This is a genomic window from Rhodanobacter sp. TND4EL1 (assembly GCF_054061035.1).
Window position 1 is genome coordinate 568803 of the sequence record NZ_JBSSDT010000001.1, and the last position, 54829, is coordinate 623631.

Below are 54829 nucleotides of genomic sequence, written 5' to 3' on the forward strand. Positions count from 1 at the left end.
AATACAACGGCTCGATCGGCCTGCCGGTGCCGTCCACCAACGTCGCCATCTGGTCCGAAGACGGCCTGCCGCTGCCGACCGGCGAAGCCGGCGAACTGATGGTGCAGGGGCCGCAGGTCATGAAAGGTTACTGGCAGCGGCCGGACGAGACCGCCAAGGTGCTCGGCGCCGATGGCTGGCTGCATACCGGCGACATCGCCAAGATGGACGAGAATGGCTACTTCTATATCGTCGACCGCAAGAAGGACATGATCCTGGTGTCCGGCTTCAACGTCTATCCGAACGAAGTCGAGGACGTGGTGATGGAACATCCCGGCGTGCTTGAGGTTGCCGCCGTGGGCGTGCCCGATGAGCACTCAGGCGAAGTCGTGAAGTTGTTCGTGGTGCGCAAGGACCCGCAACTCACCGAAGAGGCGCTGAAGCAGTTCAGCCATGATCGCCTGACCGGCTACAAGCGACCGCGCCAGATCGAGTTCCGCACCGAGCTGCCGAAGAGCAACGTGGGCAAGATCCTTCGTCGCGAACTGCGCGACGAGAAGAAGCCTGTCGCCTGAGTTCTGCTGCAGGCATCAAAAAAGCCCGCGTCAATCACGCGGGCTTTTTGTTGCGAGCGATGGAGCAAAAGCGTGGCTCAGCCGTCCTTCCAGTATTCGAGGATGTCCGCGTAGCCGCCCAGCAGATTCCACAGCGGCGCCTGCTTGTCTTCCGGAATGCGGCTGTAGGAAAAGCCAATGTGATGGTCGGAAACACGCGCCACGGCGGCTTCAAGATGAATGTGCAAGTTGTGACCGAAGATCATGTCGAGTACCCAGCTCTCACCGACATTCCCCGACCACCCCAATGGGCGGCGCAACAAGGCGCCGGTGGCCGAAATGTCGACCAGCTCCGTGGGATGGGATTCGCCATGGCGGCTCATCAACACCGTTGTCTCGATCTGCATGCGCGCCGGGCGCAGCTTCTCGGTTCCGTTGTCACCTGTCTCGGCTGCCATCTGCTCCACCATCCGTCTGTGTTTACGCCTGCCCTTGTTCTGGTCCCCGGCAGCGCGCTCTTTCAACTTCATCCTGAAAATTGTCGTGTCGCATCCCGTATGACAGGCAAGCCACCCACACGATTGCATCTGTCAAAGGTTTCCAAAGCAACCACCGTGCCAGACGATTTCAGCCGCCCATCCGCGGCGGACGACGAACATCAACCAGGCTGTCATCCACCGGATTTCGCCGGAGCACAACCAATGCCGACGCCGTTTCACGCCTGCGCATTCCCGCATCCCGTGCGCGCACCCAGCATCACCTTTCATCGAACCCCATCACACCCGACGCAGCCTCGCCGCAATTCGACGCGTTGGGTCACATGGCGACCTTCGACTGTCGACAGTCATCACTCCATCGCCCAGTGGGATATTGTGCCTGCCCGCGGCGGGAATGCGGAACCTAAGGCATTCAAGTGTTCCGGCCAGGGGTGAGATGAGGAATGGTTGTCCGCGCTGGACTTGAAGCGGGCCAACCATTACCCTTGGCAACACGCGTGGTACCGGGGAAACTGCTTGTCCAGCACCAGCAGCACTTCTCGGCCTCCATCCGATCGCTCTTGAACCGACCAGTGAACAGGCGCAGCTCCATTCCCGCCACCATTGGCTTGGCTTCCCTGTCGCGGCTGACAACCCGCAGTTGACGCCAAATGGTCGTTGGCGACCCGCCTGACCGAACCACAAACGAGTGGCTTCATCATGCCCGTCGTGACGAGTGCGCAAGACACGCCTCGATTTGTATGATTTAGACGAACGCAGCACCCAGGGAATACCGCCTAACGGCCGTGTTCCGAGTACGGACATCCTCATGTCGCACAGGCATGCAAATGACTCCGATCCTGTTGAACGCACTGCCAGCCGCCCAAGTCGGCCCCATGACATGCATTGATGAGCACTGAGCCCGTCGTCGAGCCACAGAGCCCGGTACCTGCAGCGCAGGATGCCTTCGCGTCGCTACCCCAGCAGCAGGAAATGCCGTTGGCTATCGTGCGTGGCGAGCCGATGTTGCAGATGCCGCAGGATCTGTACATTCCGCCGGATGCGCTTGAGGTCATCCTCGAGTCGTTCGAGGGTCCACTTGATCTGTTGCTGTACCTGATCCGCCGGCAGAATCTGGACATTCTGGACATCCCGGTCGCCGAGATCACCCGGCAGTACATGAGTTACATCGAGCTGATGCGCGATGTCATGCGGCTGGAACTGGCCGCTGAATACCTGCTGATGGCCGCGATCCTGGCCGAGATCAAGTCGCGACTGCTGCTGCCGCGACCACCGGTCGAGGAAGGACTGGAAGAGGATCCCCGCGCCGAACTGGTGCGGCGATTGCAGGAGTACGAACGATTCAAGCGCGCCGCCGAGGATATCGAGGCGATGCCGCGACTGGAGCGCGACAGCGTGGTGGTCCATGCCGAGGTGGGTGAGCGCAACATCATCAAGTTGCCGCCGCCGCTGGAGCTGAGCGAAATGCTGCTGGCGCTGAAGGACGTGATGCACCGGGCGGAACTGTTCGGCCACCACGCGATCAAGCGTGAGGCCCTCAGCGTTCGCCAGCGAATGGGCGAATTGCTGAGCCGGCTCGACGACAGCAGTTTCCACCGTTTCGAGAGCCTGTTCGACATCAGCGAAGGGCGCCTCGGCATCGTGGTGACCTTTCTGGCGATGCTGGAACTGGCCAAGGAAATGCTGGTCGAGATCGTCCAGGAGGAACCACTGGCACCGATCTACGTGAAGGCGAAGGCAAGCCATGCCCTGGAAGGTCCCGAACTGCCCATGGACGACGCACAAGATGACGAACCGGCCGTGATTGAAGCATCCGGCGATTGAACGACACCCTTTGAACGACAGCTACCGAAACGGCATCCGACCCAAGGTTATGCAGATCGAGCAACTGAAATCCATCATCGAGGCCGCCCTGCTGGCCTCCACCCAGCCGATGACCGTGCAGCATCTGGGCGACTTGTTCACCGAGGCCGATGAGGTCAATCGCGAACAGATCGCCAAGGCACTGGAATCGCTGGCGGAAGACTGTGGCGGGCGCGGCGTCGAGCTGAAGGAAGTGGCGTCGGGTTTCCGTTACCAGGTTCGCCAGGACGTGCATCCGTGGATTTCGCGGATGTGGACCGAACGCCCCAGCCGCTACTCGAGGGCCTTGCTGGAAACATTGGCGCTGATCGCCTATCGCCAACCGATCACCCGCCCCGAGATCGAGCAGATCCGTGGCGTGGTGGTGTCCTCCAACATCATCAAGACGATGGAAGAGCGCGAATGGATCCGCGTGGTGGGCTATCGCGACGTGCCCGGCAAGCCGGCGCTGTTCGGCACCACCCGCGCCTTCCTCGACTACTTCAACCTGAAATCGCTGGATCAATTGCCGCCGCTGTCGGAAATCCGTGACATGGAAGACCCGCAGATGCGCTTCGAGCCGGAACCCCTGCCCGCCCGCATCGTGCGCGATCTGCCGGTGGACCCCGAAGACGAAGAAACCACCGATCCGCTGGCTCAGGATGAATCGTCTTCCGAGACGAACGAGCCGGAAAACGGCAATGGCGAAGTCCCTGTCGCATCGATGGATTCCGCCGATGTCGACCACCACCCCACCACGACGGATGCCGATGCCGCCGTCGTTTCCGAATCCGACGACGAGGGCGCCCGCACGGACCCGAACGCCGAGACCCTGACAGCCACTGCCGATGAGGCAGCGAACCCCGCCGCGGACGTCGAAACCGACACCGCAAGCCAAGATACCGAGGAGTACCGCGCATGACTGCGCCGCAGAAAACCGTTTTATCCCTGAAGCGCGAACCGCGTGTCGACACCGATGGCCCCACGCTGGAAGAGCGCCTGCACAAGGTGCTGGCCAACGCCGGTCTCGGCTCTCGCCGCATGCTCGAACAGCGCATCCAGTCCGGCGAAGTCGAACTCAACGGCGCTCCCGCCGAGATCGGCATGAGCGTGAAGGCCGGTGACCGCGTGGTCATGGACGGCAAGCAGTTCGTCGTTGCCACCGACAGCCGCGACGATGCCGAGGTGCTGATCTACCACAAGCCCGAAGGCGTGCTGACCACCCGCGACGACCCCGAGGGCCGCCCCAACGTGTTCGAACAGCTGCCGCGACTGAAAGGCGCGCGCTGGGTTGCCGTGGGCCGCCTGGACATCAACACCACCGGCTTGCTGCTGCTGACCACCGACGGTGAACTGGCCAATGGGCTGATGCACCCGAAGAGCGGTCTCGAGCGCGAATACCTGTGCCGCGTGCACGGTGAGGTGCCCGACGAGATCATCGAACGCCTGAAAGCCGGCGTGGAACTGGACGACGGCCTCGCACGTTTCGACGAGATCGCCGTGATCAGCCGTGGCGGCAGCCACAGCTGGTTCCGCGTGGTGATCCGCGAGGGTCGCAACCGCGAAGTGCGCCGCCTGTGGGACTCGCAAGGGTTCCTGGTGAGCCGCCTGAAGCGCATCCGCTACGGCAAGATCGAATTGCCACGCAACCTGCGCCGCGGCGAGTGCGAAACGCTCGACGCCGAAAGCGTCAAGCAGTTGCGCCAGACCACCGGCCTCGGCACTGCCCAACCGGTGCTGACGCTGAGTCCGGTGCTGCATCAGCGCCGTGCCAACCGCAGCGTCACCGAATATCGCCCCGAGCGTGGCGCAGGCACCGCCTGGACCGGCGGTCAGGACGAGGCACGCGAAATCCGCGCCTACGACCGTATCCGCGAAGAACCGACCCGCGGTCGCAAACCGCCACGTCGTGATGGCCGGGAAGTGAACGGCAACGTGGCGCGGCCGGAGCGCGGCGCCGGTGCCGGTGCTGCCCGTGGTGGCAAGACCCGCCGCGTGGCGCCGGGCCAGGAGCTGCCTTCGGTGCGTACCTGGTTCGCCGGTGAAAACCGCGATGGCACCGGTCGCCCCGGTGCACCGCGCGGCAATGCGGGTGGCGCAGCTGCTGGCAATCGTCGTCCGGCCGGCGGCAAACCCTTTGGTGCGCGTGCCGGTGGCGAAGGCCGCGCTGCGAGTCCGTACAGCGGATTCGGCGGCGATGCGCGCGGCAACAGCGCGGCGGCCGGCAATCGAGCGCCGGGCAATCGTGGTCCGCGCCCTCAAGGCCAGGGTCAAGGCCAGGGTCAGTCGCAGGGCAATCGCTCGCATGGCAACCAGGCGCGCCCGCAGGGACAAGGCGGCAACCGCCCGCAAGGTTCCGGACGACCGCAGGGCCAGGGTGGCAACCGCCCGCATGGCGGCGCGCGCCCCGGTGGCGCCACGGGTGGCCGTCCGCCGGGGCGCGGTGGCAACCGCTCGGGCAATCGCTGATACCACGGCAACCGGTGACGTCTGAACCATGGTGCGGATCTACCACAACAACCGCTGCTCGAAATCACGCGCCACGCTGGCGCTGCTGCAGGAACGCGGCAGCGACATCGAGGTAGTCAACTATCTCGACACGCCGCCAAGCGCAGCGGAGTTGACGTCATTGCTGAAGCAGCTGGGCATGACGGCACGCGAATTGTTGCGTACCGGCGAAGCGGAATACCAGGCGCTCGGACTGGCTGATTCCGCACTCGGCGATGCGGCATTGATTGCGGCGATGGTGACGCATCCCAAACTGATCGAGCGACCCATCGTGGTCGCCAATGGCAAGGCTGCGCTGGGCCGTCCGCCCGAAGCGGTGCTGGCCATACTCTGAAGTCAATGTGCCTGCAGGAGCCCGCGAGCGGGTTCCTGCAGGCACATTGTGCATTGCTCAATCTCGATGCAGCGAAAACGCATCGGCATCCATCCATGCCGGGAAACGTTCGCGGTGCGCCAGCAAGGGGGCCGGATCAAGCGTGATCGTCACCACCTGTTCCTGCGTGCCCAGTTCCACCAGCGGCTCGCCCACCGGATCGATCACTGCGCTGTCGCCTGCATAGGGAATGTCGTTGCCGTCCACGCCAACCCGGTTCACGCCGATCACGTAGCTCAGGTTCTCGATGGCGCGCGCACGCAGCAGCGTGCGCCACGGCTGCCGTCGCGGCGCCGGCCAGTTGGCCACGAAGATCGCCAGGTCATACTCCATGCCGCCCGATGCACTGGCCAACCGACCATTGCGCAGCCATACCGGAAAACGCAGGTCGTAGCAGACCTGCGGCAGGATGCGCCAACCCTTCAGCTCCACGATCAAGCGCTCGGTGCCGCCGCCGTACCGGGTGTGTTCGCCGGCCATGCGAAACAGATGGCGCTTGTCGTACCGTTCGAAACTGCCGTCGGGTCGCATCCACAGCAACCGGTTGTAGACGATATCGTTCTCGCGGATGGCCACGCTGCCGCAGATGACCGCACCCATCTCGATTGCCAACTCACGCAGCCACGCCACGCCGTCACCGTCCATGGTTTCAGCACTGGCTCGGGTATCGTTGCTGAAACCGGACAGGAACGTCTCCGGCAGCACGATCAGGTCGCTGCCGCGCGCCTGGCGCACCAGAGTGGCGTAATAGTCGCGGTTGGCCGGCCCGTCGTGCCAGCGGGTGGCACCCTGGATCAACGACACCTTCAGCGCCTGCATGCTCATAGCAGGCACAAGCGTTCTGCCGCCGCCTCCATGGTGGCATCGCTCTTGGCGAAGCACAGGCGCAGCAGGCGGGTTCCCGGCGCGCGCTCGTAGAACGGTGTCAGCGGAATGGCCGCCACGCCGCCGTGTTCGACCAGCCAGCGGCTGAACGGCAGATCGTCTTCGTCGCGGATCGCCGAGTAGTCCACCAGCTGGAAGTACCCGCCCGGCACATCGAGCAACTTGAAGCGTGACGGCGCCAGCAGTGCACGGAAGCGATCGCGCTTGGCCTGGTAGAACGCCGGCAACTCCAGATAGTGCTGCGGATGGCTGGCCATGAACTCGGCAAACGCGACCTGCGCCGGATGGAAGGTGCAGAACGTGAGGTACTGGTGCACCTTGCGGAACTCGGCCGACAGCGCGGCCGGCGCCACCGCATATCCCACCTTCCAGCCAGTGCAGTGATAGGTCTTGCCGAACGAGGAAATCACGATGCTGCGTTCGGCCAGCTCCGGATGACGCAGCACGCTTTCGTGCGCGCCCTCGTAGACGATGTGTTCGTACACTTCGTCGGACAGCACCACGATGTCGGTATCCCGCACGATCGCCGCCAGCTCGTCCAGATCGGCGGCAGACAACACCGCGCCGGACGGATTGTGCGGGCTGTTGATCATGATCATGCGGGTCTTCGGGGTCACCGCATTGCGCACGCGTTGCCAGTCGATCGAGAACGCTGGCACGGTCAACGGAATATGCACCGCACGCGCACCCTGCAGGTCGATCGCCGGCTCATAGCAGTCGTAGGAAGGATCGAACACGATCACTTCTTCACCGGCACGCACCGTCGCGGCGATCGCCGCGAAAATCGCCTCGGTGGCGCCGGAGGTCACCGTGATGTCGGTATCCACGTTGAGCTTGCGGCCATACAGCCGCTCGGTCTTCAGCGCGATCTGCTCGCGCAGCGCCGCCGTACCGTGCATTGGCGCGTACTGGTTGCGGCTGTCGTTCATCGCCCGGGTCAGCGCGTCGCGCAGCTCTTGCGGTGGCTCGAAGTCGGGGAAACCCTGGCCCAGGTTCACCGCCTTGTGCTCCAGCGCCAGCTGGCTCATCACGCTGAAGATGGTGGTGCCGACTTTCGGAAGCTTGGTTTCAATCATCGTCATCTGGCCGTATGGATGTCCATAAACATTCGATATTAGCGCATTGCCCGAGCGGCGTACACGATCAGGCCGACAGCTCATCCAGCGAGCGGGTGCGGCACTGTTCGTGTTTCAACAAGGTGGTGGCCGGCAAGCGGTCAGCCAGGAAGTCGACGAGTGCACGCACGCCGGGAAGCATGCCGCGACGACTGGGGTAGACGAAGTGCATGGTGCCCTCGGGCACGCTCCATTCCGGCAGCACCACTTCCAGCTCCCCTGCCGTGATCGCCGGTGCGCAGACAAACTCCGGCAGCAGCGCCACCCCGAGGCCGCGGCGCGCCGACTCCAGCAGCACCGCGAAGTCGCCGGTGATCAAGCGCGCCTGCACCTCGACGTTGACTCGACTGCCCTGCGCGTCAAGCAACTCCCAGGTTTGCGCACCCTCGTGTTCGCGCATGGACAGGGCCGGCAACACCGACAACTCGTCGGGTGCCGTCGGGCGGCCAAGCGCCTCCAGCAGGGCCGGGCTGGCCACCAACTTGGTACTCGAATGGCCGAAACTGCGGATCACCAGGTTGGCATCGGTGTCCAGTTTGGTGCGCACCCGGATCGCCAGGTCATAGCCTTCGCCGATCAGATCGACCCGGCGGTCATTGGACAACAAGCGCACCTGCATCTTGGGATATTGCGCCAGGAAATCCGGAAGAATGTGCGCCAGCACCGTCTGCGCCAGCGATACCGGGCAACTCAGTCGCACCACGCCACGCGGCTCGGCGCGCAGCTCGTCCACGGCATCTTGTGCCGCCTGTGCCTCCTCCAGCACGGCACGACAATGGCCATAGAAACGCTCACCGACCTCGGTCACCACGAAGCGTCGCGTGGTCCGCTGCAGCAGGCGCACGCCGAGTCGCTCCTCGAGCTGGGCAACCCGTTTGCTGAGACGCGACTTCGGCACGCCCAGCGCCCGTCCCGCGGCGGAAAACCCGGCGTGCTCCACCACGGCAGCGAAGAAATACAGGTCATTCAGATCCTGCAACGCACCGCTCAATACCGTCATGGTCGTTTCCTTTTTGGAGTCGATGGGTCAAAAGATCGAAGTCCATCGCCAGATTGTTCCGAATATATCCGCTTTGCATGGACGGTCAATCAGATCGGTCCGAATGCCACGCGGTGGAAAAAACATGGCGGGGAAGACACACTGCAACTTCGTTCACCCGCCTTGGAAACCCGCGCATGAACCTTTCACTCCGCTTTTCCCTGCTGGCCTTGCTGGTTCTGGCGCCTGCGGCACAGGCCGCCGACCTGCTGGTCAGCAACGTCAACGGCTACACCCTGGACAGCAGCGGCAAGTTGCAGCACTTCCAGGCCTTGCTGGTGGATCACGGCAAGGTGGTCGCCACCGGCACGACCGCCGACCTGACCCGGCGCGCAGGCGACGCCAAGGTCGTCGACGGCCATGGGCGCACCCTGTTGCCGGGCTTGATCGATGCTCACGGCCACGTGCTGGAACTGGGCTACGCGCGGAACAGCGTGGACCTCAGTGACACCAAATCGCTGGACGAAGCCCTGGCGAAAGTGAAGGCCTATGCCGCCGCCCATCCCGACGCAAAATGGATCCGTGGTGGCGGCTGGAACCAGGAGATCTGGAAGCTGGGACGCTTTCCCACGGCGCGCGAGCTGGACTCCGTAGTCTCGGATCGGCCGGTCTGGCTCAGTCGCATCGACGGTCACGCCGCCTGGGCGAATTCGGCGGCGATCAAGCTGGCGGGCGTCACCAAGGCCACCAAGGATCCCAGCGGCGGGCGCATCGAGCGGGATGTCCATGGCAACCCGGTCGGGGTCTTCGTGGATGGCGCCGTCGACCTGGTCAACGCCGTGGTGCCGGACTTGACCATGGAAGACAAGGTATCCGCGCTGGACACCGCGCTGGCCGAAATGGCCAGCGTCGGCCTCACCGGCGTCAGCGACGCCGGCATCGATCTGGAGAACTATCAGCTGTATCGACAGTACGCGGACGCGAACAAGTTGACCGCGCGCATCTACGCGATGATCCGCGACACCGGCGATGCCTTTGATGTCATCAGCAAGGATGGCCCGCTGATCGGCTACGGCAATGATTTCCTCACCGTGCGCGCGGTGAAGCTGTTCGCCGACGGCGCGCTCGGCAGCCGCGGTGCAGCGATGCTCCAGCCCTACTCCGATGACCCGCACAATAGCGGCCTGCTGTTCATGCCGCCGGCGACGATGACCGCGAAAATCGAGAAGGCCTTCGGCAAGGGCTATCAGGTCGGCGTCCATGCCATCGGCGACCGCGCCAACCGCGAAGTACTGGACAGCTATGCCGCCGCATACAAGGTCCACCCGGAAGCCATCGCGCTGCGCAATCGCGTGGAGCACGCACAGATCGTCTCGCTGCAGGACATCCCGCGTTTCGTGCCGCTGCACTTGATCGCCTCGATGCAACCGACCCATGCCACATCGGACATGAACATGGCCGAGCATCGCATTGGCCACGAGCGCATCAAGGGCGCCTACGCTTGGCAGCGCTTTCTCAGGCAGGGCACCGTCATCGCCGGCGGTTCGGACTTTCCGGTGGAATCACCCAACCCCTTCTATGGCCTGTATTCGGCAGTGACCCGCGAGGATCATCAAGGCCAGCCGCCGGGCGGCTGGTATCCGCAGCAGGACCTGACGCTGACCGAGGCGTTGCGCGCATTCACTCTCGACGCGGCCTATGCCGAGCACGCCGAAAAAAGCCTGGGCACGCTGGAGCCCGGCAAGTGGGCCGACTTCATCCTGGTCGACCATGACGTGATGAAAGACCCTTCCAGCAAAATCTGGAACACGAAAGTGTTGCAGACCTGGGTGGGCGGCAAACAGGTTTACGTCGCCAAGGACTGATCGCGGGAAGAACACGAAGAGGCCGGCGCCCTGCCGGCCTTTTTTCCTGGACACGCTCAAATCACGGACGTCTTGCCACCATCCATCGGGATGATCGCGCCGGTGACATAGCTGGCCCGCGCCGACGCCAGGAACACTGCGACGTCGGCGATCTCTGCCGGCTCGGCCATGCGTCCCAGCGGAATGCCGGCAAGCTGGCTGGCCAGCACTGTCTCGCGTGACTCGCCGCTCGCACGCATCGCGGCATCCAGGCTTCATCCACGCGTCCCGTACGGGTGATGCCGGGATTGATCGCATTCACCCTCACGCCCTTGCTGGCGTAGGCGTTCGCATATCCCACCGTGGCCAGCATCAATGCCGCATTCGCCGAACCACCGCCGATGTGCTGCGGATTGGCCTGCCGGCCACCCTGCCCGATCACGTTGACGATGCTGCCCGAGCCGCGCTCGCCCATGCGGCGGATCACCGGATCGATGGCATGCATGTAGCTGAGGTATTTCGCCTGCATGGCCGCCAACACGGCGGCGGCATCGAGTTCATCCGGCGGCGTGCGACGGGCGGCACCGGCGCAGTTGACCAGCACGTCGATCGGGCCGTGAATTTTCACGATGAGCTCCATCACCAGGCTTGCCGCGACACTGTCCTTCAGGTCCGCCGGCTGCACCGCCATGGCCAGGCCAAGCGCCGCCATCTGCTCCTGTGCGGCGCCCAGATTCGAAGGATCGCGGGACACGCCGATCACCCGGGCGCCTTCGCGTGCAAAGGCGATCGCGCAAGCCAGACCAATCCCCTTGCTGCCGCCAGTGATGACAACAGTCCTTTCGGTCAATTCAAGATCCACGGCTGTCTCCAGAGGGATGGAACGGCGTTCAAGCATCAATGAGGTGGGTGCGACTTTGCCCGAGCACGAAGCCTGCAGCCCTCGCATGGCTGACGCAATGGCGATCAGAACTTGCCTTGACCACCCCTGCCATCAGTCATGTTGCGAATTGATGCCAAGCCTATTGACGCTTCAAAAGTCGGTGTTATAGTTCACTACAACACCACCCAACGAGGTCACCAAGGAGGCCCGTCATGAAAGCGCACAACCTGATCGCCAGCGTCGCCGCCATCCTGCTCACCACCGCCAGCCTGGGCGTCGTCAATTACAACGTCGAAGGCCAGCCAGCTGCAACCCAGCAGCATGACGCGGCCCATGTCACCAACCTGGCACCCGTCCAGGTCTACCCCAGCGCTGCCGAGATGCGCGCTGCCGCGCTGCTGCCCGCCGATGGCACCGCCACCTTGACCACGCTGCCCTCGTTGAACCGCGTTGACGGGGCCAGCACCCCGCAATTCAGCCTGCTCGGGTCGGAATTGGTGATGCCCTACTATTCGTTCGGCAACAAGTTTGGCCGCGTCAGCAAGGAATAAAAGATGACCATTACCTGGAACGACAGCGTCCCGATCTATCGCCAACTGCACCAGCGTGTAGTGGCGATGATCCTGGACGGCGCCTTGAATGAGGGCGACCCGCTGCCGTCGGTACGCCAGGTGGCCGCGGATTATCAGATCAATCCACTGACCGTATCGAAGGCGTATCAGGAACTGGTCGACGAACAACTGGTTGAGAAAAGGAGGGGCTTGGGCATGTTCGTCATTGAAGGCGCTCGCGAGGCGCTGCTGAAATCGGAACGCGAGCGCTTCCTGCGCGAAGAGTGGCCCATGTTGTTCGCACGGCTGCAGCGACTGGGGCTGGATCTCAAGACACTGCTGCGCGAAGCCGCGGCAGACAAGGAGGAAAAATCATGAGTGCGGTGATCACGGCCAGCGGCCTGACCAAGCGATACAAATCGTCACTGGCGCTGGACAACGTCAGCTTTCAGATCGAACCCGGTCGCATTGTGGGCCTGATCGGCCCGAACGGCGCCGGCAAGACCACCGCATTGAAGGCGATCCTGGGGCTCACTGACTTCAGCGGCGAACTGAACGTGCTGGGTTTCGACCCGCGCAAGCAGCGCGACAAGCTGATGGGCGAGGTGTGCTTCATCGCCGATGTGGCTGTTTTGCCGCGCTGGATCAAGGTGAGCCAGGCGGTGGATTTCGTCGCCAACGTGCACCCGCGGTTCGACCGCAAGAAGTGCGAGGCCTTCCTGGCACGCACCAAGCTGCAGCCGAATCAGCGTGTGCGGCAAATGTCCAAGGGCATGATCGTGCAGCTGCATCTGGCACTGGTGATGGCGATCGACGCACGCTTGCTGATCCTGGACGAGCCGACCCTGGGCCTGGACATCCTCTATCGCAAGCAGTTCTACCAGAACCTGCTGGAAGACTACTTCGACGAAGACAAGACGATCATCGTCACCACCCACCAGGTCGAGGAAGTCGAACACATCCTCACCGACCTGATGTTCATCCGCGACGGCAAGATCGTGCTGGATGCCGATATGGACGCGGTCGGCGAGCGCTACATCGAAGTGATGGTGAATGCCGACAAGGCTGAAGCAGCCCGGGCACTGAAGCCACTGGATGAACGCCAGGTCTTCGGCAAGAGCATCTTTCTGTTTGACGGCGCGAACCGCGCGGTGCTGGAGCAGCTGGGCGAAACCCGCCGGCCATCCATCAGCGACCTGTTCGTCGCCACCATGAAGGGAACCTACGCATGAAAACCTTCTACTGGCTGGTAAAGCGCGAATTCTGGGAACACCGGGGCGGCTTCTTCTGGGCACCGATCATCACCGGCGGCATCTTCCTGCTGCTGAACATCATGGGCATCATCACCGCCGAGGTACTCGGCGCCCAGCATGGCATCAACTTCGGCGCCAGCGGCGGACTGCACAAGGTGATCGAAGGCATGGATGCCGGCGACATGAGCCAGGTCGGATTCGCCCTGGACATCGCGATGTATTCGGCGATGGGACTGCTGGTGGTGGTACTCGGCTTCGTGGTGTTCTTCTACTGCCTCGGCGCGCTGTATGACGACCGTCGCGACCGCAGCATCCTGTTCTGGAAATCGCTGCCGATCTCCGACACCAGCACGGTGTTGTCCAAGGTCGTCAGTGCCACCGTCGTGGCGCCGGTCATCTACGTACTCGTGGGCATCGTCGTAGGCATGCTGCAGTTGCTGATCGTGGCCATCACGCTGTCCTTCCACGGCGTCAACGTGTGGCAGTTGCTGATGCTGGCCCACCCGTTCCGCGTCATATTCAACCTGATCGGCTACATCCCGCTGTATGTGTTGTGGGCAGCTCCCGCGGTCGGCTGGCTGTTGCTTTGTTCGGCCTGGGCACGCAGCAAGCCGTTCCTGTGGGCAGTGGCACTGCCGGTGGGCACTGGCCTGCTGGTGAGCTGGTTCGGCCTCATGGGCCTGTTCAACCTGCCCTCGCTCTGGTTTTGGAAGAACATCGTGCAGCGCGCCCTGTTCAGCGTGTTCCCCGGCACCGGCAGCATCTTCAATTCGCACGGCGACAACATGGTCCGCCACGTCACCAGCAACGGAACCGACGTGCTTGACCTGGCGAACACCTGGCACCTGATGGCCTCGCCCAATCTGTGGATCGGCGTGATTGCAGGCGCAGCGCTGCTGGCCGGCGCAACCTGGTTCCGCCGCTGGCGCGACGACAGCTGAGTGTTGTGACGGACGGGCCGATCGGTCCGTCCGTCAGTGAGAACCACTCGCCATCGCCGTTCCGGATGATGGAAGACCTGACCCCTGTTCATCATTCCACGGACTCGCATCCCGGTTCCGGCGACCCTCTGCACCCAAGGATCACCATGACATTCTTCAAGATCCCGCTGTTCGCGCTGCTGCTGGCCCTGACCCCGCTTGCATCGTCGGCACATAGCGCCAAGGTCCCGGTTCAAACACCCAAGACTGTTCTGCTGGTTGGCGACAGCCTGAGTTCCGCGCATCGCATTCCGGCCGAAGCAGGTTGGGTCAACCGGCTGCAGCAGCGGGTCAACGCCGCCAGCACCACAGCTCCCCAAATCATCAACGTCAGCCGTGGCGGCAAGACGCTGACGGATGCCATCAAGGAATTGCCCGGGCTGATCGCGGCGCATCATCCACAGCTGGTCATTCTTGAGCTCGGAGCCAATGACGTCATCCTCGGCGCAGGCCGGCAAGAACTGGAAAAGAACATGGGCCGCCTGATTGACGTGACACGGGCGTCGGGAGCAGAAGTCGTCATGCTTGGCTTCCATATCCCGCCCAAGCTCGACAAGGATCACTGCGCCGACATGCTCGACAAGGTCTACCGACAAGATTCAGCACGACAAGCATGTGGTCCTGTTGCCTTCATTGATGGCCGGTATCTCGAACCAACCGGCCCTGCTGCTGGATGACGGTGTGCATCCCGGCATCGAGGCCCAAAAGCTGATGCTCGGCAACGCCTGGCCCACGCTGCACCCGCTGCTGATCAACTGATCCCATTCCGGTCGAACTCAAATAGGACAATGCTCATGAAAACCATCACATTCGGCGCCCTTGCCCTGGCCCTGCTGCTGCCACTGGCCGCCTGTGGCCAAGCCCCACAGACGGATTCCCAGTCCGGTGCGGCTGACCATGCCGCAGAAGCGACCAGGAACAACGGCGACGCCCCGCCCTCCTCGATGATCGCCGGGGAAATCCAGAAAGCGATGGAGAAGGCGAAGCAGGAATTGGCCACCAAGAATATCGACGTCAACGACGTCCACATCGGCGATGGTCACAGGGATCAGAGTTCGCAGCCGAAGGCGGAGATCACGCCGCAGGGCGACTTGCTGATCGCCGGCAAAAAAGTGGCCGCCACGCCGGCGCAACACCTCATGCTCCAGTACTACCGCCAGCAGATCGTGGGCATTGCCGAGGCCGGCATGGATATCGGCACGCAGGGCGCGGATATCGGCATCCAGGCCAGCAAGGCCGCCCTGTGGGGCAAACTGTCCGGCAAGAGCGACAAGGACATCGAGGCTTCCCTCAAGCCGCAGACCGACAGGATCAAGGCCGCCGCCATGAAACTCTGCAAGCGTCTGCCAGACCTTCTTTCCAGCCAGCAGAAGCTCGCGGCGGCGATGCCCGAATTCCGGCCCTACGCCACGATGGAACAGAAGGACGTCGACGATTGCGGCAAGGAAATGACCGACAAGGATGGCAAGAAGGGCTTCGCCGTATTCTCTGATTGATCAATTCGTAACCAGGCGGCGACAAGGAAGCCGCTGCCAAGGTCGCCCGCCGGTCAGCCGTGGATGCCACCCTTCGTCAGCGTCGTCGGATCGAGCAGTTTTTTCAGCTCGTCTTTCGACAAGCCGGTGGTTTCCAGCGCCACATCCATGATCGGCCGGTGCTCCTTGTACGCCTGCTTGGCGGTAGCGGCGCCCTTCTCGTAACCGATCACCGGATTCAACGCAGTCACCAGGATCGGATTCATCGCCAGCGCCTGGTTCACCCGCGTCTTGTTGACGGTGAAGCCGGCGATCGCCTTGTCGGCCAACAGCACCGACACGTTGGACAGGATCCCGATCGACTGCAGCAGGTTGTGCGCGATCAGCGGCAGCATCACGTTGAGCTGGAAGTTGCCGGACTGGCCGGCGATGGTGATCGAGGCATCGTTGCCGATCACCTGCGCGGCAACCATCGCCGCCGCCTCAGGGATCACCGGGTTGACCTTGCCCGGCATGATTGATGAGCCCGGCTGCAACGCCGGCAGGGCAATCTCACCCAGGCCGGCCAGCGGGCCGGAGTTCATCCAGCGCAAGTCGTTGGAAATCTTCATCACCGCCACGGCCAGCGTCTTCAGCGCGCCGGACAACTCCACCGCGGCGTCCTGCGCCGCCATGCCCTCGAAGTAGTTTTCTGCCGATTCGAATTTCACCCCGGTGATCTTCTTCAGTTGCTGCGCCACCGCCGGGCCGAACTTCGGATCGGCATTGATACCGGTGCCTACCGCCGTGCCGCCCAGCGGCAAGCGGCGCATGCGCTTCAAGGCATCCTCGATGCGCTCGCTCGCGGCACCGATCTGCGCCGACCAGCCTGAAAGCTCCTGGCCGAAGGTGATCGGCATCGCATCCATGAGGTGGGTGCGGCCGGTCTTGGGGGTGTTCTTCAATTCGCGCGCACGCTTGTCGATCACCTTCTTCAGGTGCTTCAACGCCGGCAGCAATTGTTCGCTGGTGGTGAGCGTGGCGCTGACATGGATCGCGGTGGGGATCACGTCGTTCGAGCTTTGCCCGTAATTGACGTGATCGTTCGGATGCACCTTCGCGCCCGCGGCCACCGCCAGATGCGCGATCACCTCGTTCGCATTCATGTTGGTGCTGGTGCCCGAACCCGTCTGGAAGATATCAATCGGGAACTGCGCGTCGTACTGGCCGCCTGCCACCGCCAGCGAGGCCTTGCGGATTGCCGCTGCCTGCCCTTTTTTCAGATACCCCATCGAAAGGTTGACCTCGGCCGCCGCAGCCTTGATCAGGCCCAGCGCCCGGATGAACGGTCGCGGCAGGTGCAGGCCGGAGATCGGGAAATTGTCGATCGCACGCTGCGTCTGCGCGCCATACAACGCGTCAGTCGGCACCTGCAATTCGCCCATGCTGTCGTGTTCGGTACGAAAACTGCTCATTGGGGGAATCCTTCGGGGAAAGACTATGGAATGATGTGGGCAACGCTACGCTTTTCCAAATCCGTTCGGGTTGAACGCAGCGCCGTAGACACGACGTCGAATCCAGAACCGTTCGGGCTGAGCGTAGCGCCGCAGGCGCGAAGTCGAAGCCTCGCCACCTCGACTACGCTGTGGGCGAACGGGAAGATGGCTAGGCCTGTCACTATAAGCCGCCCGGCATTGACCGGCTGTCAATGTAAAATGGTGGTTTCCCCTCGCCGGAATGTCCCGATGTCCACTCATACCCTGACCGCCCTGTCGCCGCTGGACGGCCGCTACGCCAGCAAGGTCGCGTCGCTGCGCCCGATTTTCAGCGAATTCGGCCTGATGCATCGCCGCGTGCAGGTGGAGATCGAATGGTTGCTGGCGCTGGCCGCCGAAGGGAAGATCGTCGAGCTGCCTGCCTTCGATAGCGCCCGGATCGCCACGTTGAAAGCCATCGCGGACAACTTCAGCGAAGCGGACGGCGAGCGCATCAAAGCGATCGAGGCGACCACCAACCACGACGTGAAAGCGGTCGAATACTTCATCAAGGAAAAGATCGGCGCCGACGCCAGTCTGGCCCAGGCCAGGGAATTCGTGCACTTCGCCTGCACCAGCGAGGACATCAACAACCTGTCCTACGCACTGATGCTGCGCGACGCGCGCCAGCAGGTGCTGCTGCCGCAGCTGGATGCCGTGACCGCCCAGTTGCGCGACTTGGCCCACTCCAACGCCGCGTTGCCGCTGCTCTCGCGCACCCACGGCCAGACCGCCTCGCCCAGCACGCTGGGCAAGGAAGTCGCCAATGTGGTGGCGCGCATCGAGCGCCAGCGCCAGCAGCTCGTTGCGGTGGAAGTCTCCGGCAAGATCAACGGAGCGGTGGGCAACTACAACGCCCACGTCATTACCTACCCCGAAGTGGACTGGCAGGTCTTCTCGCAGCGCTTCGTGGAAAGCCTGGGCCTCGACTACAACGCCTACACCACCCAGATCGAGCCGCACGACAACGTCGCCGAATACTGCGACGCCGTGCGCCGTGCCAACACCATCCTCATCGACCTGGCCCGCGACATTTGGGGCTACATCTCGCTGGGCTATTTCAAGCAGACGCTGAAGGCTGGTGAAGTCGGCTCCTCGACCATGCCGCACAAGGTCAATCCGATCGACTTCGAGAACGCCGAAGGCAACTTCGGACTGGCGAACGCCCTGCTCGGCCACTTCGCCGAAAAGCTGCCGATCAGCCGCTGGCAGCGCGACCTCACCGACTCCACCGTGCTGCGCGCGCTGGGCACCGCGTTCGGTCACACGCTGGTCGCGCTGGAATCGCTGAAAAAGGGCCTGGGCAAACTCAACGTCAACGCCGACCGCATCGGCGCCGACCTGGATGCCAGCTGGGAAGTGCTGGCCGAAGCCGTGCAGACGGTGATGCGCCGCTACGGCCTGCCGCAACCCTACGAACAGCTCAAGGCCCTGACCCGCGGGCACGGCATCACCAGGGATTCCATGCGCGAATTCATCGGCGGACTGGACCTGCCGACGGAAGCGAAGCAGCGCCTGCTGGAGCTGAGCCCGGGAAGCTATATCGGGATGGCCGAACAGCTCGCAACGGACATCTGAGCCGGATGTCGGCGCTTCGCCCCGGCTGAAGGAAACAGAGGCGGATTTTTTGAATCCGCCTCGTCCAGTCTGCGAAGTGAACTGGTGGTTCCAGCGCCTTGCAAGTCCTGAAAAGAGAACAGCCACCCAGGTTTCCCTGAGTGGCTGTTTTTGTTGGTGGGCCGTGAAAGATTCGAACTTTCGACCAATTGATTAAGAGTCAACTGCTCTACCAACTGAGCTAACGGCCCATGAACTGATTGTATCCGCGTTGGCGGATTGAAACTGGGGTGGATGATGGGATTCGAACCCACGACAACCGGAATCACAATCCGGGACTCTAACCAGCTGAGCTACACCCACCATAAATCTTGTAACTGGTGCGCCAGACAGGACTCGAACCTGCAACCGTCGGCTTAGAAGGCCGATGCTCTATCCGGTTGAGCTACAGGCGCAGTCCCGGTCGGCAGAACGTGTCGCTGGTCGGGGCAGAGGGATTCGAACCCCCGACTTTTGCGTCCCAAACGCAACGCTCTACCAGACTGAGCTATACCCCGCTTTCGAATCCCCGGCAATGTCACCACCGAAGCCTTGAAATGTTACGGGTGACGCCTCGCCCAGTCAATCGTATCGAAGCACACCTTGTTGTTTCTTCACCATGGTTTCCACCGAGACCTTGCAAGCTCCTGGTTGAAAACCGGACGGGAAGCACTCACCCCGTCCTGCAGAATAAAAATGGTGCGCCCGGAGAGATTCGAACTCCCGACCACCTAGTTCGTAGCCAGGTACTCTATCCAACTGAGCTACGGGCGCACTGTAAAACTTTTTGCCTTGCCGATCTTGTCTGGGGAACAGGGCGGCGAAGCCAGAAGCGGAATTATTCAGATTCCGGCCTCTTGCGTCAACCCTTTTCGTCAATTTTCTTCATCGAAATTCGCGGAATCACGTTTCGTGATGAAAAAGGCGACGCGTGGCCGCCAGTTCATGGCGATCAAATGGACGTCCAAACGTCAATCAGCCATTCCATCCGCTGCGATTCTGCGGCGCAGGATCGCCCACCTTGGCCACCGGCGAGCCAGCATCACCCTTCGGCGGCGGCGGGGGCGGCGTGCTTCCGCTTGGCGCACTCTTCGTCCAGTCGGAAGGTGGTCCGGGCACGCGACCGGCCATGATGTCGTCGATCTGATGCGCGTCGATCGTCTCGTACTGGAGCAATGCATCAGCCATCGTGTGCAGCTTGTCGAGATTTGCCGTCAACAATTCCTGGCTGCGCGAATAGGCACGATCAAGGATGCCGCGTACGACGCCGTCGATCTTGCTGGCGGTCTCGTTGGAAATGCTCTTGTGCTGCGTCACCGAGCGGCCAAGGAAGACTTCGTCTTCATCCTCGCCGTAGGTGATCGGGCCAAGCTCGTCCGACAAGCCCCACTTGGTCGCCATGTTGCGCGCCATCTTGGTCGCACGCTCGATATCATTCGATGCGCCCGTGGTGACCTTGTCCGCACCGAAGATAAGCTCCTCGGCCACGCGACCGCCGTACAACGAGCACAGCTGCGACTGGATGGCCACGCGGTTGATGCTGTATTTGTCGCCCTCAGGCAGATACATGGTGACACCCAGCGCTCGCCCGCGCGGAATGATGGTGACCTTGTAGACCGGATCATGCTCCGGTACCAGGCGTCCGACGATGGCATGGCCGGCCTCGTGGTAAGCCGTCAGCTTCTTCTCATCCTCGCTCATGGCCATGGAGCGACGCTCGGTACCCATCAGAATCTTGTCGCGCGCCTTGTCCAGATGCATCATCCGGACTTCGCGGGCGTTTTCACGCGCGGCGTACAGGGCTGCCTCGTTGACCAGGTTGGCCAGGTCGGCACCGGAGAAGCCGGGAGTGCCGCGCGCGATGGTCATCGCGTTGACATCGCTGGCAGTCGGCACCTTGCGCATGTGCACCTTGAGGATCTGCTCGCGGCCACGCACGTCCGGCAAACCCACCTCCACGTGGCGATCGAAGCGACCGGGTCGAAGCAGCGCAGGGTCAAGCACGTCCGCGCGGTTCGTCGCGGCGATCACGATGACGCCTTCGGTGCCCTCGAAGCCATCCATCTCGACCAGCAACTGGTTGAGGGTCTGCTCGCGCTCGTCGTGACCACCACCCAGGCCCGCGCCACGATGGCGGCCCACCGCGTCGATCTCGTCGATAAAGATGATGCACGGCGCGTGCTTCTTGGCCTGCTCGAACATGTCGCGCACGCGGCTGGCGCCGACACCCACGAACATCTCGACGAAATCCGAGCCGGAGATGGCGAAAAACGGCACCTTGGCCTCGCCGGCAATCGCCTTGGCAAGCAGGGTCTTGCCGGTTCCGGGCGGACCCACCATCAGCACGCCACGCGGAATCTTGCCGCCCAGCTTCTGGAACTTGGACGGATCACGAAGGAATTCGACCAACTCGCCGACCTCTTCCTTCGCCTCGTCGCAACCGGCGACGTCACTGAAGTTGACCTTGACCTGGTCTTCGCCCTGCAATTTGGCACGCGAACGACCGAAGCTCATCGCGCCGCGACCGCCGCCACCGGACTGCATCTGGCGCATGAACCAGATGAATACGCCGACGATGAGCAACACCGGCAGCCAACTGACCAGCAAGCCAATCAGCGAAAAGCCCTCCGACGGGTCCTGACGGACCTCGACGCCCTTGTCCTGCATCTGCTTGACCACCTGATTGGTGGAGAAGCCGAGGATCGGGGCGACCGTGCGGAAGGTACTGCCATCCTTCAGCTTGCCGCTGATCGTCGCGGGCTGGTCGGCACCCATCGTGGCGCTGGCCACGTTGCCGTTGTCCACGCTTTGCACGAACGAGCTGTAAGCCATGTCCGAGGACGCGGCGCCACGAGGGTTGAAGTTCTGGAACACGGTAAAAAGAACCACCGCGATAATTACCCAGAGCAACACATTTTTCGCTGTTTCATTCATGCACGGTTCTCGCCCGGTGACCCGGCTACGGGTTTGCGACCCATCGCCAGCGCGTACACCTCACGCGAACGGGCGCGCGAGGCCTTAGGTTTACGCATCGTCACGCGACTGAAGTCCGCGCGCAAGCTGCGCAAGTAATCGTCAAAGCCGACACCCTGAAACAACTTGATCAGGAACGAACCGCCCGGCTTCAGCCACTGTCGACTGAAATCGAGCGCCAACTCGGCCAGTGCCATGGCGCGGATCTGGTCGGCCAGTGCCACTCCACTCATATTGGGGGCCATATCGCACAGTACAAGATCGACCTTCAGACCTTCCAGACGCGACTCCAGCTCCTTCAAGACGCTTTCCTCGCGGAAGTCACCCTGCAGGAAATCCACCCCCGCGATGCTCTGCATCTGCAGGATATCGAGGGCGAAGACCTTGCCGGTGTCGCCGAGCCGATTGCGCACCAGTTGCGACCAGCTGCCCGGGGCGGCGCCAAGGTCGACCACGTTGATGCCCGGCTTGAGCAGCCGGTCGCGCTCCAGCAGCTCTTCCAGCTTGTAAACGGCACGCGAACGCAGGCCGTCTGCCTGGGCCTTCTTCACATACTCGTCGTTGAAATGTTCGCGCAGCCAGACTGCACTGCTTTTGCTGCGGGCCATGTCGTTGCAATCGTCGATTGGGGAACGGGATGCCTGCATGATACCCTTTGCCGTTCATCAACCGTGAATCGAGCCCCACCGCATGGCCCTCTCCTCTTCGCAGATCCGATACCTGCGCAGCCTCGCTCATGACCTGAGCGCGGTCGTTCTGCTGGGTAACAAGGGAGCCACGGAAGCCGTGGTGAAAGAATTGAACCAGGCGCTGGATATCCACGAACTGGTCAAGATCAAGTTGTCCGGCGGCGACAAGGACGACCGGCAGGCCCAGATTGACGTATTGATTGCCGGCACCGGCGCCGAGCAGATTCAGCAGATCGGCCATGTCGTGGTGCTGTTCCGCCGCAACGTCGACGAACCGAAGATTGCCCTGCCACGCTGATGGATCTGTCGCTGGAACGCCCCGAAGGTTATCTGTTCGTGCGGCGGGTCAGCGCGCATGGCGTCACCCTGATTGATCGCGAACTCACCGCCAGCTTCCTGCTGGCGCCGGACAAGGCCATCGAGAACTGGCCGGTCACCCGGCCGGAGATGCTGGACGCCAGCCATGTCCAGGAACTGCTCGCGTTGAAGCCCGAAGTGGTCGTGCTGGGTACCGGTACCCGCCAGTCTTTCCCGGCGGCCGAGTTCATGGCGGGGTTCCTGCGCAAGAACATCGGCATCGAGGTGATGGACAATGCCGCGGCCGCACGAACCTATAACCTGCTGGCCGACGAAGGCCGTCGAGTGATTGCCGCCTTCATCCTGCCGCCCGGCTGAGATCCCGCTTTCAGCCGGCAAGTATTCCAGCCACCTCAACGCTGTGGCAGATAGCCCAGCGGATCCACCGGATTGCCATCCTTGCGGATCTGGAATTCCAGTTCGTTGCGGGTGGTTCCGGTCGAGCCCATTTCGGCGATCTGCTGTCCCCGGCTCACTCGCTGCCCTTCCTTGACCAGTCGCTTGCGATTGTGGCCATAAGCCGACAGGAAGCTGTCGCTGTGCTTGATGATCACCAGTTCGCCGTAACCGACCAGGCCATTGCCGCTATAAACCACCACGCCATCCGCGGCGGCCCGAACCGGATCACCGGATTTGCCGGCAATCTCGATGCCGGGGATTGCGTCGCTGCTCTTGAAGCGTCCCACGAGGCTGCCGTCGGCCGGCCAGTGCCATTGCACGCCACTGACCACCCGTGAAACTCCCGCCGCAGGGGTCGCCGGCGGCGGCATCGCAGCAGGAGCCACCGCAGGAACCCCGGCCACCGGAACCACGCTGGGCGTGGCAGGCGGAGCCGGAACGGCAACCGGCGCGGGTGCCGCCACCACTGAAGGCGCCGTCGCAACGGTGCTGACGTGAGGCGATGTCGCCGCCGGTGCAGGACTGACCGCGCCGGTCACGTGAGTGGATGGCGCCGGCGTCGGCAGGGGTTCGAAACCCGGGGACGCGGCCACGCTGGTCGCGCTGCCATGGGTCGACGATGCCACGGCGGCAGGTGCCGACACGGGCCTGCCCGGCGGCGACAAGGTCAAACGCTGGCCTGGCCAGATCGTGTAAGGCTCCGCAATACCGTTCCATTGGGCCAGATCGCGAAAATCGACGCCCTTGCGGAAGGCAATGGAATACAAGGTATCGCCGTGCAAGACCTCGTAACTTCCACCGGGTATCGGTGTGCGGGCGGGCGCTGGCGACGCGGCCGCGGTGGCGTTGCGGTAGGTGCTGCCAGGCGCGGGTTCCACCACCACCGAGCTGCGCATGGTGCCGCAGGCACCGAGCAAGGAAGCTGCAACCAGCAAGGCTGGCCATTGAAGATATCGATCCATGGCGGACAGCATACCGAGGCGTACCGTGATTTTCATGCGACGTTGGTCCCCTTGGGCCTGCCCCTCAACGCAGGACAAACCACCACACCAGCAACAGAACCAGCACGACCAATGCCGCCCAGCCGATCCTTTCGACATATTTGTGCAGGATCCGCTCGGCGCGTTCACCGAACAAACGGATCAACAACGCAAGCAACCACACCCGCTTGCCGCGTCCCAACCCGATACACAAAAGAAAGGGAAGGATGGGCAAACCGATGATGCCGCATGCCCAAGTGACAAATTTCATGGGAATGACGGGCTGCAACGCAGCGAGGATGAGTACGCCGAACATGCCCCAGTGATGTTCGACCATCTGCTTGCTCAGCACGGCAACACCCTGTTCGATCGGTGCCAGCAGATGGAGCGTATCAAGCGCGGGACGCAGTGCATGGAAGGCCCAATGACCCAGCGCGTAGCCCACCAGCGCACCCAGCAAGGAAAACAGCAGGCTGATGTTGGCGAAAAAAAACGCTTTGTGGCGCTTGCCCAGCATCATCGGCGCCAACATCACTTCCGGCGGAATCGGAAAGATGAAAGCCTCGACGAAGCTGAGACCGGACAGGTAATACAGCGCCCGGGGATCGCGTGCCCAGGTCAGTGCACGCGCGTACAAACCCGCAAACAGGCGCATCAGCCGATGCCGCCAAGCAAGGGCACGAAGCTGACCGGGCCCAGCTCCTCCTGGAGAAAATCACCCTGCCCGTCGCCGCGCATGCGGATCAGGGTTTGCCGGCTGGGTGAACCCACGGGCGCGACCAGCACCCCGTTCGGACTCAGCTGATCGAGAATCCGGGTGGGAATGGTGTCGCCGGCCGCGGTGAGGATGATCGCGTCGAACGGCGCCTCATCCGCCCAGCCAAGCTTGCCGTCATCGTGGCGCGAACGCACATTGTTCAGTCCAAGCTGGCGAAAGCGGCGACGCGCCTGGCGCAACAACGCCTCGATGCGTTCCACCGTGAACAACTGTGGCACCAGCGAAGCCAGAACGGCAGCCTGGTAACCCGAGCCGGTGCCGATCTCCAGGACCTTTTGCGGCATGCCCTGTCGGGCATCGAAATGCTCGAGCAAGGCTTCGGTCATGCGCGCCACTACCCACGGCTGCGAAATGGTCTGGCCATGGCCAATCGGCAAGGCATCGTTCTCGTACGCGCGTGAGTGCAGCGCCTGATCAATGAAGTGATGTCGCGGCAGGTTGCGGATGACCTCGATCACCCTGGCATCCCGGATGCCGCTGTCCTTCAGCATTGTCGCCAGCCGGTCGCGCGCACGCTGCGAGGTCATCCCCTCGCCTTTCAGATCCGCTGCCGGCAATGGATAAACCGTCATGGCTCAGGCCACCTCGCTGGTGTTGTCGCGGCCACTGGCCATTTCATCGCTCAAAGGCTGCATCCAGCTGCTGACTTTTTCCAGCGCCTGGAAGCGCGTGAGATCGACATGGATCGGCGTGACCGACACAAAACCTCGCTGCACCGCATTGAAATCGGTGCCGGGACCGGCATCATCCACCTCACCGGCAGGCCCGATCCACCAGATCGGCCGCCCGCGCGGATCGGTCTGGGCAATGCATGGCGCGGCGCGATGGCGCCGACCCAGCCGGGTGACCTCGAAGCCCTGGATCTCGGCCCAGGGACGATCGGGCACGTTGACGTTGAGAATGGTGTCGGCAGGCAGTGGATCGACCAGCAGGCGCTTCATCAGCAGCAAGACCGCTTTCGCCGCGGAGTCGTAATTCACGCCCTTGTGGTCATGGCTGACCAGCGACACGGCGATGGCCGGCAAGCCCAGGAAGCGACCTTCCATCGCGGCGGAGACCGTGCCCGAATAGATCACGTCGTCGCCGAGGTTGGCCGAGTTGTTGATACCCGACACGACCATGTCCGGTTCGTCGTCGAGCAGGCCGGCCAGCGCCAGATGTACGCAATCGGTCGGCGTGCCGGCCACCCGGTAGTAGCCATTGCCCATCGGCAGTACGCGCAATGGCGCATCGAGGGTGAGTGAATTGCTGGCACCGGACCGGTCGCGGTCAGGCGCAACCACGGTCACTTCCGCCACGTCGCCGAGACACTCGGCAAGCACGCGGATGCCTGGTGCATCCACGCCATCGTCGTTACTTACCAGAACTCGCATGATGCTCCGTAGAAGGCTGCGTGCAGGCGCGCACGTCATCATCCGACAGCGCACCGCTGAATCATCGAAGTCTACCGGAGCATGCCTCCGGTTTCACGCCGATTCCGACGGTCCCGGCCATTCGCCCGGCTGCATCGCATTGGTTAGCATGGACGGATGAAACGTCGCCAGCCCTTCACCATCAACGACGACGACAGCCGGCTGTTCCGCGAGGCGATCGGCGACGTGCGCCGACTGGATCCGGTCCAGGCACCACCGCCCGTCCCGCGGCCTGCACCGACTCCACGCATGCTGGAGGCCGACGAGGCCGCCGTGCCCGGCGAATTGCTGGACCTGGATTTCGACCCGGCGGTACTCGAGGTGGGCGAGGAACTGGGCTACCTGCGCGACGGCTACCCTCCGAAGTTGTTGAGACAGCTCAAGCGCGGCCAGTTCAGCGTGCAGGATGATCTCGACCTGCACCAGATGAATGCCGCCGCCGCGCAGGCCAGCATTGTCGCTTTCCTCGCCGAGGCGAAGCAGCACGGGCTGCGCTGCGTACGCATCGTTCACGGCAAGGGCTTGCGCTCGAAGTCGGCCGGCCCGGTACTGAAAAGACTCACCGACCGCATGTTGCGCCGACGCGACGATGTGGTCGCGTTCGCCTCGGCACGACCGGCGATGGGCGGCACCGGCGCGGTGGTGGTACTGCTGAAGGGTTGATCGCGGACGCACCTCGCCGGAAGCGGTGCTCTTCGTCGCGCAGACGCAAGTCTGCACGCGCAGGGCGGACTGCTAGAGGATCGAGGCCAGTTCGCGCATCACCACGGTGGCATACGTGCCGGCCGGCAGCTCGAAGACGAGTTCGAGCGAGGTATCGTCCAGCCAGCGCCAGCGCAGGTCCTTTGGCAGCAGGCGCAGTGGTCGGCGTTCCTGTTCCATCCGCGCTGCCGCAAGCCCCGCAACCAGATCGCCGTCCTGCGCGGCAATTTCGCGCTCCAGCGTGCCGGCGTCATCCGTGGTTGGCGGCTCGCCCTGCCCCCACAGCGGACCCGAGGGATGGATGTCCGCCCGCGCCAACCGTTCGCCCAGCGCCTCGCTGAACGGCTCCGGGCCAAACCACGAACGCGATCCGGCCAGCGACCAGATCTCGCCCCGCAGCGGCGTGTCCCAGGCACCACGTTCGACCCGCGCGGCCAGCACGTTGTTGAAGATCTGCGAGCGCGCCGCGGACAACAGCATCGAACGCTTGTCGCGCTCCACCCGCCGTCCACCGAACATCGCGCGAGCCTGTGCCACATTACCGCCTTCGCGGCCGAAGCGTTGCTCACCGAAATAATTCGGCACGCCGCGTGCGGCGATCTGTGCAAGCACTTGCTCGGCGGCCTGGCGATCGCCGGCCACGTCACGCAAGACCAGCACGAAGCGATTGCCGCGCAAGGCACCGCGTTTGAGCTTGCGCGAATGCCGGATCGCCGCCAGCACCTTCACCTCCGCATGCGGAAACGCCGACCAGTCGGGATCGGGCTTGCCGGCCAGTTGTACCGAGAACGCCTGGCGGGTCACCGCGTGGCGATCCTTCATGCCGGCGTAACCCACCGCCACCTGGGCCACACCGGCAAACTTGGCCAGTTCGCGTGCCACCCAATCGGTATTCGCCCCGCGCTTTTCCACCCACAGCAAGGCGTGTTCACCCGCGCCATCGGCGTCATAACCGAGCACTTCCTCGACCTGGAAGTCCTCGGCGCTGGCGCGCATGCGCCCGCTCAACGGAGGATGGCCGAAGGCATGGGGAAGTTCGGACATGGGATTCTCTTGAAGGATGAGTCGAAACGAACCGGCGAGCGGACATCCGCGCCCGAGTCGGACTAGACCAGAAAGATCGTGGCCAGTCCGAGAAAGATGAAGAAGCCACCGCTGTCGGTCATCGCGGTGATCAGCACGCTGGAACCCAGCGCCGGATCGCGCCCGAACTTGGTCATCAGCACTGGAATGCCCACCCCGGCAAACGCCGCCAGCAAAAGGTTCAGCGTCATCGCCGCGGTCATCACCAGCCCAAGCGACACGCTGTCGTACAACAGCCAGGCCACGAAGCCGATCACGCTGCCCCAGACCAGACCGTTGACCAGCGACACGGTCAGCTCCTTGCGCCACAAGCGCTTGGCGCTTTCGGCCGTGATCTGGTTCAGCGCCAGCGCACGCACGATCATGGTGATGGTCTGGTTGCCGGAATTGCCGCCGATGCCCGCAACAATCGGCATCAGCGTCGCCAGCGCCACCAGCCGCTCGATCGAGCCTTCGAACAGGCCGATCACCCGCGAGGCGATGAACGCGGTAACCAGGTTGATCGCCAGCCACGACCAGCGGTTTTTCAGCGAGGCCCACACCGAAGCGAAGATGTCTTCCTCTTCGCGCAGACCGCCGCGGTTGAGCGCTTCGCTCTCGCCTTCCTCGCGGATCACGTCGACCATCGCGTCAATGGTGATGCGCCCGATCAGATGTCCGTGATCGTCGACCACGGGCGCGGTCACCAGGTCGTAGCGCTCGAATGCCTGCGCGACGTCGTAGGCATCGTCAGCAGGATGGAAGGTGTTGACGTCCGGAGCCATCACCGCGCTGACCATCTTGTCCGGCGAATTCACCAGCAGCCAGTGCAGCGGCAGCACTCCGGTCAGCATATTTTCCTGATTGATCACGAACAGCTTGTCGGTCTGGGGCGGCAGTTCGTCCCAACGGCGAAGATAGCGCAGGACCACTTCCAGGCTGACGTCTTCGCGGATGGTGACCATCTCGAAGTCCATCAGCGCGCCAAGCTGGTCATCCTCCCAGGACAACGCCGATTGCACCTGTTCGCGCTGCTGCGCATCCAGACCGGCCATCAGCTCCGGCAGCATCGCCGTGGGCAGGTCGTCGACCAGGTCGGCCAGCTCGTCCGCATCCAGCGGCTCGACCGCCGCGAAAATCTCGTTGCGGTCCATGTCCGCGATCAGCGATTCGCGTACCGCGTCCGACACTTCCAGCAGGATTTCGCCGTCTCGATCGGCCTTGATCAGCTGCCAGACCGCCAGGCGGTCGTCCAGCGGCAGCGATTCAAGGATGAAGGCGATGTCGGCGGGATGCAGCTGGTCCAGTTGCTGGCGCAACTCGGACTGCAGCTCGACGGTCAGCGGAACATCGTCCTCCTGCCGGTGAAGCACCGCCTGGATCGCTTCAAGTTGCTCATGCAGCCGCCCGGCGGCACTGCGGGCTTCCACTTCGGTCACGCGCGCTCCAGCAGGACGCAGGCCTGGGCCGCAATCCCTTCACTCCGCCCGCAAAAGCCGAGCTTCTCGGTGGTGGTGGCCTTGACGCTTATGCGCCCGATGTCGCTGGCCAGATCAAGCGCCAGGTTCTCGCGCATGACCTGCGCATGCGGACTCACCTTGGGCGCCTCACCGATCACGGTGACATCGGCGTTGCCCAGCGTGTAACCCTGCTCCGCCATCAGAGCGGCCGCATGGCGCAGGAACTGGCGGCTGTCGGCCCCCCGCCAGCGCTCGTCCGATGGAGGAAAGTGGCGCCCGATGTCGCCCAGGGCGAGCGCACCGAAGATCGCATCGCACAACGCATGGATCACCACGTCACCATCGGAATGCGCGACCACGCCCCGTACATGCGGCACATGCACGCCGCCGAGGACGACATGGTCCCCTTCGCCAAAGGCATGAACATCGAACCCGGTACCAATGCGCATCATGCAGTCCTTGAAAGAAGGAACTCGGCCAGCGCAAAGTCTGCCGCCGTCGTCACCTTGATATTGTCTTCCGCGCCCTCGACCAGCAATGGGGCGAAGCCTGCCTGCTCCATCGCCATCGCCTCGTCACTCACGCTGGCGCCGCGATCAGCCGCATGGCGCAGCGCCGCCGACAGTTGAGCACGCCGAAACATTTGTGGCGTGAAGGCGCGCCAGCGCAGATCGCGCGACTCGGTCAGTTCACTGCACCCGCGGACATCTGCCCGCTTGAGGGTATCGCGCAACGGCGCGCCCAGCAGGCCGCCATCCGCGCTACCGGCGCGCGCAATCAGATTGTCGATGTCGGCTGCCCGCACGCACGGGCGCGCAGCGTCGTGAACCAGCACGAAGTCCTCCGGTGCCACCGATGTCGGCAAGGCCTCCAGACCGGCCAGCACCGAGTCGGCACGTTCCCGCCCGCCGACTGTCGCAAACACGGGCTTGCCATGCAGGGAATCGATGCCGGACCAATGCGGGTCCGACGCCGCCAGCGTCACCAGCAGGCCGGCGATCCGGGGATGGGCCGCGAGTCGTTCCAGTGTGTGCTCGATCAACGGGCGACCGGCCAGTGGAAGGTATTGCTTGGGGCAGTCGCCACCAACCCGGGTGCCGCGCCCTGCGGCTGGCACCACGCACCACAGCCTGGCCCCGCTCATGGCGATCCGGCGGCGGGTTGGGCAACGGCCGGTGAAACGCTGCTACTCGCACCTGCGGGCGGCTCGACCACCTGATAGAAGGTTTCGCCAGGCTTGATCAGGCCCAGTTCGGTGCGTGCCCGCGCCTCGATCGCCTGGTCGCCCTGCTTGAGGTCGAGCACGTCGGCACCCACGGCCAGGTTGCGTTGCTGCAGCCTGGCGTTGTCGTCGGCCTGCTTTTTGACCGCCACGCGCAACGTATCCACTTCGCGCATGCTGCCGTTGCCGGTCCACAGCTTGAGCTGCAAGCCGACCAGCAGGACGATCAGGATAAGCGCGATCCAGCGCAACATGGCGGCAGTCGACCCGCTCAGCCGGGCAAACGGCTGAGGTTGGGGAACGCGTCGCGGCCAGCGTAACGCGCAGCGCTGCCGAGTTGCTCCTCGATGCGCAGCAGCTGGTTGTACTTGGCCACGCGGTCGCTGCGGCACAGCGAACCGGTCTTGATCTGGGTCGCCGTGGTCGCCACCGCGATGTCGGCGATAGTGGTGTCCTCGGTCTCGCCGGAGCGGTGCGAGATCACCGCCGAATACTTCGCGGCGTCGGCCATCGCGATCGCTTCCAGCGTCTCGGACAGCGTGCCGATCTGGTTGACCTTGATCAGGATCGAGTTGGCGATATGCTTCTCGATGCCTTCGCGGAAGATCGCCGGATTGGTCACGAACAGGTCGTCGCCGACCACCTGCACGCGATCGCCGATGGTGTCGGTGAGCAGCTTCCAGCCATCCCAGTCGCCTTCGGCCATGCCGTCCTCGATGGTGACGATGGGGTACTGCTTGGCCCAGCCGGCGAGCAGGTCGACGAACTGCGCCGAGCTGTACTGCTTGCCTTCACCGGCCAGATCGTACTTGCCGTTCTTGTAGAACTCCGAGCTGGCCGCGTCCAGACCGAGCAGGATTTCGCCGCCGATCTTGTAGCCGGTCTTGTGAATCGCTTCGAGAATGGTGTCGAGTGCCTCGATGTTGGAGCGCAGGTTCGGCGCAAAACCGCCCTCGTCACCCACCGACGTGCTCAGGCCACGCCCCTTCAGCACGCTTTTCAGCGCATGGAAGATCTCGGCGCCGGCGCGCAAGGCTTCGGCAAATGTAGGCATGCCGACCGGCAACACCATGAATTCCTGCACGTCGATGTTGTTGTCCGCGTGCTCGCCGCCGTTGATGATGTTCATCATCGGCACCGGCAGGCTGCCCGGCTTGCCATGCGACAGGTACTTCCACAACGGTTCGTCACGCGAGGCCGCCACCGCGTGCGCCGCCGCCATCGATACACCGAGCAGCGCGTTCGCGCCAAGCTTGCTCTTGTTGGGCGTGCCGTCCAGCGCAATCAGCTTGTCATCCAGACCTTTCTGGTCGGCCGCGTCGAAACCTTTCAGCGTCTCGGCAATCGTGCCGTTGACGTTGGCCACCGCGTTCTTCACACCCTTGCCGCCGTAGCGCGACTTGTCGCCGTCGCGCAGCTCCACGGCCTCGCGCGAACCGGTGGAGGCACCGCTGGGCACGGCGGCACGGCCGAAGCCCCCGTTGGCCAGGCTGACTTCGGCTTCCAGCGTGGGGTTGCCACGCGAGTCGAGGATTTCACGGGCGTGGATGCGGGTGATCTGGGTGCTCATGCGTTTTCCGTAAGCTGAGAGTGAAAAAGTTGAAACGGGCGCATCGCTGCGCCCGGTGCATCAGGAAACATCCTGCTCCAGGAAGCGATGCCGCTTGGTCACGGCATCCAGCTCCAGCAGGGTTTCCAGCAAGGCTTCCATTTTGCCCAGCGGCCAGGCATTCGGTCCATCGGAAAGCGCTTTGCTGGGATCCGGATGCGTTTCGGCGAACAGGCCGGCGACGCCCACGGCCACCGCAGCGCGCGCCAGGACCGGCACGAACTCGCGCTGGCCGCCCGACGTGGCACCTTGCCCGCCGGGCAGTTGCACCGAATGGGTGGCATCGAACACCACCGGGCAGTGGGTATCGCGCATCACGCTCAGCGAGCGCATGTCCGACACCAGGTTGTTGTAGCCGAAGCTGGCGCCACGTTCGCACACCATGATGTCGTCGTTGCCGACGGCCTTGGCCTTGGCCACCACGTGCTTCATGTCCCACGGCGCCAGGAACTGGCCCTTCTTGATGTTCACCGGCTTGCCGGCGCGCGCCACCTTCTGGATGAAGTCGGTCTGGCGGCACAGGAAGGCCGGTGTCTGCAGCACGTCGACCACCGAGGCCACTTCATCCATCGGGGTGTATTCATGCACATCGGTGAGCAGGGGCACGCCGATCTGGCGCTTGACCTCGGCCAGGATGCGCAGACCTTCTTCCAGGCCGGGGCCGCGGAAGCTGTCGCCCGACGAACGGTTCGCCTTGTCGAAACTGGACTTGAAGATGAAATGGATGCCCAGCCGGCCGGTGATCTCCTTCAGCGTGCCGGCCGTGTCCAGCTGCAGTTGTTCCGATTCCACCACGCACGGGCCGGCAATCAGGAACAGACGCTGGTCCAGGCCGACTTCCACACCACAAAGCTTCATGCCACGGACTCCTGCGCCAGTTTTTCGCCGGTATGCACCGCATTGAACTCGCGAGCGGCACGCACGAAGCCGCTGAACAGCGGGTGGCCGTCGCGCGGGGTGGAGGTGAATTCGGGGTGCGCCTGGCAGCCGAGGAACCACGGATGCTGCTGCTGCGGCAGTTCGACGATCTCCACCAGCAGGTCATCCATCGACTTGCCCGAGATCACCAGCCCCAGATCCTCGAACGACTGACGATAGCGATTGTTGAATTCGTAGCGATGGCGATGGCGCTCGCGAATCACGTCCTGGCCGTACATTTCGCGCGCCAGCGTGCCGGCTTTCAGTCGGCATTCCTGCGCGCCCAGACGCATGGTGCCACCGAGGTCGGAGCGATCACTGCGCTGCTCGACTTCGCCGGTGGCGGTGGTCCATTCGGTGATCAGCGCAATCACCGGGTTGGCGGTATTGCGATCGTTTTCGCTGGAATCGGCATCGCTCAGGCCAGCCACATGGCGGGCAAAATCCACGACCGCCGCGTGCATGCCGTAACAGATGCCGAAATACGGTACGCCGTGCTCACGCGCGTACTTCGCCGCCAGCACCTTGCCTTCGAAGCCGCGCTTGCCGAAGCCGCCCGGAACCAGAATCGCGTCGACCTTGCCCAGTACGCTGGCCGCGCCATCGGCTTCGATCTGCTCGGAGTCGATCCAGTCCAGATTCACCCGGGTCTGCTGCTTGATGCCGCCATGCCGCAGCGCTTCACCCAGCGACTTGTAGGCGTCCTTGTGTTCCACGTATTTGCCGACGATGGCGACGGTGATCTCGTCCCTGGGATGTTCCACCGCGTCGACGGTACGCTGCCAGCTGGACAGATCCGCCGGACCGGCATCCAGCCCGAGCCGCTTCACCACGATATCGTCCAGACCCTGGCTGTGCAGCCACGACGGCATCTTGTAGATCACGTCCACATCCGGCGCGCTGATCACGGCCGATTCGGGCACGTTGGTGAACAACGCGATCTTGCGGCGCTCCGCTTCCGGCAACGCTTCCTCGCAGCGGCACAGCAGGATGTCCGGCTGGATGCCGATCGAGCGGAGTTCCTTCACCGAATGCTGGGTCGGCTTGGTCTTGATCTCACCGGCGGCCTTGATGAACGGCACCAGGGTGAGATGCATGAACACGACCTTCTCCGGCCCCTGCTCGACGCGCAACTGGCGGATCGCCTCCAGAAACGGCAGCGACTCGATGTCGCCGACGGTACCGCCGATCTCGACCAGAGCCACGTCGAAACCGCGGGTCGCCTCGTGGATGCAATGCTTGATCTCGTCGGTGATGTGCGGAATCACCTGCACCGTGGCACCCAGGTAGTCGCCGCGGCGCTCCTTGCGGATCACGCTTTCGTAGATCTTGCCGGTGGTGATCGAGTTCTTGCCGGTCAGGCGGGTGCGCACGAAGCGCTCGTAGTGACCGAGGTCGAGGTCGGTTTCGGCGCCGTCATCGGTGACGTAGACCTCACCGTGCTGGAACGGACTCATCGTGCCCGGATCCACATTGATATAGGGATCGAGCTTCATCATGGTGACCGAAAGGCCGCGTGCTTCGAGAATGGAAGCGAGCGACGCCGCAGCAATGCCCTTGCCAAGCGAGGACACCACACCGCCAGTGACGAAAATCAGGGGGGTCATGGAAAGCAGCCGTGCTGGAAATTAGGCATTTTAGCTGCAGAAGCGCTTCACTGCGAGATGGCAAATGGATTTTTGTCGCAATCAGTTCATTTCCGCGGCCTCGCGACCGGTGAAACCGCCGCCGGTGCCCTGCTAGCATGAACGGATGAACAGCCCCATCCCCACCCGTCTTGCCGCCCTGCGCGCGGTCATGCAGCAGCATGGCGTCGCCGCCGTGCTGGTTCCCAGCGCCGACCCCCATCTTTCCGAATATTTGCCAGCCCACTGGTCTGCCCGCGAGTGGCTGTCCGGTTTCAGCGGTTCGGCGGGCACCTTGATCGTGAGCCGTGACGAGGCCGGGCTGTGGACCGACTCGCGCTACTTTTCCCAGGCCGAGCAGCAACTGGCAGGCAGCGGCATCCGCCTGATGAAGCTGCGCGTGCCGCATACGCCAGAACACCTGGAATGGCTGCAGCAACACCTGCACCAGGGCGACGTGCTGGCCGTAGCCGGCGACAGTGTTGCGGTCACCACCTGCCAACAGATCGAGAAACATCTGGCCGTCAGCGGTGCCACCGTGCGCACCGACCTGGACTTGCCCGGCGCCATCTGGCCGGATCGGCCCGCCCTGCCGCAGGCGAAGGTGGTCGAACACGACCCGGCCTACGCCTGCATCGCGCGCACCGACAAATTCAGCCGCCTGCGCAAGGCGATGCACAAGCTCGGCGCCACCCATCACCTCGTTTCCAGTCTCGACGACATCGCCTGGCTGACCAACCTGCGCGGCAGCGACGTGGAATGCAACCCGGTATTCCTGGCCCATCTGCTGGTGCAGACGGATCAGCGTGCCACCCTCTTCGTGGGCCGCTCGAAGCTCAATGACGCGCTGGTCGCGCGACTGGCTGCCGACGGCATCGGCATCGCCGATTACGCCTCGGTCACCTCGGCACTCAATGAACTGGGCCCGGCCGACCATCTGATGCTGGACAGCGGTCGCGTGGTCGACACGATTGCCGCCGCCATCCCTCCTGCCGTGACCCGCATCGAGCAAGCCAATCCCAGCACCGCGTTCAAGGCGGTGAAAAGCGCGGACGAACTGGAACACATCCGCGACGTGATGCGCCGCGACGGCGCCGCGCTCGTGCGCGGCTTTCGCCGTCTGGAGCAACGCCTGGCTGCCGGAATGACCGTCACCGAGCTGGACGTGGACAGCGTGCTGCACGAAGAACGTTCGGCCCAGCCGGGCTGGGTCGGCGAGAGCTTCGCCACCATCGCCGGTTACCAGGCCAACGGCGCACTGCCGCACTACCGCGCCACGCCGGAATCACACAGCACACTGCATACGAAGGGCCTTCTGCTGGTCGATTCGGGCGGGCAGTACCTCGGCGGTACCACCGACATCACCCGCGTGCTGGCCCTGGGCGAAACCACCGCCGAGCAGCGCCGCGACGCCACCCTGGTCATGAAAGGCATGATCGGCCTGTCGCGCGCGCGCTTTCCCAAAGGGGCCAGCGGCCCGCAACTCGACGCGCTGGCGCGGGCGCCGCTGTGGGCTGCCGGCATGGATTACGGCCACGGCACCGGTCACGGCGTGGGCTATTTCCTCAACGTGCACGAAGGTCCGCAGTCCATTCGCCCGCCGGTGGCCGGTGGCGCCCTGGTGGCGTTGCAGCCGGGCATGATCAGCTCGATCGAGCCGGGCCTGTACAAGCCTGGCCGTCACGGCATCCGGCATGAAAATCTGTCGGTCGTGATCGAAGCCGAACAGAGCGAATTCGGCGAATTCCTCGGCTTCGAAACGCTGACCATGTGCCCGTTCGACCGCCGCGCGCTGGAGCCGGTGCTGCTCAATCCGGAAGAGCGCGCGTGGCTGGACGACTATCACGCCGGTGTCCGCGCGGCGCTCAGCCCGTTGCTGGAAGGCGCCGATCTGGACTGGCTGAACCGGCACTGCGCGCCGCTATAGGTCCTTCGAAAGTCCGGCTTCCCGCTGCAGGAGCGGCCGGACCATTCAGCGAAAGTGCGTGGCGTCTACCTCGCCGGGCGCCACCTGCATGAAGTATTCGTGCAGGTATTTCTCGCCCTCGTCGCAGAACGCCGTCACCACCGTCCGCAGCTCGGGAAAGCTCTGACGGATCCGTTTGGCCGCCAGCAGGTGCGCGCCAGAGCTCGGCCCGCAGAACAGGCCATGGACTCGTGCCAGCCGCTTCATCTCCGCCACGGCATCGGTACTGGACACGCTGAGCACCTCGTTCACCAGGCTGGCGTGCCGCTGGAAGATACCCGGCACAAAGCCGTCCGAAATACCTTCGATGGTATGCGTGGCGATTTCACCGCAGAGGATGGTGCACGATTCAGATGGCTCCATCGCGAACAGCCGCACGTTCGGATTGACCGCGCGGAACGCCTGACCCACCCCGATCAGCGTGCCGCCGGTGCCCACGCCAAGCACCAGCGCATCGGGCAATTGGCCGGCGGGCAGCTGCGACAGGATTTCCGGCCCCAGGATCAACCGGTTTTCCTCGACGTTCCACTCCGACTCGAATTGGGCCGGCGCGAAATAGCCAGGCTGCTGGCCGAGTTCGCGAGCCCGTTTCAGCGCCTCGTTGACGTGGAAATTTCCGCAAAACAGCACCTCGGCGCCAAACGCGCGCGAGATCGCCACCCGCTCGCTGGACAACCCCTCGGGCATCACCACCAGCATGCGATAGCCCTTGACCGCAGCCACCATCGACAAGGCGTTGCCGGTGTTGCCGCTGGTCGCCTCGACGATCGTGTCGCCGGGCTTGAGCAGGCCTTCCGCTTCGGCACGCTCGATCATGTACTTGGCGATGCGCGCCTTGATCGAGCCCGAGGGATTGAGGAATTCGAGTTTGGCATGGATACCCTCGATCTCCAGCAGCGGCGTGTCGCCTACTGCGTCAAGGATATTTGCGGAAACGCCGGTAAAACGGGTCGCCATGTCAGCCTGCTCCGTGCGTGTGTGACATCACGTCCAGCGCCAGCGTGGAGTGCGCATAGGCACCTCCGGCACGCATCTCGGCGGCCACCCAGATCGCTTCCATGATCTGTTGCTCGCTGGCGCCCCGCTTCAGCGCCTCTGCGGTATGGCTCTTGATGCAATAGGGGCACTGGGTGACATGCGCCACGGCCACCGCGATCAGTTGTTTGGTGACATTCGGCAACGCGCCATCGGCAAACACGGCCGCACTGAAGGCCTTGAACGCCTTCAGTGGCTCGGGCGCCAGTTCACGGCGTTTGCGCGCGGTTTCCGCCGTGGATGGCGGGTACATCGATGCGTCCATTTCATCCTCCTCGTGGCATGGGCAATTCAACTGTGCAAGGTGTCATCGAGCCGATCAACGCGGCGACTGCGCCGTCCCCTGCACCCAGCCGGGCGGATCGCTGGCAGGAAAACTCTGCGCCAGTTGCTCGTCGATGCGTTGCTCGCGGGCGCGCACTTCTTCGGCACTGCACTCTTGCGACGGGCTGGAATCCGCGCCGCCGGCAGGCTCGATGGAGCCGGCGTGGATGAGGTTGGTGCGGAAGTGATGTGGCAAACGGATTGGCATGGTCGTGACTCCCATCGTCGAACGATGAATCAACTGCCGCACACCGGTGCGGCGCCGACCGCGACGACCGCGCCCTGGCTCACAAACCCAGGTTGTTGTGCTCCAGCACGCGCTCGGCGCGATAACTTGAACGTACCAGCGGCCCGGCGACCGCCTCCAGAAAGCCCTTGCCCAACGCGAGTTCGCGGTAGTGGCGAAATTCGTCCGGGGTGACGAAGCGCTGCACCGGCAGGTGATGCGGACTCGGCCGCATGTACTGACCCAGCGTAACCACATCGACGTTGGCATCACGTATATCACCCAGCGTGCGCTCGATTTCCGCATCGGTTTCGCCCAGTCCGAGCATCAGGCTGGTCTTGGTCAAGGTCTTGGGCGCGTGCCGTTTCGCGAAAGCCAGTACATCCAGCGTCTGCTGGTAGCCGGCTCGCGGGTCGCGCACCGGATGGGTCAGCCGCTCGACCGTTTCCAGATTTTGCGCGTAGGTGACCAGACCCGCGTCCAGCACCGCGGCCACCGAATCGAGTTTGCCGGCGAAGTCGGGCGTCAATGCCTCGACCGAGGTTTTTGGCGAGCGTTCGTGGATCGCCCTGATGCAGGCGGCGTAGTGGACAGCGCCACCGTCAGCGAGGTCATCGCGGTCGACCGAGGTCAGCACGACGTACTTCAGTCCCATCAGCGCCACTGCATCGGCGACCTGCAGGGGTTCCAGCGGATCAAGCCAACCTTGCGGGTTGCCGGTGCTGACCGAACAGAACTTGCAGGCGCGCGTGCAGACCGACCCCATCAACATCAATGTCGCGGTGCCGCGCCCCCAGCACTCGGCGATGTTCGGGCACTTCGACTCGGCACATACCGTATTCAACTTGTGGCTGCGAACGATGTCGTGCACCGCTTCGTACTGCATGCCTGACGGCAGCTTCACCCGCAGCCACGGCGGCTTGCGCTGCACGTCTGGCATGCTGCTGGCGGCATTCGGTCGAATGCCGCCCTTTACTGCACGACTACCCTGGGGGCTGGTGAACTTGCTTCCGTCAGGAATGCATTCGCGACTGGTCATGGCGGCATGGCTGGAAGAGATGCCATGAAGTGTCCTGCGAGTGGCTTTCGCGCGCACTGACACAGATCACGTGCTCTCGGCAGGCACCTTGCGCTGAAGCAGGTCAGCTGCGTTTCGGTGGCACCAGTTTCAATTTTGCGGGCGCCGACGACTGACTGGGGCACAGCAAGTGACGCACCTCGTCCGGCTGCAGTGGCCGGGAATACAGATAGCCCTGCCCCTCGATGCAGCCACTGCGCAACAGGAAATCGTGCTGCGCCTCCGTCTCGATGCCCTCGGCGATGGTGATCAGGCCAAGACTCTTGGACATCACCAGCATCGCTTCGGTGATCGCCGCGTCGTTCGCATCCCCGGGCAGGCCGGTGACGAAGGATCGGTCGATCTTCAGATAGGCCACGGCCGGCAGTTTCAGATACGCCATGGAGGAATAGCCCGTACCGAAGTCGTCAATGGCCACCTCGATGCCGAGCGTGTGCAACGTCTGCATCGTGCGCTCGATGTCATCGCCCAGGCGCAACATCGCGCTTTCGGTGATTTCCAGCAGCAGGCGGCTTGCCGAGAGCTGGCGCGACTGCAGCGCGCGACTGACTCCGTCGACAAACGCAGGGTGACCAAACCATCGGGCGGAAATGTTCACCGCTACCCGGATCGGCGGCACTCCGGCCAGATCCCACGCCTGAATCTGGGCGCAGGTGGTCTGCATCACCCATTCGTCGATGCGCCGGATCAGGCCAAGCCCTTCCGCCACCGGGATGAACTCGCCGGGCAGGATCTCGCCCCGCTCGGGGTGCTGCCAGCGCAACAAGGCTTCCACCGCGACGATGCGACCGGTACGCAGCTCCACGCTGGGCTGGAACACCAGATGGAACTCGTTGCGTGCCAACGCCTGACGCAACTCGGTAGCCAAGTGCAGGCGCCGCCGCGTGTCGGCGTGCATCATCGGTGTATAGAAACGGCAGGCGTTGCGCTCCTCCGCCTTCGCCGCATACATGGCTGCGTCGGCGTTCGCGATCAGTGCCGCCGCGTTGGCGCCATCCAGCGGGTAGCCGGCGACACCGATGCTGGCGCTCAACACGATTTCGTAATCGTCGATCAGTATCGGCTCGGACAGGCTGGCCAGCAGGCGGTTGACAATGATGCGGGCGTCTTCGCGCAGGATCAGCCGCGGGATCAGCACGGTGAATTCATCGCCGCCGATGCGGCCGGCCACGTCGCCATCGGAAAGCTGTTGCCGAATTCGCTCGGCGACCTTGACCAGCAGGCGGTCGCCGATGGCATGGCTGTAACTGTCATTGACGATCTTGAACGCATCCAGATCGATGAAAAGCACCACCGCCGCCAGCCGTTCGCGCTCGGCCACCGCGATCGCCTCGGCGCAACGTTCTTCGAATTCGGCCCGGTTGACCAACCCGGTAAGCGGGTCGTGCCGAGCCAGATGCTCCAGTCGCTGCTGGGTCGCCTTGGCTTCGTGGATGTCGGTACAAACGGCCACGAAATACTGCGGTAAACCGTCGGCATCGCGAATGGCGCTGATGCTGAGATGCTCGGGATAACGGCTGCCGTCATTGCGGCTGCTCCACACTTCGCCGCTCCAGTTACGACCGGCGGCCACGCTGTCCCACAGCGACTGCGGCAACGTCTTGCCGTCGGGCAGACGACGGAATTCGTCCAGTCGCTTGCCCTGCAGGCTCTGGCTGGAAAAGCCGCTGAGCCCGGCATGGGCTTCGTTGGTGGAAATCACCCGCCGTTCCGCATCAGCAATGATCACGCCTTCGGCAATGCTGGCCAGCGCCTCTGACGCGATGCGCCGCTCCTGCTCCATCTTCACTCGCTCGGAGACGTCGCGGATGATCGCCTGAAGCACCGGCCGGGTGCCCCATCGGGCCACGCTGGTCTGCAACTCCACCGGGCGCTTGTTGCCATCCTGGCCGAGCAGCAGGTTGTTGGCCGCCCTCCCGGCCTGATGGCCAGCCATGGACTGCTTGAAAAGATGAACAAAGCGGTCGCCGATCAGCTCGTCCGCGCTTCGCCCGGTCCAGCTGCACGTGGTGCGGTTCACATCGAGAATGCGCCCGCTGGATTCGTCGATCATCACGATCGCGTCGGTCGCACTGTCAAACAGCAGCCGATAGCGTTCTTCGCTGCCCCGCACGCTGGCAAGGATCCGCCGTGCCATGTCCAGCCACAGCAGCGCCGCGATCAGGGCCGTACCCAGCACGCCCCAAAACAGTACCCGGCCCATCCAGACCGCGCCGTCGGCAATCTTGCGCGAAAACACGGTGCTGCGCGGTTCGATGTAACTGTTGATGGCGTGGATGCGTTGCCGCTGGCGTGCTACCTCCGCTCCGTCCACGGCACCGGCGGCGTAACCCGCGTCGAGCGCCTCGGCAATCGTGTTGAGGTCCTGGATGGAGGCATCGGTGGAGCGCCAGGCATCCAGCGCATCGCGCAAGTACGGTGCGCGGGGAAAGTGGTGCAGGATGAAAATCACACCGGGGATCGCAATGTTGACGGTGTTGCTGCGGTGAAGCTCCGCCACCACCTCGTCGTGGTCATATTTCCCGGAAAGGATCTGGTCGCGTGCCGAGCGATCCGCCATCAGCACGGAATAATTTCTTCGATAGTCGGCGAGGTCCGCAGGCGCGCCGGAGACCGCGTAGCTCTCCAGCGCAATCAGGCTCTGCTTCTGCGCCTTGGACCAAATGCTCTCGCCGTTCAGAAAACCGGCGAGAGCCACCTGCAGCTGCAGCGCCCCCCAGGTCAATGCCAGGATCAAGACCAGCAAGCCCACCAGGCCGTAGACAAGCGGCATCAGGCGTCGTGACAACGGTCTTTGCAAGCTGAGTTGCGAACTGCGCATTGCGTCCCTGGGTTCAGGATTGGCACGTCACGTTCTGGCAAGACACTGCCCGAAACCTGGATGACTCAGGCTGCGGCTTCGTTCATCACATCCAGAACACGATGCGGTTTGACGCAGCGATCAGCAAGAATCCGCATGCTGGTGTAGCTGCGCTTGATGCACTCGCCGATATGTTTCACATCGTCGGCGGAGGGTTCCGTTCCCAGCAGTGTACAGACAATCTCCAGGGCCTCCCACGGGTGGGTATCGTCGTATGCCGCGTGCAACTGCAGCCAGCGCAACGTGCCGGGCCGGCTCTTTTCCGGAAAACGCTCGGCGTAACGCTGGTTTTCGTAGATCAACTGCGACCACTCGCCGGTGGCACCTTCGACCGCATAGTTGGTCGCCGCGATGCCTGCGGCCAGGCTGTCCGTCCGGCTGACATCCTCGCACCAGTTGGCCAGCGTTTCCGTGCCGTGCGGCGCCATTCCGTGCAGCACCTCCTCACGCGCCACCCCGGCGCCTTCGGCCCAGGCGAGCCAGTACTCGGCGTGGTTCTGTTCGACGCGAATGTTGCGCACCAACCAACGTCGCGCCAGGTTGTCGCCGGCACTGCGACCGAATTGCGTTTTCAGAAGACTCTGCGCCATGTAGGCCGGAAAGCGTTCGATGACGGGCCAGATACCCACCATGAAGTTCCTGGTTCCGGCCTCGCCCAGGCTGCCATCGGCCATCGCCTCCCACAGCGGATGCTCGATGACGCTGCGCTTGGTGCTTTCGCAGTCGGCCACCATGTCACGGGCCCACTGCGGGTAGCTGGTCAGCTCGGTCTGCGGGCCGGTCAGTTTGAATTCGTTGTGCATTGCGTTCTCCTCGGATTGGGCGGTTCAATGAATTGCTGCGTGGCTCGACCGACATCGGAAACCCGAAGTCGGTCGCTTTCCCGGTACGGACAAGCCCACACCGGAAATTCTGGATTCGTTGTGATGGAGAACACCGTGCGGTGCAGCTTCCCTGCAACGTTCGGCCGCAACAGGAAAACACTGCGGCAGGAGGTTCGGCGACCGGACCAAGATGCCGCAGTTTCGTCCGGAATGGTTCGATCAGCCTGATCAAGGCCCATGGCCCGTGCCGCTGGAAGTCGGGGCTCGCCACACGCCGTGACGCAACGCAGGCTTTGCATGGATGTTCCAGTAGTGATCAACTCCACCGGATACGGCGGCACCAACAAACCCGGGGATGGCAGGCTGATGCGCGCAGACACCTTGAACACCTCATGCCGGTCAACTCGTTGCCGGCGGTGGATCGGACTGATCCTGGGCATGACCCTGTGGATTCCTTGCCTGACTGCCCAGACGCAGTCCGCGTCGACCGACCATGCACGCTGGAAAAGCCAGGCGCAAACCGTGACGATCACTCGTGACGATTGGGGCATTGCCCATGTGCATGGCCGGACCGATGCCGATGCCGTGTTCGGCATGGCTTATGCGCAAGCCGAGGACGACTTCAACCGGGTCGAAACGAATTACCTGAATTCGCTGGGCTGGCTCGCCCAGGCTGAAGGCGAATCGGCGATATGGAGCGACCTGCGCCAGCAGTTGTTCATCGATCCGGCCGTGCTCAAGGAACAGTACGCGAAGAGTCCGGCCTGGCTGCAAGCCCTGATGAACAGCTGGGCGGACGGCCTGAACTACTACCTGGCCACGCATTCCGACGTGCATCCACGCGTGATCCACCGGTTTGAACCGTGGATGGCGTTGAGCTTCAGCGAAGGCAGTATCGGCGGTGACATCGAACGCGTCTCGCTGGATTCGCTCGCCGCGTTCTATGGCAAAAACGGCACGACACTGGCCCGCGTGGAAACGCCTTCCAGCTGGGTCGAACCCACCGGCTCGAACGGTTTCGCGATCGCGTCCAAGCTCACCGCCGATGGCCATGCACTGCTGTGGATCAATCCACACACCTCGTTCTTCTTCCGTTCCGAACTGCAGATGTCCAGCGATGAAGGACTGGATGCCTACGGCGCGGTGACCTGGGGCCAGTTTTTCATCTACCAGGGTTTCAACCCGCACATCGGCTGGATGCATACCTCGACCGGTGCCGACGTGGTCGACGAGTTCGCCGAAACCATCGTGCACAAGGGCGACCAGTTGTTCTATCGCTATGGCAAGGCACTCCGACCGGTCACGTCGCGCACCATCAAACTGCGCTACCGCGCAAAAAACGGCTCGCTGGCCAGCCGCACTTTCACTGCCCGGTTCACCCATCACGGACCGATCGTGCGCGCGGCCGATGGCAAGTGGGTCGCCGTCGCGCTGATGAACAAGCCGATGGCGGCGCTGGAGCAAAGCTGGCTGCGCACCAAGGCCAGCGACTATGCCAGCTACCTGAAAGTGGCCGAACTCAAGGCCAACTCTTCGAACAACACGATCTTCGCCGATGACAAGGGCGAGATCGCGTACATGCATCCGCAATTCATCCCGAAACGCGACGACCGTTTCGACTACACCAAGCCGGTCGACGGCAGTGATCCGGCCACCGACTGGCAGGGGTTGCACGCATTGGATGAAGCGCCGCATCTGCTCAACCCGCCGAATGGCTGGATCATGAACACCAACAACTGGCCCTACTCCGCCGCCGGCAAGTTCAGCCCGAAGCAGAAGGACTTCCCGCGCTACATGGACACCTTCGGCGAGAATCCGCGCGGACTCCACGCCACGCGCGTGCTGGACGGCGTACACGACTTCACCAAGGCATCGCTGATCACCGCCGCGTTTGATTCCTACCTGCCGGCCTTTGCGCGGCAGCTTCCCGTACTGATCGCCGATTACGACGCGCTTCCCGCCTCCGATCCGCTGCGCAAAGAACTTGCCGGCCCGATCGGGCTGCTGCGCCACTGGGATTACCGGTGGGGCGTCGCCTCGATGCCCACCTCGCTGGCGGTGTTCTGGGGCGACACGTTGTGGGATGAAGTGAGCAAGGCCGACACCGCCGAGGGTCTGTCGATCTATGACGTGATGGCCGAGAAGGCCGGCCCCAAGGCGCGACTCAACGCCCTGGTGGAAGCTTCCGCGCGACTGCAGAAGGACTTCGGCAGCTGGGGAGTGCCATGGGGCGAGATCAACCGCTTCCAGCGCAACGACGGCGCCATCGTGCAGACCTTCGACGATGCCAGGCCGAGCATCCCGGTACCATTCGTGTCCTCACGCTGGGGCTCGCTGGCCTCGTTCGGTGCCCATCGCTGGCCCGGCACCAGGCGCTATTACGGCACCAGCGGCAACAGCTTCGTTGCCGTGGTCGAGTTCGGTCCGAAAGTCAGCGCGCGCGCGATCACCGCAGGCGGCGAAAGCGGTCATCCGGGCTCGAAGCATTTCAACGACGAGGCCGAGCGCTACACCACCGGCAACCTGCGCACGGTGTATTTCTGGCCGGAGCAACTCCAGGGACATACCGAACGGGTCTATCGCCCGGGTGATTGAGGCGAAGCGATCGCGCGTCCTCGCGCGCGATCGCACCAACCCGCCCGGCCGCAGCCCGCATGGAAGCGGTGGATGTTCCCTCAGAGGCTGGCCGTGATGCGTCCGACCTCGGCCAGCACGCGGACGCTGGTCGCCTTGTCCGGTGTTGCAGGCGCGTAATACGCGGTCACCAGCATGGGCGCACGCCGGGGCGGCCACAAAATCGCCACGTCATTGCTTTCGCCCTGCGCGCCGCTGCCGGTCTTGTCACCGGCATCCCAGCCTGCAGGCAGTCCACCGCGCAGCTTGTCCAGTCCCGTGCTGCAAGCACGGAGCCACCCGATCAGACGTTGCCGCGAGACGGCGGCAAGCGCATCACCCAGCAGCAGCGCACGCATGTCGCCAAGCATGGCTGCAGGCGTGGTGGTATCGCGCAGGTCGCCCGGCCCGCCCACGTTGAGCTCCGGCTCGATCCGGTCAAGCCGGGTCAACGGGTCACCCAGCGTGCGCACGAACGCGGTCACCACCGCCGGACCGCCGAGACTGGCCAGCAGCAGGTTTGCGGCGGTGTTGTCGCTCATCGTGATCGCGGCCTCGCACAACTCGCCAACAGTCATGCCATCGGCGCCGACATGGCGGGACGTCACGGGCGCCCATGCCAGCAACACCTCCTTGCCGTAGGTGATGCGCCGGTCCAATTGTTCCCGGCCCTTGTCCACGCGTCCCAGCACCGTGGCCACCGCCAGCAACTTGAACGTACTGCACATCAAGAAGCGTTCGTCCGTGCGATGGCCGGCCTGTTGTCCGCTGCCTGTGTCCAGCATCGATACGCCCAGCCGGCCGCCGTACTTGCGCTCCAACGCGGCCAGACGCCCAGCGGCCGCATCCACGCCGCGGACATCCTTTGGCGCCGGCATGGCGAACGCCATGCCATGCAACGGCAATGCTGCCGCACCCAGCAGGATGCCCTGCAGCAGGTTTCGACGATTCATCGGATCTCCTCGTGAGCAGGACGCCAGCCGTCCGGGATCACCGAGGCTAATGTTCCCGACAGGCGCACAACGGTCAGCAACAGGGCTAAATCATGGCAAGCATCAGTTGCGCGAGGGAATCGCCAAACCGCGCTGCACCGCCGGCCGCGCCAAGCCGCGGTCGAGCCAGGCCGCCACATGGGAAAAGCTGTCGAACGCCACCAGCTCGCGCGCCTCGTAGAAGGTCACCAGATTGTTGACCCAGCCCAGCGTGGCGATGTCGGCGATGCTGTAGTCAGCATCCATGATCCAGCGCCGTCCGTGCAGACGATCATCAAGCACCCCCAGCAAGCGCTTCGATTCCTTGACGTAGCGCTGCAGCGGACGCTTGTCCTCGTAATCCTTGCCGGCAAACTTGTTGAAGAAGCCGACCTGGCCAAACATCGGGCCGATCGATGCCATCTGGAAAAACACCCACTGGATGGTTTCCCACCGCCGCGCCGGATCAGCGGGGATGAACTGACCGGTCTTGTCCGCCAGATACAAAAGAATCGCACCGGACTCGAACAAGGCCAATGGTTCGCCCCCGGGGCCATCCGGATCGATCATTGCGGGGATTTTTCCGTTCGGGTTCAACGAGAGGAAGGCCGGCATGTGGCTTTCGTCGTTCATGATGTCGACCAGATGCGGCTCGTACGGCAACCCGGTTTCCTCCAGCATGATCGACGCCTTCACCCCGTTTGGCGTGTTCAGCGAATACAACTGGATGCGCTCCGGATGGGTGGCAGGCCAATGGGCCGTAATCGGAAAGTCGGAAAGTTGGCTCACATGGCACTCCTCGGGTATGGGTCAGGTGGCGCGGAACAACAGGCCCCGCTTCGGCGTCTTTCACCAGTCGGCTTTCAATGCGCGCTCGATGTCTTCCAACGGCGCATGGACCAGCGACTTGTTCAGCTCTTCCACCATTCTCTTGACGGTTTCCTCGTGCAGCAAGGGCCGCATCTGACCCAGCGTCTGCGGATCGGCGACAAGTACCAGGTGCGCGAACTCATTTTTCAGCGCGGCGGCATTCAACCTTCGGGCCAGTTGTTTAGCGAACGTGGCCTCGTCGATTTCCGAGGAAGTGCGTTCGGGCGGCTGGCGTCCAGCCGGTCCTTCGTTGGCAAGGTCCTTCGGCCCGATCACCTTGATCTGTTCAAGCGACACGGCCAGCCCGGTGCCGACATTGCGCAGCAACCGCGCCCCGCAACCGTCGGCGACCACCACCCATGCACCGCCAGGAATTTTCTTCATCGAGATCTCCTTTTTTGCACAACGCCCAAAGCGTGGCACCGTGACATCGACACTAGTCCGCCGGATGTAATACCGATGCATACGCAAGACGAAAAGACGCTCGATGGCTGAAGACCTGGCCCAGGCAGGTTCAGCTCCGTCACGGCCGGATCGAGCCGGCCCGTTGCATGCAGCGCTGCCAACGTTCGTCGACGCGCCTGGCAAACCAGGCCGTGGTGAGCTTGCGGGTGATCTTCGGGCTGTTCAGGGTGATTCCCGGCAACACCGCACGCGGCAACGGACGGCTCCCGACCTTCTCGGCCAGGGCAAACACCCGCCTGTAAAGCTGACCGGCCGCAAAATCCTCGCGTTCGCCCTGCAACAGCTCACGATGAATCGCCGCATCGCTCATCTGCAGCGGAACCGCGAGCGAGCGCACCGCCAACTCCGTCGCGCCCGTCGGATCAGCAACGCTCGCATCAGGCTTCATCAGATCGCCGTCCAGCGCTAATGGAATGCCGGAGGCAAGGCTCACCGCTTGCTGAAAAGCGGCATTGCGGCTGGCGTACCAGCCGGCGTTGAAATCGGCAAAGCGATACAGCGGCTTCGCATAGTGCACCGGATAACCCAGCAGGTGCGCGACACCGAAATACAACCCACCGCGACGGCTGAACACCTCATGGCGGATCGATCCTTCGACTGGATACGGGTAGTCCTGCGCATGCGCCTGGGCGAACGCAATGCTTACCTGCATCGGACCGGCGGTATGCACCGGATTGAGTTCGCCGAACAGACGCTTGCCCAGCGGCACCATGCCGATGAAGTCCTGGAAGATGTCGCTCAGCTGTCGTTCGGTGCGTACCGCGGCCAGTCGCTCGCTGTAACGTCGTCCATCGGGCGATTTCAGCCATAGCGCGGCATCGACCAGAAAACCCGGTATGTGTTTCGACGCCGCGCGACGATCCATTTCCTGGCGCGCGATCTTTCCCAGTCCGGGCACCACCGGATCGACCTGGAAGCCCGACTCCTGTTCGGCCACCGCCAATACCGAGCACAGGTTCACCGTGGTCGGTTCGATCCGCTGCGCCGCGAATGCCACCTGAATGTCGATTGCCCAGCCGCTGCGATCATTTACTTTGGCCGGCATCAACCGCATGACTTCCGCGCGTACCTGCGCGGGGCTTTGCCACGCGCCTTGTTGCAGCGGCTGGGAGGCGCAGCCGGCAAACAGCAGCGCCAGCAGGCAGATTGCCGTTCGCCACCGCGGACGAAAGGTCTGGTCGGAAACCGTCAACTTCATCCGGTCATGCTAACGCGGCGCCGCTTTCTGTCGAGTTCGGCGAGGCGTGGCCGGTGATTCACGAGCACCACCGGTGGCCGTGCGTTCAGATCAGCGGAAAGATCCAGTGCAAGGTGCCATACACCAGGATTTCGGCAATCACGAAGACGGAAAAGCCCAGGCAGAATTTCTCCGCCGGCTTTTCGTGCCAAAGCTTGTACGCATCGCGGTCGATCTTGCGCGCCGTGGCGGCCGCCCCTTCTCCAGTTCCGATCTGATCCATGTGCTCCTCCCTTCTACCCAAGACACGTCTCGACGGACAGGCACGCTGCACTTCACCTGCGCCATCATCACAACAAGGCCGGGCGGTGACAAGCCGGTACGCCGGCCAACCCTGTTGTTCCCACCAGCGTGCACCCATATTCCACCCATGACTCCACTCCAGCAATTCATCACCGATCACCCGCGCCTGTTCGTGCTGACCGGAGCCGGCTGCAGTACCGACTCGGGCATTCCCGACTATCGGGACCGTGATGGCCAGTGGAAGCGCACGCCGCCGGTCACCTATACGGCCTTCATGCACGAACCGGCCACGCGTCAGCGCTATTGGGCACGCAGCCTGGTCGGCTGGCGGCGCTTCGGCCACGCGCTGCCCAACGCGACCCATCATGCGCTGGCCGAACTGGAGCGACGCGGGCAGGTCGAATTGCTGGTGACGCAGAATGTGGATCGCCTGCACCAGCATGCGGGCAGCGAAAACGTGCTGGACCTGCACGGCCGGCTCGACCAGGTCCGCTGCATGAGTTGCGATGCGCGGCTCAACCGCGACGCCTTTCAGCAAATGCTGGTGGAACGCAACCCGGAATGGGCGTTGCTCGACGCCATCGACGCGCCGGACGGGGATGCCGACCTGGACGGCCACGACTTCACGTCGTTCGACATCCCGCCCTGCCCGCTTTGCGGCGGCCTCATGAAGCCGGACGTGGTGTTTTTCGGCGAAGCCGTGCCGCGAGAGCGCGTGGACGCCGCCGCGCGCGCCTGGCAGGCGGCTGATGCCGTGCTGGTGGTGGGGTCTTCGCTGATGGTCTATTCCGGCTACCGTTTCGTCGATGCCGCCGCACGCGCCGGCAAGCCGGTTGCCGCCGTCACGTTGGGCCGCACCCGTGCGGACCCGCTGCTGAGCCTGAAAGTCGACGCACCGTGCGACGAGTCACTGGCCTTTCTGCGCCAGTCCTGAGCTGTCGCCCGGCGACAGGCACACCATCGCCACGCTACGCGGACTCAGCTGGTGTGATCGAGGATGATCTTCCAGCCGTTCGGGGCTTTCTCCCACACCAGTGAGAACACGCCATCGTCCTGGGCAGCTTCGCCACGGGCCTGCCGGTCGAGATGGAAACGGCCCGTAACCACCGCATAACGCACGTCACCTTCGTTGCCAGGCAACATGCGCACGTCGAGATCGGAGAAGGTGAGCTTGCCCATCTGCTGTTTGCCGACGTAATGCTTGCGATAGCTTTCCAGGATCGCGCGATAGCCCTTGCGCACGCTGGTGCCCACGAAGGTGGTGTCGGGGGCATCCTTGTAGGCACGCATGAAGCCATCCACGTCGCCGCGGTTCCACGCGGCCTGCTGCTGATCCATCACTCGCTGGATCGCGCTTGTCTCAGCGCCAGAGACCGTCGTGCTGGCGACAGCGTTGACCGGTCCAATCAGACCCAGCACAAGCAGCGCCTGCCAAACCACGCGAATCATTGCAGTCTTCATGGCATCTCCGGAACGATGTCTGATGTGGATACGCATATTAAGCAGCGCCATCAATGACCGGTCATCTTCTCGATGCGCCGGTCCGGCACCAGCCAGATCAAGGCGGCCAGCGCGTAGACGAGCTGGCCTGTCCAGGGTCGCCAGAACGTCAGGGCAATCCCGATCAGGTAGATCAGTGGCGAGGACTTCCCCTTCCAGTCCGCACCGATGGCGTCGCGCAGCGTCGACTCGGTGCCGCCCGCGGCGATCAATACCTTTTCGAGTATCCAGTAGGCCACGGCGGCCATCAGCAGCACCGCCCCATACGCGGCGGCCGGCGCGGCGGCGAGGTGATTCTCGCCCATCCAGGCGGTGGCGAAGGGGAACAGCGACAGCCAGAACAGCAGATGCAGATTCGCCCAGAGCACGCCGCCGGATACGCGGTGGATGATCGAGAGCATGTGGTGATGGTTGTTCCAGTAGATGCCCACGTAGACGAAGCTGAGCACGTAGCTGAGCAGCACCGGCGCCAGCGGGCCCAGCGCGGCCAGCGTGGTGTCGTGCGGCACCTTCAGTTCCAGCACCATGATGGTGATGATGATAGCGATGACACCATCGCTGAATGCTTCCAGCCTGCCCTTGCCCACCCGATGTCTCCCGATCAAGAAGCCGGATCGCCGGCTGGCGCGCAGTGTGCCTCAGCCATCGTGCGGAAACATCCCGCGCGCGTCGCGCCCGCCGGCTATGCGCCGGGCCCGCAGTCGATGCAATGCAGCGGCGGTGCCGCGCCCATGCCGAGCGCCTTGAGCAGCTCGCGCAATGCGGTACGCAGGCCTTCCTCGATGGTCGGGTGGTAGAACGGATTCTGCAGCGTCTCGGCAACGGTCATGCGGGCCTGGATCGCCCAGGCCAGCAGGTGGGCAATGTGCTCGTTCTGCGGGCCGATCATCTCGGCACCAAGCAGCAGGCCGCTGCCCTGCTCGCCGTACACGCGCAGCAGCCCCTGGTTGACCAGCATCACCCGCGAGCGTCCCTGATCCTCGAAGGACACCTCGCCTACGGCGAAATCGACCCCGGCGGCCACCAGCTGCGCATGACGCTGGCCGGCGTAGGCGATCTGCGGGTCGGAAAACACGATACCCAGCGGCGTGCGGCGCGTGTGCCTGTAGACCGCCGGGTAGCGCGCGGCCTGCTCGCCGGCCAGGCGCCCCTCGTCGGCGGCCTCATGCAGCAGGACGCGGTCGGCATCCGCATCGCCGGCGATGAAGATGTGGCTGTCGCCAGCCCGGCTGGTCTGCGGATCGAATACCGGAACCCCTCGGTCATCGAGCTCCAGCCCGCTTCGATCCAGCGCCAGCATCTCCACGTTCGGCGTGCGGCCGGTGGCGACCAGCAGGTAATCAAAACGCTCGCTGCTCGCTGCGCCGCCCGGGTCGGTGAAGTGCACGACCACCGCCTGACCATCCCGCTCGACGCGTACGTCCTCGGCATGCAGGCTGAGCGGCAGTTCCGCGGCGATCAGCCGCGCGGCCACGGCGCGAACCTTCGGATCGCTGATCGCGGCAATCCGCCCGTCGCGACCGAACAGATGCACGCGCACCCCCAGCCGGTGCAGCGCCTGACCCAGCTCCAGGCCGATCACGCCGGCGCCGAACACCGCCACCGAGCCGGGAAGATCCTGCCAGTCGAAAACGTCGTCGCTGATGATCAGGCGATCCCCTGCCGCGCGGAGCGCCGCGGGAATCGGCGGCCGCGAACCGGTCGCGATGATGATGCGTCCGGCGCGGATTCGCTCGACCTCCGGCACGCTGCCGTCCACCGCGGGCGAGAGTTTCAGCACATGCGGGCTCTCGAACTCGGCATGCGCACGCAGCACGTGCTCGGCGCCGAAGTCCGCCACCGCCTCCAGCACGAAGCCGACGAAGCGATCGCGCTCGTCACGCACCCGCTTCATCACGGCGCGACCGTCGACCCTGCCGGCATCGCTGGCGATGCCGAACGCCGGCAGCGTGGCCAGCCGGTGCCGCGCTTCGGCCGCGGCAATCAGCAGCTTCGATGGCATGCAGCCGACCCTGGCACAGGTGGTGCCGAACGGGCCGCCTTCGATCAAGGCGATGCGGTCGGTGCGTTTGCGCGCTTCGCGATACGCGGACATGCCGGCGGTGCCGGCGCCGATGATGGCAATGTCGACGTCACGCATGCTCATGCTGCCTCCGCACGCCGTGTGTCGCCCCGCCCCGGCTGGGCACTTCGGTCGCCGTCGAAATGTTGATCATGGATGCCACCTTCCATCGCTTCCCGGACTGCCCGGGCCGTTGCCGGCCGGCCAGCGAACGCCTCTCAGGCTACTGCAAATCGCTCGGATGAAACCGGCAAGCCTGTCGACGGGATCGCTGTCGATGCAGTCGACGCGGTGCCGGAGCGAGGTTGTCGATTCTCTCCTCGACCGTTCGTTGCTTCCCATGAGGACTCCTCCTCCAGCCAGGGAAACTGCCATGTCCAACACCGTCCGCCTTCATCGCGTGCTGCGCGCGCCGGCCGAGCGCGTCTATCGCGCCTTTCTCGATGCCGAAGCCAGGGTCAAGTGGCTGCCGCCGAACGGCTTCACCGCCAGGGTGCATCATCTGGACGCCCGGGTCGGCGGTAGTTACAAGATGTCGTTCACCAACTTCTCGACGGGCCACAGCCACGTCTTTGGCGGCACTTATGTCGAGCTCACGCCGTTCGAGCGCATCCGCTACACCGACCAGTTCGACGACCCGAACCTGCCCGGCGAGATCATGGTGACCATCACGCTGAAGACCGTATCCTGCGGCACCGAACTGCACGTGGTGCAGGAAGGCCTGCCCGAGGTGATCCCGCTCGAGAAGTGCCATCTGGGCTGGCAGGAATCGCTGGTGCTGCTGGGCAAGCTGGTCGAGGTCGAGATTCCGGGCTGAGTCGCCGACGGCGTGCAAACGCCTGGCGCCGCCTTCCGTCAGTTGAGGGCGACGCTCAGATCGTTGACCAGCCGAACCAGCCCACGCATGTCGAAATTGGGCGGATCCAGGGTGGAACCCAGCCGCACGATCACCAGCTGTTGCGACGGCACGATGAGAATCCGCTGCCCGTTCAGGCCCGACGCGAAATAGGCATCGACCGGCATGCCGGGAATGAGGCGACTGCCGTCTGCCGCGGTGCCCGTATTGGTCCAGAAGCCGGAGCCGTAGAGGCTGTGGAGGGTCTGGCGGCTGGCATCGGCAACCCATTCCGCGGGAAAAATGCGACGACCATCGACCACGCCATCATCCAGGTACAACTGCCCCACACGTGCCCAGTCACGCGCCGACGCATAGATTCGGGTGGAGCCCACCAGGGTCTGCGCGCCATCGAACTCCATCAGCACATGCCGCATGCCCAGCGGAGCGAACAGTTCACGATGGGCGAAGCGGATCAGGCCGGGCGCACCGCCGCCGACCTTGTCGCGCAGCACGCCGGCAAGGATCAACGTATTGCCGCTGGTGTAATCCCACTGCGTGCCCGGCGGCACGCGCAGTTTTGCGCGGGCGGCGAATGCAGCCATGTCGCGTCGCAGGAACAACATCTCCGACACGGGGTCGAACCCGCTGTCGTTCTCCGCAAGGTCGAGTCCCGAAGTCATTCGCGACAATTGCTCAAGCGTGA

55 protein-coding genes, 5 tRNA genes and 1 pseudogene (2 of these 61 only partly in view) are annotated in these 54829 nt (G+C 63.7%); 20 read left to right on the forward strand and 41 right to left on the reverse strand.

The genetic code is table 11. The annotated features are described in order from the left end of the window. A protein-coding gene (locus ACVWWQ_RS02600; protein WP_133950188.1) for an AMP-binding protein crosses the window boundary here: on the forward strand, positions 1 to 554 show its final stretch. The gene continues 1132 nt to the left of window position 1, outside the view; the window shows 554 of its 1686 coding nt (coding positions 1133-1686); its start codon lies off the left edge, out of view; its stop codon occupies positions 552 to 554. 77 nt (positions 555 to 631) lie between these two features. Here ACVWWQ_RS02600 and ACVWWQ_RS02605 read toward each other — a convergent pair whose 3' ends face one another. Further along, positions 632 to 991 carry a PilZ domain-containing protein gene (locus ACVWWQ_RS02605; RefSeq protein ID WP_099652485.1) on the reverse strand — a complete coding sequence of 120 codons (360 nt, stop codon included), beginning with the start codon at positions 989 to 991 and terminating at the stop codon, positions 632 to 634. Positions 992 to 1918: 927 nt separating this feature from the next. Between ACVWWQ_RS02605 and ACVWWQ_RS02610 the strand changes: the two genes are divergently transcribed. Genes ACVWWQ_RS02610 through arsC form a run of 4 tightly spaced genes read left to right on the forward strand, consistent with a single transcriptional unit; the run spans position 1919 to position 5714 of the window. Further along, positions 1919 to 2854: a segregation and condensation protein A gene (locus ACVWWQ_RS02610; protein WP_099652039.1), complete on the forward strand. Its 936-nt coding sequence runs from the start codon at positions 1919 to 1921 to the stop codon at positions 2852 to 2854. 49 nt (positions 2855 to 2903) lie between these two features. Further along, positions 2904 to 3794: an SMC-Scp complex subunit ScpB gene (gene scpB, locus ACVWWQ_RS02615; protein WP_099652038.1), complete on the forward strand. Its 891-nt coding sequence runs from the start codon at positions 2904 to 2906 to the stop codon at positions 3792 to 3794. Then, positions 3791 to 5341 carry a pseudouridine synthase gene (locus ACVWWQ_RS02620; RefSeq protein WP_133950186.1) on the forward strand — a complete coding sequence of 517 codons (1551 nt, stop codon included), beginning with the start codon at positions 3791 to 3793 and terminating at the stop codon, positions 5339 to 5341. Before scpB ends, ACVWWQ_RS02620 begins: the two co-directional genes overlap by 4 nt. A 28-nt stretch (positions 5342 to 5369) precedes the next feature. Then, the gene (gene arsC / locus ACVWWQ_RS02625) at positions 5370 to 5714 is read left to right on the forward strand and encodes an arsenate reductase (glutaredoxin) (RefSeq protein WP_133950184.1); all 345 of its coding nucleotides are present in this window, start codon (positions 5370 to 5372) and stop codon (positions 5712 to 5714) included. 57 nt (positions 5715 to 5771) lie between these two features. Here arsC and ACVWWQ_RS02630 read toward each other — a convergent pair whose 3' ends face one another. From ACVWWQ_RS02630 to ACVWWQ_RS02640, 3 genes are all read right to left on the reverse strand, one after another. Continuing rightward, positions 5772 to 6578 (reverse strand): amidohydrolase, encoded by an 807-nt coding sequence (locus ACVWWQ_RS02630; RefSeq protein ID WP_133950944.1) that lies wholly within the window; start codon positions 6576 to 6578, stop codon positions 5772 to 5774. Further along, positions 6575 to 7714, reverse strand: coding sequence for a pyridoxal phosphate-dependent aminotransferase (locus tag ACVWWQ_RS02635; RefSeq protein WP_133950182.1), 1140 nt, complete (start codon positions 7712 to 7714; stop codon positions 6575 to 6577). The genes ACVWWQ_RS02630 and ACVWWQ_RS02635 overlap by 4 nt, the downstream gene beginning before the upstream one ends. Positions 7715 to 7781: 67 nt before the next feature. Continuing rightward, on the reverse strand, positions 7782 to 8753 hold the full coding sequence (locus ACVWWQ_RS02640) for a LysR substrate-binding domain-containing protein (RefSeq protein ID WP_133950180.1): 972 nt from the start codon (positions 8751 to 8753) through the stop codon (positions 7782 to 7784). Between the two features lie 176 nt (positions 8754 to 8929). Here ACVWWQ_RS02640 and ACVWWQ_RS02645 point away from each other — a divergent pair, with 176 nt between their 5' ends. Next, positions 8930 to 10597, forward strand: coding sequence for an amidohydrolase (locus ACVWWQ_RS02645; RefSeq protein ID WP_133950178.1), 1668 nt, complete (start codon positions 8930 to 8932; stop codon positions 10595 to 10597). 56 nt (positions 10598 to 10653) lie between these two features. Here ACVWWQ_RS02645 and ACVWWQ_RS02650 read toward each other — a convergent pair whose 3' ends face one another. Both ACVWWQ_RS02650 and ACVWWQ_RS02655 read right to left on the reverse strand, forming a co-directional pair. After that, on the reverse strand, positions 10654 to 10836 hold the full coding sequence (locus ACVWWQ_RS02650; protein ID WP_457383291.1) for an SDR family oxidoreductase: 183 nt from the start codon (positions 10834 to 10836) through the stop codon (positions 10654 to 10656). Between the two features lie 32 nt (positions 10837 to 10868). Continuing rightward, positions 10869 to 11525 (reverse strand): annotated as a pseudogene (locus ACVWWQ_RS02655) (SDR family oxidoreductase); the annotation flags it as partial. Between the two features lie 146 nt (positions 11526 to 11671). Between ACVWWQ_RS02655 and ACVWWQ_RS02660 the strand changes: the two are divergent. From ACVWWQ_RS02660 to ACVWWQ_RS02685, 6 genes are all read left to right on the forward strand, one after another. Beyond that, positions 11672 to 12010 (forward strand): hypothetical protein, encoded by a 339-nt coding sequence (locus tag ACVWWQ_RS02660; RefSeq protein WP_133950176.1) that lies wholly within the window; start codon positions 11672 to 11674, stop codon positions 12008 to 12010. 3 nt (positions 12011 to 12013) lie between these two features. After that, positions 12014 to 12388, forward strand: coding sequence for a GntR family transcriptional regulator (locus ACVWWQ_RS02665; RefSeq protein WP_133950174.1), 375 nt, complete (start codon positions 12014 to 12016; stop codon positions 12386 to 12388). Further along, complete coding sequence (locus tag ACVWWQ_RS02670; protein ID WP_133950172.1) at positions 12385 to 13242, forward strand: ABC transporter ATP-binding protein; 858 nt, start codon at positions 12385 to 12387, stop codon at positions 13240 to 13242. The genes ACVWWQ_RS02665 and ACVWWQ_RS02670 overlap by 4 nt, the downstream gene beginning before the upstream one ends. Next, positions 13239 to 14204 carry an aldehyde dehydrogenase family protein gene (locus ACVWWQ_RS02675; protein WP_133950170.1) on the forward strand — a complete coding sequence of 322 codons (966 nt, stop codon included), beginning with the start codon at positions 13239 to 13241 and terminating at the stop codon, positions 14202 to 14204. The genes ACVWWQ_RS02670 and ACVWWQ_RS02675 overlap by 4 nt, the downstream gene beginning before the upstream one ends. Positions 14205 to 14350: 146 nt before the next feature. Then, complete coding sequence (locus tag ACVWWQ_RS02680; RefSeq protein ID WP_166669742.1) at positions 14351 to 14920, forward strand: GDSL-type esterase/lipase family protein; 570 nt, start codon at positions 14351 to 14353, stop codon at positions 14918 to 14920. 117 nt (positions 14921 to 15037) lie between these two features. Further along, positions 15038 to 15739 carry a YggN family protein gene (locus ACVWWQ_RS02685; RefSeq protein WP_133950166.1) on the forward strand — a complete coding sequence of 234 codons (702 nt, stop codon included), beginning with the start codon at positions 15038 to 15040 and terminating at the stop codon, positions 15737 to 15739. Positions 15740 to 15792: 53 nt separating this feature from the next. Here ACVWWQ_RS02685 and ACVWWQ_RS02690 read toward each other — a convergent pair whose 3' ends face one another. Next, entirely contained in the window at positions 15793 to 17172 is a 1380-nt protein-coding gene (locus ACVWWQ_RS02690) for a class II fumarate hydratase (RefSeq protein ID WP_133950164.1), read from the reverse strand. A 270-nt stretch (positions 17173 to 17442) separates the two neighbouring features. On the opposite strand from ACVWWQ_RS02690, the gene purB reads away from it, so the two are divergent. After that, complete coding sequence (gene purB / locus ACVWWQ_RS02695) at positions 17443 to 18810, forward strand: adenylosuccinate lyase (protein ID WP_133950162.1); 1368 nt, start codon at positions 17443 to 17445, stop codon at positions 18808 to 18810. A gap of 154 nt (positions 18811 to 18964) precedes the next feature. Here the strand turns inward: purB and ACVWWQ_RS02700 are convergent. The 7 genes from ACVWWQ_RS02700 to rlmE form a co-directional block, all read right to left on the reverse strand. Further along, positions 18965 to 19040 (reverse strand) — tRNA-Lys (locus ACVWWQ_RS02700). 35 nt (positions 19041 to 19075) lie between these two features. Then, positions 19076 to 19152 (reverse strand) — tRNA-His (locus ACVWWQ_RS02705). 15 nt (positions 19153 to 19167) lie between these two features. Next, positions 19168 to 19244 (reverse strand) — tRNA-Arg (locus ACVWWQ_RS02710). A 25-nt stretch (positions 19245 to 19269) separates the two neighbouring features. Next, positions 19270 to 19346 (reverse strand) — tRNA-Pro (locus ACVWWQ_RS02715). Between the two features lie 179 nt (positions 19347 to 19525). Further along, a tRNA-Arg gene (locus ACVWWQ_RS02720) sits at positions 19526 to 19602 on the reverse strand. Between the two features lie 201 nt (positions 19603 to 19803). Further along, the gene (ftsH, locus tag ACVWWQ_RS02725) at positions 19804 to 21762 is read right to left on the reverse strand and encodes an ATP-dependent zinc metalloprotease FtsH (protein ID WP_199107211.1); all 1959 of its coding nucleotides are present in this window, start codon (positions 21760 to 21762) and stop codon (positions 19804 to 19806) included. Then, the gene (gene rlmE, locus ACVWWQ_RS02730) at positions 21759 to 22409 is read right to left on the reverse strand and encodes a 23S rRNA (uridine(2552)-2'-O)-methyltransferase RlmE (protein WP_099652024.1); all 651 of its coding nucleotides are present in this window, start codon (positions 22407 to 22409) and stop codon (positions 21759 to 21761) included. The genes ftsH and rlmE overlap by 4 nt, the downstream gene beginning before the upstream one ends. Before the next feature lie 82 nt (positions 22410 to 22491). Here rlmE and yhbY point away from each other — a divergent pair, with 82 nt between their 5' ends. Both yhbY and ACVWWQ_RS02740 read left to right on the forward strand, forming a co-directional pair. Further along, positions 22492 to 22788, forward strand: a complete 297-nt coding sequence (gene yhbY / locus ACVWWQ_RS02735; RefSeq protein WP_099652023.1) for a ribosome assembly RNA-binding protein YhbY — start codon at positions 22492 to 22494, stop codon at positions 22786 to 22788. After that, complete coding sequence (locus ACVWWQ_RS02740; RefSeq protein WP_099652022.1) at positions 22788 to 23165, forward strand: Mth938-like domain-containing protein; 378 nt, start codon at positions 22788 to 22790, stop codon at positions 23163 to 23165. The genes yhbY and ACVWWQ_RS02740 overlap by 1 nt, the downstream gene beginning before the upstream one ends. Positions 23166 to 23200: 35 nt before the next feature. Here the strand turns inward: ACVWWQ_RS02740 and ACVWWQ_RS02745 are convergent, their stop codons facing one another. From ACVWWQ_RS02745 to surE, 4 genes are read right to left on the reverse strand one after another with little or no spacing between them, the layout of a single operon-like run. After that, positions 23201 to 24220, reverse strand: a complete 1020-nt coding sequence (locus ACVWWQ_RS02745) for a peptidoglycan DD-metalloendopeptidase family protein (protein ID WP_133950942.1) — start codon at positions 24218 to 24220, stop codon at positions 23201 to 23203. A gap of 52 nt (positions 24221 to 24272) precedes the next feature. After that, entirely contained in the window at positions 24273 to 24881 is a 609-nt protein-coding gene (locus ACVWWQ_RS02750; RefSeq protein ID WP_133950160.1) for a YqaA family protein, read from the reverse strand. Further along, positions 24881 to 25576 carry a protein-L-isoaspartate(D-aspartate) O-methyltransferase gene (locus ACVWWQ_RS02755; protein ID WP_133950158.1) on the reverse strand — a complete coding sequence of 232 codons (696 nt, stop codon included), beginning with the start codon at positions 25574 to 25576 and terminating at the stop codon, positions 24881 to 24883. Before ACVWWQ_RS02755 ends, ACVWWQ_RS02750 begins: the two co-directional genes overlap by 1 nt. Before the next feature lie 3 nt (positions 25577 to 25579). Next, positions 25580 to 26377, reverse strand: coding sequence for a 5'/3'-nucleotidase SurE (surE, locus tag ACVWWQ_RS02760; protein WP_133950156.1), 798 nt, complete (start codon positions 26375 to 26377; stop codon positions 25580 to 25582). Positions 26378 to 26533: 156 nt separating this feature from the next. On the opposite strand from surE, the gene ACVWWQ_RS02765 reads away from it, so the two are divergent. Then, entirely contained in the window at positions 26534 to 27079 is a 546-nt protein-coding gene (locus ACVWWQ_RS02765; protein WP_133950154.1) for a Smr/MutS family protein, read from the forward strand. A gap of 72 nt (positions 27080 to 27151) precedes the next feature. Here the strand turns inward: ACVWWQ_RS02765 and truD are convergent, their stop codons facing one another. The 8 genes from truD to ACVWWQ_RS02805 form a co-directional block, all read right to left on the reverse strand. After that, a complete protein-coding gene (gene truD, locus ACVWWQ_RS02770; RefSeq protein WP_133950152.1) occupies positions 27152 to 28162 on the reverse strand; it encodes a tRNA pseudouridine(13) synthase TruD in 1011 nt (336 codons plus the stop codon). A gap of 62 nt (positions 28163 to 28224) precedes the next feature. Beyond that, positions 28225 to 29619 carry a magnesium transporter gene (mgtE, locus tag ACVWWQ_RS02775; protein ID WP_133950150.1) on the reverse strand — a complete coding sequence of 465 codons (1395 nt, stop codon included), beginning with the start codon at positions 29617 to 29619 and terminating at the stop codon, positions 28225 to 28227. Then, entirely contained in the window at positions 29616 to 30089 is a 474-nt protein-coding gene (gene ispF / locus ACVWWQ_RS02780) for a 2-C-methyl-D-erythritol 2,4-cyclodiphosphate synthase (RefSeq protein ID WP_133950148.1), read from the reverse strand. Before ispF ends, mgtE begins: the two co-directional genes overlap by 4 nt. Continuing rightward, positions 30089 to 30784 carry a 2-C-methyl-D-erythritol 4-phosphate cytidylyltransferase gene (ispD, locus tag ACVWWQ_RS02785; RefSeq protein ID WP_133950146.1) on the reverse strand — a complete coding sequence of 232 codons (696 nt, stop codon included), beginning with the start codon at positions 30782 to 30784 and terminating at the stop codon, positions 30089 to 30091. The genes ispF and ispD overlap by 1 nt, the downstream gene beginning before the upstream one ends. Next, the gene (gene ftsB, locus ACVWWQ_RS02790) at positions 30781 to 31116 is read right to left on the reverse strand and encodes a cell division protein FtsB (RefSeq protein ID WP_133950144.1); all 336 of its coding nucleotides are present in this window, start codon (positions 31114 to 31116) and stop codon (positions 30781 to 30783) included. Before ftsB ends, ispD begins: the two co-directional genes overlap by 4 nt. 17 nt (positions 31117 to 31133) lie before the next feature. Further along, on the reverse strand, positions 31134 to 32432 hold the full coding sequence (gene eno / locus ACVWWQ_RS02795; RefSeq protein ID WP_133950142.1) for a phosphopyruvate hydratase: 1299 nt from the start codon (positions 32430 to 32432) through the stop codon (positions 31134 to 31136). Between the two features lie 60 nt (positions 32433 to 32492). Next, the gene (kdsA, locus tag ACVWWQ_RS02800) at positions 32493 to 33329 is read right to left on the reverse strand and encodes a 3-deoxy-8-phosphooctulonate synthase (protein ID WP_099652010.1); all 837 of its coding nucleotides are present in this window, start codon (positions 33327 to 33329) and stop codon (positions 32493 to 32495) included. Further along, positions 33326 to 34996 carry a CTP synthase gene (locus ACVWWQ_RS02805; RefSeq protein WP_099652009.1) on the reverse strand — a complete coding sequence of 557 codons (1671 nt, stop codon included), beginning with the start codon at positions 34994 to 34996 and terminating at the stop codon, positions 33326 to 33328. The genes kdsA and ACVWWQ_RS02805 overlap by 4 nt, the downstream gene beginning before the upstream one ends. A 145-nt stretch (positions 34997 to 35141) precedes the next feature. On the opposite strand from ACVWWQ_RS02805, the gene ACVWWQ_RS02810 reads away from it, so the two are divergent. Continuing rightward, positions 35142 to 36941 carry an aminopeptidase P family protein gene (locus ACVWWQ_RS02810; RefSeq protein WP_133950140.1) on the forward strand — a complete coding sequence of 600 codons (1800 nt, stop codon included), beginning with the start codon at positions 35142 to 35144 and terminating at the stop codon, positions 36939 to 36941. A 45-nt stretch (positions 36942 to 36986) separates the two neighbouring features. Here the strand turns inward: ACVWWQ_RS02810 and ACVWWQ_RS02815 are convergent, their stop codons facing one another. The 6 genes from ACVWWQ_RS02815 to ACVWWQ_RS02840 all read right to left on the reverse strand — a co-directional run bounded on the left by ACVWWQ_RS02815 (position 36987) and on the right by ACVWWQ_RS02840 (position 43306). Then, positions 36987 to 37937: a cysteine synthase family protein gene (locus tag ACVWWQ_RS02815; RefSeq protein WP_133950138.1), complete on the reverse strand. Its 951-nt coding sequence runs from the start codon at positions 37935 to 37937 to the stop codon at positions 36987 to 36989. A 1-nt stretch (position 37938) separates the two neighbouring features. Next, positions 37939 to 38280 carry a carboxymuconolactone decarboxylase family protein gene (locus tag ACVWWQ_RS02820; protein ID WP_133950136.1) on the reverse strand — a complete coding sequence of 114 codons (342 nt, stop codon included), beginning with the start codon at positions 38278 to 38280 and terminating at the stop codon, positions 37939 to 37941. Between the two features lie 54 nt (positions 38281 to 38334). Continuing rightward, positions 38335 to 38547, reverse strand: coding sequence for a hypothetical protein (locus ACVWWQ_RS02825; RefSeq protein WP_099652005.1), 213 nt, complete (start codon positions 38545 to 38547; stop codon positions 38335 to 38337). A 79-nt stretch (positions 38548 to 38626) separates the two neighbouring features. Continuing rightward, positions 38627 to 39604, reverse strand: a complete 978-nt coding sequence (lipA, locus tag ACVWWQ_RS02830; protein ID WP_133950134.1) for a lipoyl synthase — start codon at positions 39602 to 39604, stop codon at positions 38627 to 38629. A 103-nt stretch (positions 39605 to 39707) separates the two neighbouring features. After that, positions 39708 to 42416, reverse strand: coding sequence for an EAL domain-containing protein (locus ACVWWQ_RS02835; protein WP_133950132.1), 2709 nt, complete (start codon positions 42414 to 42416; stop codon positions 39708 to 39710). A 113-nt stretch (positions 42417 to 42529) separates the two neighbouring features. After that, positions 42530 to 43306: an iron-containing redox enzyme family protein gene (locus ACVWWQ_RS02840; protein WP_099652003.1), complete on the reverse strand. Its 777-nt coding sequence runs from the start codon at positions 43304 to 43306 to the stop codon at positions 42530 to 42532. Between the two features lie 387 nt (positions 43307 to 43693). Here ACVWWQ_RS02840 and ACVWWQ_RS02845 point away from each other — a divergent pair, with 387 nt between their 5' ends. Beyond that, on the forward strand, positions 43694 to 45922 hold the full coding sequence (locus ACVWWQ_RS02845; protein WP_133950940.1) for a penicillin acylase family protein: 2229 nt from the start codon (positions 43694 to 43696) through the stop codon (positions 45920 to 45922). An 80-nt stretch (positions 45923 to 46002) separates the two neighbouring features. On the opposite strand, the gene bla is transcribed toward ACVWWQ_RS02845, so the two are convergent. The 5 genes from bla to ACVWWQ_RS02870 all read right to left on the reverse strand — a co-directional run bounded on the left by bla (position 46003) and on the right by ACVWWQ_RS02870 (position 49706). Continuing rightward, entirely contained in the window at positions 46003 to 46893 is an 891-nt protein-coding gene (bla, locus tag ACVWWQ_RS02850; RefSeq protein ID WP_133950130.1) for a class A beta-lactamase, read from the reverse strand. 102 nt (positions 46894 to 46995) lie between these two features. Further along, positions 46996 to 47700, reverse strand: coding sequence for a glutathione S-transferase N-terminal domain-containing protein (locus ACVWWQ_RS02855; protein WP_133950128.1), 705 nt, complete (start codon positions 47698 to 47700; stop codon positions 46996 to 46998). A 60-nt stretch (positions 47701 to 47760) separates the two neighbouring features. Continuing rightward, positions 47761 to 48165, reverse strand: coding sequence for a baeRF12 domain-containing protein (locus ACVWWQ_RS02860; RefSeq protein WP_133950126.1), 405 nt, complete (start codon positions 48163 to 48165; stop codon positions 47761 to 47763). A gap of 139 nt (positions 48166 to 48304) precedes the next feature. After that, positions 48305 to 49444, reverse strand: a complete 1140-nt coding sequence (locus ACVWWQ_RS02865; RefSeq protein ID WP_133950124.1) for a DUF1615 domain-containing protein — start codon at positions 49442 to 49444, stop codon at positions 48305 to 48307. A gap of 85 nt (positions 49445 to 49529) precedes the next feature. Continuing rightward, positions 49530 to 49706: a hypothetical protein gene (locus ACVWWQ_RS02870; protein WP_166669728.1), complete on the reverse strand. Its 177-nt coding sequence runs from the start codon at positions 49704 to 49706 to the stop codon at positions 49530 to 49532. A 147-nt stretch (positions 49707 to 49853) separates the two neighbouring features. On the opposite strand from ACVWWQ_RS02870, the gene ACVWWQ_RS02875 reads away from it, so the two are divergent. Continuing rightward, positions 49854 to 50660 (forward strand): NAD-dependent protein deacetylase, encoded by an 807-nt coding sequence (locus ACVWWQ_RS02875; RefSeq protein ID WP_133950122.1) that lies wholly within the window; start codon positions 49854 to 49856, stop codon positions 50658 to 50660. 44 nt (positions 50661 to 50704) lie between these two features. Here the strand turns inward: ACVWWQ_RS02875 and ACVWWQ_RS02880 are convergent, their stop codons facing one another. From ACVWWQ_RS02880 to ACVWWQ_RS02890, 3 genes are all read right to left on the reverse strand, one after another. After that, positions 50705 to 51187, reverse strand: a complete 483-nt coding sequence (locus tag ACVWWQ_RS02880; RefSeq protein ID WP_457383292.1) for a YybH family protein — start codon at positions 51185 to 51187, stop codon at positions 50705 to 50707. 50 nt (positions 51188 to 51237) lie between these two features. Continuing rightward, positions 51238 to 51813, reverse strand: a complete 576-nt coding sequence (locus ACVWWQ_RS02885) for a TMEM175 family protein (protein WP_133950120.1) — start codon at positions 51811 to 51813, stop codon at positions 51238 to 51240. A 95-nt stretch (positions 51814 to 51908) separates the two neighbouring features. Continuing rightward, complete coding sequence (locus ACVWWQ_RS02890) at positions 51909 to 53372, reverse strand: dihydrolipoyl dehydrogenase (RefSeq protein WP_133950118.1); 1464 nt, start codon at positions 53370 to 53372, stop codon at positions 51909 to 51911. 289 nt (positions 53373 to 53661) lie between these two features. Here ACVWWQ_RS02890 and ACVWWQ_RS02895 point away from each other — a divergent pair, with 289 nt between their 5' ends. Continuing rightward, positions 53662 to 54105: an SRPBCC family protein gene (locus ACVWWQ_RS02895; RefSeq protein WP_133950116.1), complete on the forward strand. Its 444-nt coding sequence runs from the start codon at positions 53662 to 53664 to the stop codon at positions 54103 to 54105. Positions 54106 to 54143: 38 nt separating this feature from the next. Here ACVWWQ_RS02895 and ACVWWQ_RS02900 read toward each other — a convergent pair whose 3' ends face one another. Next, positions 54144 to 54829: the 3' portion of a serine hydrolase domain-containing protein gene (locus ACVWWQ_RS02900; RefSeq protein ID WP_166669741.1), read on the reverse strand. The gene runs 352 nt beyond the window's last position; the window shows 686 of its 1038 coding nt (coding positions 353-1038); its start codon lies off the right edge, out of view; it ends in the stop codon at positions 54144 to 54146.

Excerpts from the sequence above, each read along its gene's own strand:
- ACVWWQ_RS02605 (WP_099652485.1), bottom strand. The coding sequence starts at position 991 with ATGGCAGCCGAGACAGGTGACAACGGAACCGAGAAGCTGCGCCCGGCG.
- ACVWWQ_RS02610 (WP_099652039.1), top strand. The coding sequence starts at position 1,919 with ATGAGCACTGAGCCCGTCGTCGAGCCACAGAGCCCGGTACCTGCAGCG.
- scpB (WP_099652038.1), top strand. The coding sequence starts at position 2,904 with ATGCAGATCGAGCAACTGAAATCCATCATCGAGGCCGCCCTGCTGGCC.
- ACVWWQ_RS02620 (WP_133950186.1), top strand. The coding sequence starts at position 3,791 with ATGACTGCGCCGCAGAAAACCGTTTTATCCCTGAAGCGCGAACCGCGT.
- arsC (WP_133950184.1), top strand. The coding sequence starts at position 5,370 with ATGGTGCGGATCTACCACAACAACCGCTGCTCGAAATCACGCGCCACG.
- ACVWWQ_RS02630 (WP_133950944.1), bottom strand. The coding sequence starts at position 6,578 with ATGAGCATGCAGGCGCTGAAGGTGTCGTTGATCCAGGGTGCCACCCGC.
- ACVWWQ_RS02635 (WP_133950182.1), bottom strand. The coding sequence starts at position 7,714 with ATGATTGAAACCAAGCTTCCGAAAGTCGGCACCACCATCTTCAGCGTG.
- ACVWWQ_RS02640 (WP_133950180.1), bottom strand. The coding sequence starts at position 8,753 with ATGACGGTATTGAGCGGTGCGTTGCAGGATCTGAATGACCTGTATTTC.
- ACVWWQ_RS02645 (WP_133950178.1), top strand. The coding sequence starts at position 8,930 with ATGAACCTTTCACTCCGCTTTTCCCTGCTGGCCTTGCTGGTTCTGGCG.
- ACVWWQ_RS02650 (WP_457383291.1), bottom strand. The coding sequence starts at position 10,836 with ATGCGTGCGAGCGGCGAGTCACGCGAGACAGTGCTGGCCAGCCAGCTT.
- ACVWWQ_RS02660 (WP_133950176.1), top strand. The coding sequence starts at position 11,672 with ATGAAAGCGCACAACCTGATCGCCAGCGTCGCCGCCATCCTGCTCACC.
- ACVWWQ_RS02665 (WP_133950174.1), top strand. The coding sequence starts at position 12,014 with ATGACCATTACCTGGAACGACAGCGTCCCGATCTATCGCCAACTGCAC.
- ACVWWQ_RS02670 (WP_133950172.1), top strand. The coding sequence starts at position 12,385 with ATGAGTGCGGTGATCACGGCCAGCGGCCTGACCAAGCGATACAAATCG.
- ACVWWQ_RS02675 (WP_133950170.1), top strand. The coding sequence starts at position 13,239 with ATGAAAACCTTCTACTGGCTGGTAAAGCGCGAATTCTGGGAACACCGG.
- ACVWWQ_RS02680 (WP_166669742.1), top strand. The coding sequence starts at position 14,351 with ATGACATTCTTCAAGATCCCGCTGTTCGCGCTGCTGCTGGCCCTGACC.
- ACVWWQ_RS02685 (WP_133950166.1), top strand. The coding sequence starts at position 15,038 with ATGAAAACCATCACATTCGGCGCCCTTGCCCTGGCCCTGCTGCTGCCA.
- ACVWWQ_RS02690 (WP_133950164.1), bottom strand. The coding sequence starts at position 17,172 with ATGAGCAGTTTTCGTACCGAACACGACAGCATGGGCGAATTGCAGGTG.
- purB (WP_133950162.1), top strand. The coding sequence starts at position 17,443 with ATGTCCACTCATACCCTGACCGCCCTGTCGCCGCTGGACGGCCGCTAC.
- ftsH (WP_199107211.1), bottom strand. The coding sequence starts at position 21,762 with ATGAATGAAACAGCGAAAAATGTGTTGCTCTGGGTAATTATCGCGGTG.
- rlmE (WP_099652024.1), bottom strand. The coding sequence starts at position 22,409 with ATGGCCCGCAGCAAAAGCAGTGCAGTCTGGCTGCGCGAACATTTCAAC.
- yhbY (WP_099652023.1), top strand. The coding sequence starts at position 22,492 with ATGGCCCTCTCCTCTTCGCAGATCCGATACCTGCGCAGCCTCGCTCAT.
- ACVWWQ_RS02740 (WP_099652022.1), top strand. The coding sequence starts at position 22,788 with ATGGATCTGTCGCTGGAACGCCCCGAAGGTTATCTGTTCGTGCGGCGG.
- ACVWWQ_RS02745 (WP_133950942.1), bottom strand. The coding sequence starts at position 24,220 with ATGCTGTCCGCCATGGATCGATATCTTCAATGGCCAGCCTTGCTGGTT.
- ACVWWQ_RS02750 (WP_133950160.1), bottom strand. The coding sequence starts at position 24,881 with ATGCGCCTGTTTGCGGGTTTGTACGCGCGTGCACTGACCTGGGCACGC.
- ACVWWQ_RS02755 (WP_133950158.1), bottom strand. The coding sequence starts at position 25,576 with ATGACGGTTTATCCATTGCCGGCAGCGGATCTGAAAGGCGAGGGGATG.
- surE (WP_133950156.1), bottom strand. The coding sequence starts at position 26,377 with ATGCGAGTTCTGGTAAGTAACGACGATGGCGTGGATGCACCAGGCATC.
- ACVWWQ_RS02765 (WP_133950154.1), top strand. The coding sequence starts at position 26,534 with ATGAAACGTCGCCAGCCCTTCACCATCAACGACGACGACAGCCGGCTG.
- truD (WP_133950152.1), bottom strand. The coding sequence starts at position 28,162 with ATGTCCGAACTTCCCCATGCCTTCGGCCATCCTCCGTTGAGCGGGCGC.
- ispF (WP_133950148.1), bottom strand. The coding sequence starts at position 30,089 with ATGCGCATTGGTACCGGGTTCGATGTTCATGCCTTTGGCGAAGGGGAC.
- ispD (WP_133950146.1), bottom strand. The coding sequence starts at position 30,784 with ATGAGCGGGGCCAGGCTGTGGTGCGTGGTGCCAGCCGCAGGGCGCGGC.
- ftsB (WP_133950144.1), bottom strand. The coding sequence starts at position 31,116 with ATGTTGCGCTGGATCGCGCTTATCCTGATCGTCCTGCTGGTCGGCTTG.
- eno (WP_133950142.1), bottom strand. The coding sequence starts at position 32,432 with ATGAGCACCCAGATCACCCGCATCCACGCCCGTGAAATCCTCGACTCG.
- kdsA (WP_099652010.1), bottom strand. The coding sequence starts at position 33,329 with ATGAAGCTTTGTGGTGTGGAAGTCGGCCTGGACCAGCGTCTGTTCCTG.
- ACVWWQ_RS02805 (WP_099652009.1), bottom strand. The coding sequence starts at position 34,996 with ATGACCCCCCTGATTTTCGTCACTGGCGGTGTGGTGTCCTCGCTTGGC.
- ACVWWQ_RS02810 (WP_133950140.1), top strand. The coding sequence starts at position 35,142 with ATGAACAGCCCCATCCCCACCCGTCTTGCCGCCCTGCGCGCGGTCATG.
- ACVWWQ_RS02815 (WP_133950138.1), bottom strand. The coding sequence starts at position 37,937 with ATGGCGACCCGTTTTACCGGCGTTTCCGCAAATATCCTTGACGCAGTA.
- ACVWWQ_RS02820 (WP_133950136.1), bottom strand. The coding sequence starts at position 38,280 with ATGGACGCATCGATGTACCCGCCATCCACGGCGGAAACCGCGCGCAAA.
- ACVWWQ_RS02825 (WP_099652005.1), bottom strand. The coding sequence starts at position 38,547 with ATGCCAATCCGTTTGCCACATCACTTCCGCACCAACCTCATCCACGCC.
- lipA (WP_133950134.1), bottom strand. The coding sequence starts at position 39,604 with ATGACCAGTCGCGAATGCATTCCTGACGGAAGCAAGTTCACCAGCCCC.
- ACVWWQ_RS02835 (WP_133950132.1), bottom strand. The coding sequence starts at position 42,416 with ATGCCGCTTGTCTACGGCCTGGTGGGCTTGCTGGTCTTGATCCTGGCA.
- ACVWWQ_RS02840 (WP_099652003.1), bottom strand. The coding sequence starts at position 43,306 with ATGCACAACGAATTCAAACTGACCGGCCCGCAGACCGAGCTGACCAGC.
- ACVWWQ_RS02845 (WP_133950940.1), top strand. The coding sequence starts at position 43,694 with ATGCGCGCAGACACCTTGAACACCTCATGCCGGTCAACTCGTTGCCGG.
- bla (WP_133950130.1), bottom strand. The coding sequence starts at position 46,893 with ATGAATCGTCGAAACCTGCTGCAGGGCATCCTGCTGGGTGCGGCAGCA.
- ACVWWQ_RS02860 (WP_133950126.1), bottom strand. The coding sequence starts at position 48,165 with ATGAAGAAAATTCCTGGCGGTGCATGGGTGGTGGTCGCCGACGGTTGC.
- ACVWWQ_RS02865 (WP_133950124.1), bottom strand. The coding sequence starts at position 49,444 with ATGAAGTTGACGGTTTCCGACCAGACCTTTCGTCCGCGGTGGCGAACG.
- ACVWWQ_RS02870 (WP_166669728.1), bottom strand. The coding sequence starts at position 49,706 with ATGGATCAGATCGGAACTGGAGAAGGGGCGGCCGCCACGGCGCGCAAG.
- ACVWWQ_RS02875 (WP_133950122.1), top strand. The coding sequence starts at position 49,854 with ATGACTCCACTCCAGCAATTCATCACCGATCACCCGCGCCTGTTCGTG.
- ACVWWQ_RS02880 (WP_457383292.1), bottom strand. The coding sequence starts at position 51,187 with ATGAAGACTGCAATGATTCGCGTGGTTTGGCAGGCGCTGCTTGTGCTG.
- ACVWWQ_RS02890 (WP_133950118.1), bottom strand. The coding sequence starts at position 53,372 with ATGAGCATGCGTGACGTCGACATTGCCATCATCGGCGCCGGCACCGCC.
- ACVWWQ_RS02895 (WP_133950116.1), top strand. The coding sequence starts at position 53,662 with ATGTCCAACACCGTCCGCCTTCATCGCGTGCTGCGCGCGCCGGCCGAG.